The following is a 57,329-nucleotide window of genomic DNA, read 5'->3' as shown; positions in this document are numbered from 1 at the left end:
GTCGGCGTAGCCCTGCGTCGTGACCTCGCCGGCCACGTGCACCTGGCCGGTGGTGATCAGCGTCTCGACGGCGACCCGACTCTTGGGGTCTTCCTTGAGGAGCGCGTCCAGGATGGAATCGCTGATCTGGTCGGCGATCTTGTCCGGGTGACCTTCGGTCACGGACTCAGAGGTGAACAGACGGCGGGACACATCGCTCCCTGGGGTTGCAGCGGCTGCTGGCTGGCAGATGGACCCGGGCCGTCCGGACAGGTCGGGACGGGCGGGTCCACCGAATACTGGGCCCGAGTTTATCCCCCAGACCCCCGCCGAGGGACGGGGTGTCCCAGGACATGGACGGCGTGGCGTTGCTCACTTTGTGTGAACCTGGCGCGATCGCGCGTTCGAATCGAACGACGAACCCGTCGAAACGGGACACGAGAACTAGGCGAAACGGGGCACGACGAGGTCCCACACCACGTCCGCCAGGTCCTCTTTCGGACCGTGCGGAACCGGCGTTTCACTCCCGTCGGCGGCCAGCACGATCGCCTCGTTCACGTCGGTGCCGAAGGTCAGTTCCTCGCCCACCCGGTTGACCACGAGCAGATCGCAGCCCTTGCGGGCGAGTTTCGCGCGGCCGTTGGCGAGTACGTCGTCGGTCTCCGCGGCGAAGCCGACCACGACCTGGCCGGGCCGGAGCCGGTCGCGGGCGAGTTCGGCGAGGATGTCCGGGTTCTTGACCAGCGCGATCGGCTCCGGCTCCGCGTCCGTCTTCTTGATCTTGCCGTCGACCCGGGTCGCCGGGCGGAAGTCCGCGACGGCCGCGGCCATCACCACGCAGTCCGCGTCCTCCGCCGCCTTGAGCACCGCGTCGCGCAGATCGAGTGCGGTGCCCGCGTGCACCACATCGGCCCCGGCCGGGTCCGGCAGGCCGGTGTTGGCCTCGATCAGGGTCACTCGCGCACCGCGCGCGATCGCGGTGCGGGCGAGCGCGTAGCCCTGCTTGCCGGACGAGCGGTTGCCGAGGAAGCGGACCGGGTCCAGCGGCTCGCGGGTGCCGCCGGCGGTGACCACCACGTGCCGGCCGACCAGGTCGGGCACGGTCACTCCGCGCACGAGGGTACGCCGGACCACCTGGAAGATCTGTTCCGGATCGGGCAGCCGCCCCTTGCCGGTGTCCTTGCCGGTCAGCCGGCCCACCGCCGGCTCGATCACGATCGCGCCGCGTCGGCGCAGCGTCGCGACGTTCTCCACCGTGGCCGGGTGCTCCCACATCTCGGTGTGCATCGCCGGGGCGAAGATCACCGGACATCGCGCGGTGAGCAGCGTGTTGGTGAGCAGGTCGTCGGCGAGGCCGTGCGCGGCCTTGGCGAGCAGGTCGGCAGTCGCCGGAGCGACCACGACGATGTCCGCGTTCTGGCCGATCCGTACGTGCGGGACCTCGTGCACCGCATCCCACACCCCGGTGGCCACGGGCTGCCCGGACAGCGCCGACCACGTGGCCGCGCCGACGAAGTTGAGCGCGGAGGCGGTCGGCACGACCCGGACCTCGTGCCCGGACTCGGTCAACCTGCGCAGCAGTTCGCACGCCTTGTACGCGGCGATGCCGCCGGCGACGCCGAGGACGACACGGGGTCGGGATCCGGTACTCATCGCTGCTCCTGGTCCTCGTCGCGACCGGCCCGTGTTCCGACCGGCACGGCGAGCCTACGACACCACCTCTCGCGCCTCGATCTCGTGTCGACCGGGCGGCCGTTGCCGGGGCGGCGCCCGCCCTCGTCCCGGGCGGCCTGGCCGGGCGCCGTCGCCGCGGGCGGCGGACGTCGTGCTGCTGCGCCGGGTCTACGCCGAGGCCGCGCGCGGCCTGCGGATCGTCGCCGAGGTCGGCGTGCTCTGCCACTGCCTGACCGCCGTGACCCTGACCTTCGCCGAAGGCGCGAGCGACGCGTCGGCGGGCACCATGCTGGGACTCGCCGCGATCGCCGGCGGGATCGCGTTCGTCCTGCGTCGGGCTCCCGTGGTGCGGCACCTGGCGTCCGCAAGCGCGATGGCCGGCTCGCTCGCGGCCACGGCCGTGCTGCTCGCCACCCGGCCCGTAGGCGAGGAGTCGGATCTGCCGCTCGCGTGGACGGGCGTCGGTCTGCTGTTCGTGGTCCTGGTCGCGATGGCTCCGCTGTTCGCGGTGCCGCGCGACTTCCGGGCCGGGCCCCTCGCGGTGCTCGTACCTGCCGCCGGCCCTGGATCTGCCCTTGTGGGCGGCGCTCGGCCGGCATCCGGTGGTGGCCGCCGGCTGGGGCTGCGCCTGGCGGGTACGGCCGTTGCTGCCCCTCGTCGGTCTGGCGCACGGCGTATCGGCCCTGGTGTGGGCGACGGCGCACCCGCTGACCTCGATCGTGGTCTGGGCGATCGTCGCCGGCGGCCTCACGATCACCGCCGTCCTGTCGCCGGGACGCCCCGCGCCCGAGCCGAGCCCGGCGACCGCCCCGGAGCACACGGTGGCGGCCGACGATCACGTATCGGCACAAGACACCGCCAATCTCTCCGACCCGATCCAAGCGACCACCCCGCCGACACGGCAGGCCGGCACAGCTCCGAGCAGTCCCTCCGAAAGCACCCCGAGCCCCACGAGCACCCCGGATGTCCCGAACGCCTCGGCCCACCCACCGCACGACGCCGACGCCGACAACCCGTACGCCGCTCCGGCGGCCCGCGCCGTCGGCGACGGCCCGACCGACCAACCGGAGCAACACACTCCGCTCCCGGCCCGCCACCTGATCCGGCCGCTCGCAGCCGCCTTCGCCGACGCCCTCGGCGGCGTCGACGCGGCGATGACCGCAGCGCACGCGGGTGCCTCGACGGTGCCGGTCCCGGGCGCGGCTGTGCCGGCCACGGTCGGGCTGGTGCACCTGCTGCCGCACCTGGCGCCGGTGTACGACGCGGTGCCGCGCTGGGCCGTCCTCGGCACGGCGGGCCTGCTCCTGATCGTGATCGGCGCCGGCTACGAACGCCGCCTGCGCGACCTCAAGCGCCTGCGCCGCGCGGTGGGGCGACTCGGCTGGGACCGCACCGGCACACCACGTGCCGAAGCAGCCGCGACGACCCGATCAATCGGAACGACCCGAGCAGTTCGAGCAACCCGAGCAACAGCCGGACCCCGGCGCGGTCGGCCGAAAGCCCGCCGCGCCGACACCGACCCACCGCCCTACCAACTCACCGCCCACCTCAGGTGAGCGCCCGCAGCTCGTCCAGCACCTCGGACACGCACGCCGGGTCGGCCCGATAGGGCAGGTAGAACCCCAGGCGATCGGCGACCCCGTGTGCGCGCGAGGCCAGTTGGGCCGCGACGTCCTTGGGTTCGCCGATCGCCACCACCCGGCCGAGCAGCGTGTCGTCGATCGCGTGCGGGATGTCCGGCCAGCGGCCGGCCCGGATCAGCGCGTGCAACTCGGCCTGCAGCGGCCCGTAGCCCTCCACGTCGAGCACCGGCCGGTAGGCGGGCGTGGAGGCGTAGAACGCGACCATCGCCCTGGCCCCCTTCACCGCGGCGCGCATCTCCTCCTCGGTGCGCCCGGCGGCGACGATCACGTCGAGCATCACCGAGAACTGCTCCCGGCCGCGTTCGGAGAGCACCAGGCCGTCCTTCACCGCGTCGGTGACCGGACCGCGCACGAACAGGTCGGTGTTGAGCGGGTGCACCAGCAACCCGTCCGCGTGCTCGGCGACCATGGTGATCATCCGCCGGCCCACCCCGCCCGCGAGCAGCGGCGGCAGCCCGTACGGGTTCGGACCCGGTCGCAGCGTCGGCGGCATCAGCGTGAGGTCGAAGAACTCGCCGTGGAAGTCCAGCGGCGTCTCCCGCTGCCAGCACGTGAGCACCGCGCGGACCGCGCGCAGCGTCTCGGCCATCCGGGCCACCGGGCGCGACCACTTCGCGCCGTACCGGCGTTCGATGTGGGCCTGGATCTGGGTGCCCAGGCCGAGGCGGAACCGGCCGTGCGAGGCCAGGTGCAGGTCGTGCGCGGTGTGCGCGAGGTGGGTGGGGCTGCGGGGGAAGGCCACCGCGATGTTGGTCATGATGTCCACGCCCGCCGCGGCGGCCGGCACCAACGGCAGGAACACGTCGGTGGGGCCCTCGAAGGTGAACACCCCGTCGAAGCCCGCCTCGCCCAGTTCCCGGGCCCGGTCGCCGGCACGGCTCAGCGGCACGTCCAGCAACGTGTCCACCGGCAGCGCACGCCTGCCCGCCTTCGGCGCGTCCGCGCCGCTCTCGATCCGGTCCACCCTCGTCGCCCACCCTCCGGATCGCCTGCGCGTCGCGTGTCGCCGCCCACAGGTACGCCATCGGCGATGAAGGGTCAAGGCAACCGGTCGGGACGCGGCGTGTACGAGTCGAAACGCACGAAGGGCCCGACGGAACACCGTCGGGCCCAACGCGTCGAGCAGTTCAGCGATACAGCGCAGATACGGCGCCGTCGAGTCGCGTGACTCGCTCAGCCCTCGATGGGCTCGGCGGTCAGCATGCCCGAGTTGATCTCGCGCAGCGCGATCGACAGCGGCTTCTCGTGCACGTGCGTGTCCACGAGCGGACCCACGTATTCCAGCAGGCCCTCGCCGAGCTGCGAGTAGTAGGCGTTGATCTGCCGAGCACGCTTCGCCGCGTAGATGACGAGGCTGTACTTGGAGTCGGTCGCCTCCAAAAGCTCGTCGATGGGCGGGTTGATGATGCCCTCGGGTGCGGTGGAAGAAGCTGACAAGGCGGGGGCCCTTCGAAAAGCTGTGAGTGAAAGTCGGGCTGCCTTTCGTCTATCGGGCAGCCCGGACGATCAAGATACGTTCATCAAGGCTAGCAGTTCGCGTACGACGTCTTCGACGGACGTGTTGACCAGCGTCACGTCGAATTCGGATTCCGCGGCCAACTCGACCTTCGCGGCGGCCAGGCGCCGCTCGATGACTTCGGGGGATTCGGTCCCCCGGCCCACCAGACGGCGGACCAATTCGTCCCACGAGGGCGGGGCGAGGAACACCAGGCGTGCCTCGGGCATCGCCTGACGTACCTGCCGGGCGCCCTGCAGGTCGATTTCGAGCAGGGTCGGAACGTCGGCGTCAAGCCGTTCGAGCACGGGCAGTCGCGGGGTCCCATATCGGTTCCCGGCGAATTCGGCCCATTCGAGCAGTTCATCCGAGGCGATCAGCTTGTCGAACTGATCGCCGTCGGTGAAGTGGTACTCCACACCGTCGCTCTCCCCTGGACGGGGCTTGCGTGTGGTCGCGGACACAGACAGCCAAACCTCGGGGTGACGGCGGCGCAGGTCAGCGACCACCGTGCTCTTGCCGACCCCGGAGGGGCCGGAGAGCACGGTGAGTCGACGGGTGCCGTGCACGGTACGGGGATCGGAGCCGGCGCCCGCGTCAGGACGCGGAGCCACCGAATTCCCGTTCGAGTGCTGCGATCTGGTTCGTGCCGAGACCACGGACGCGCCGGGTCTCGGAGATGTTCAGCTTCTCCATGAGTTGCTTGGCGCGCACCTTGCCGACGCCGGGGAGGGACTCCAGGAGGGCCGATACCTTCATCTTGCCCACGACCGGATTGTCCTTGCCCTCCTTGATGACGTCGCTGAGCGAAGCACCGGAGTTCTTGAGCCGGTTCTTCACCTCGGCGCGCTCCCGCCGAGCCGCAGCGGCTTTAGCGAGCGCATCCGCGCGTTCTTCGGGGGTCAGGGGTGGGAGAGCCACGCCGTGTCACCTCGGACTTCGTTGCGATCCTCAAGGCCGCCCGGCTCGGACGGCCACCAACAAACAGTGGAACCTAGCTGGTCAGAGCGTTCGCGGCAACGCGCGACACTCCACCGGGCCGGCTCACGAGGGAGCCTAGTCGGCGAATCGGTCCGCGTCGCCCGAATCGATGGGAAAAGCCCGGCTACCTGCGGCAAAACCGGTACCTGACGGAGCGTCGGACTACTTCGGGGCGATCGGCGGGCCCGACCGCACCTCCGCGCCCCCTCCCGGCGCTCTTGCGCACGGCGTCCCGGCTCGGGTCCCGTACGCCGGGCGACCCGCACGGTCGGAGCCCGCGAGTCGACGCACGAGGGCCGCCACGGCGGCCCGGGACGGCCCTCGGAGCGCCCGTCGGCCGCACTCGGCCCCGTGACCCTCGGGAGCCCGGCCGCGCTCCACACGGACGCCACAGCGGCATCCACGAGCCGTCCGGCGTTCGCGCGGCGTCCACCCGGGCGGCCCCGAGCGGAGAGCGCCCCGGGTGGTACCGCGAGCCACTAACGCGCCGCCAGACCCGCCCCGATCGCGTGTGCCGCCGCACCGACATCCGGCGCACCCGTGATCGGCCGCCCGATCACCAGCAGGTCCGCGCCGTCGGCCAATGCCTGTTCCGGTGTGGCCACCCGGCTCTGGTCGCCGAGCGCCGCGCCCGCCGGCCGCACCCCCGGGGTGATCAGCACGATGCCCGGGCCCACCTCGGCCCGCACCGCCGCGACCTCGCGCGGCGAACACACGACCGCGCGCGCCCCGGCCGCGACCGCGAGCCCGGCCAGCCGTCGGGCCGCCTCGATCGAGGGGCCCGCCAGACCGATCGCGGCCAGGTCCTCCTCGGCCATCGAGGTCAGCACCGTCACCCCGACGATGTTCACTTCCGGCGCCGCGTCCGCCGCGGCGCGGATCATCGCGCTACCGCCGCTCGCGTGCACGGTCAGATACGTCGGCGCCAACCGCGCGACCGAACGCACCGCGCCCGCCACCGTGTTCGGGATGTCGTGCAGTTTGAGGTCCAGGAACACATCCCGTCCGCCGCTGGCCTCGCGCGCGCCCAGGACGGCGTCCGCGCCGTCCCGCAGGAACACCTCCAAGCCGACCTTGACCGTGCTCACATACGGGCCCACGGCCTTGGCCCACGCGAGCGCGCGGTCCGGGTCCGGGGCGTCCAGGGCCACCGCCACGGGTGCGAGGTTGCTCATCGAAATCCCACTCTCGTCGACATCGAAAATTCGTCCGTTCGCCGGCCCGGGCGCCGGCCCGATCGCCGTCCGGACACGGCGATGCCGGCACGAACCCCGTCCGTACCGGCATCCCCGTCACCTGCCACGAAGCACTCAGCGGTGCGCGTACCCGATCGCCGCCTCCAGCGATCCGAAACCGCGTGCGATCAGCGCCGCCCGCAACTCGTCCAGGATCCGCACCGGCGCCGACGGGTCGTTGAAGATCACCGTGCCCACCGACACCGCCGCCGCGCCCGCGAGGATGAACTCCAGCGCGTCCAGGCCGGTCCGGATGCCGCCCATGCCGACGATCGGCACCTGCGCCATCTGCCCGTCCCGCATCGCCGCGTGCACCTGGTGGACGCAGCGCACCGCGACCGGCCGCACCGCCGGGCCGGAGAGCCCACCGGTGACGCCCGCCAGCACCGGCTTCATCGTGTCGGTGTCGATCACCATGCCGAGCAGCGTGTTGATCATCGACAGGCCGTCCGCGCCCGCCTCCACGCAGGCCCGGGCGATGTCCACGATCGACGTCACGTCCGGCGACAGCTTGGCCAGCACCGGCACCAGCGGGTCGGCCGCGTCGCGAACCGCGCGGATCACGTCGTAGGACGTGGCCGGGTTGCAGGCGAACACCTGACCCCGATTGGCCACGTTCGGACACGAGATGTTGGCCTCGATGCCGACCACCCCGGGCGCGCCCTTGAGCCGCTCGGTCAGCGCCACGAAGTCGTCCACGTGGCCGCCCGCGATGGACACGATGGTGCGTCCGCCGCGCGCCGCCAGCCAGGGCAGGTCGCGCTCGACGAAGGCGTCGATGCCCGGGCCCTGGAGGCCGATCGAGTTGAGCATCCCGGACGGCGTCTCGGCCATCCGCGGGGTGGCCCGACCCGAGCGCGGGTACGGCATGATCGTCTTGGTGACCACCGCGCCGATCGCGGCCGGCTCGAAGAACTTGGCCAATTCCTTGCCGTAGCCGGCGCAGCCCGAGGCCGTGGTCACCGGATTCGGCAGCAGCGTCGAGCCGAGCCGGGTGGCCAGGTCGATCCCGCCGCCGGGCAGCATGATCGTGGACGGCGGCGGCTCGTCGAAGCCGCCGGCGTCGTCGTTGTCGGCGAAACCGCCGTACCCGTCGGTCATCAGTGGGCTCCCATCGCCGCTGCGCCCTCGATGTCCGCCGGAATCGTGCCGACGTCGTTCCAGCGCACCTTGGTGCCGTCGAAGCACGGCCCGTCCACGCACGAGCGGACGAACCGGCTGACCCCGTCGTCGCCGACCACCGGGAGCACGCATGTCATGCATACCCCGACGCCGCACGCCATCGATTCCTCGACCGCGGTGAACACCCGCGCGTCGTGCTTCGTGGCCACGTCGGTGACCGCGCGCAGCATGCCCATCGGCCCGCACGCGTAGACGACGCCCGCCTGCACGGCGGTGAGCACCTCGGGCAGCGGCCCGGTGACGAAGCCGCGTACCCCCTCCGAGCCGTCGTCGGTGGTGACCACGACGTCCTCGGTGATCGCGAGCGCCTGATCCACGCCATACAAGCGCTCGGCGGTCGCCGCGCCGAGCACGAAGGCGACCGAGCCGCCCTCGGCCACGATCTTCTCGGCGAGCGCGAACATCGGTGCGCTGCCGTAGCCGCCGGCCACCATCACCGCGCTGACCGGCTCGGCCGGCAGCGGGAACGGCGTGCCCAGCGGCGCGACCACGTTCACGCTGTCGCCGACTCGCAGTCGGGCCAGCTCGCGCGTGCCGCGGCCGGCTTCGGCGAAGACCACGTCGATCGTCTCCGCGGCCGGGTCGGCCCGGTGGATCGAGAACGCGCGGCGCAGCAGCATCGCCGAGTCCACACCGCCGATCGCCACCGCGACGAAGTGACCGGGTTCGACGCGGGCGGCGATCCCGGGGGCGCGCAGCACCATGCGGTGGTACGCGCCCGCGGGTTCGCGGGCGACGATCTCCGCCTGCACCTGCAGGGGAAGTGCCATCGGTGTCGTCAGCCCTTTCGGTGGGACGTGATGTGGTCGGCGTGCTCCTGGAGCGAGCGGACCCCGATGTCGCCGGCGATCAGCGACTGGATGCCCTGAACCGCCGCGGCGAAGCCCTGCACCGTGGTGATGCTGGGGATGCCCCGGGTGACCGCCGCAGTGCGGATCTCGTAGCCGTCCAGGCGGCCGCCGGTGCCGAACGGGGTGTTGACGATCAGTTCGACCCGGCCGCTGTGGATCAGCTGCACGATGGTCGGCTCGCCGTCGGGGCCCGCGCCCTCGCTGTGCTTGCGCACCACGGTGGCGGGCACGCCGTTGCGGCGCAGCACCTCGGCGGTGCCCTCGGTGGCCAGGATCTCGAAGCCCATGTCGTGCATGGCCTTGACCGGGAACACCATCGAACGCTTGTCCCGGTTGGCGAAGGAGACGAACGCACGGCCCTTGAGCGGCAGCGAGCCGTAGGCGCCGGCCTGGGACTTGGCGTACGCGGTGCCGAACACCGCGTCGATGCCCATCACTTCGCCGGTGGAGCGCATCTCCGGGCTGAGCACGGTGTCGACGCCCCGGCCCTTGGTGTCGCGGAAGCGGTTCCAGGGCAGGACCGCCTCCTTGACCGCGATCGGCGCGTCCATCGGCAGTGTGCCGCCGTCGCCCTCGGCGGGCAGCAGGCCCTCGGCCCGCAGTTCGGCGATCGTGGCGCCGAGCGAGACGCGCGCGGCGGCCTTGGCCAGCGGCACGGCGGTCGCCTTGGACACGAACGGCACGGTCCGCGAGGCGCGCGGGTTGGCCTCCAGGACGTAGAGGATGTCGCCGGAGAGCGCGAACTGGATGTTGATCAGGCCACGTACCCCGACACCGCGCGCGATGCCCAGGGTGGCCGCGCGCAGCCGCTTGATGTCGTGCGCGCCCAGGGTGATCGGCGGGAGCGCGCAGGCCGAGTCGCCGGAGTGGATGCCGGCCTCCTCGATGTGCTCCATCACGCCGCCGAGGTAGAGGTCCTCGCCGTCGTAGAGCGCGTCCACGTCGATCTCGATCGCGTCGTCGAGGAAGCGGTCGACGAGCACCGGGTGGTCGCTGACCAGACCGGCGTTCTGCTCCAGGTACGTGGCCAGGGAGGGCTCGTCGTAGACGATCTCCATGCCGCGCCCGCCGAGCACGTACGAGGGCCGCACCAGCACGGGGTAGCCGATCTCGGCGGCGATCGCGCTGGCCTCGCCGAAGGAGAAGGCGGTGCCGTGCTTGGGCGCGAGCAGGCCGGCCTCGGCCAGCACCCGGCCGAACGCGCCGCGCTCCTCGGCGAGGTGGATCGCCTCGGGCGAGGTGCCCGCGATCGGCACACCCGCGTCCTTGAGCTTTTGCGCGAGGCCCAGCGGGGTCTGCCCGCCGAGTTGCACCAGGACGCCGGCGACCGGTCCGGCCTGGGTCTCGGCGTACACGACCTCCAGCACGTCCTCCAGGGTGAGCGGCTCGAAGTAGAGCCGGTCGGAGGTGTCGTAGTCGGTGGAGACGGTCTCCGGGTTGCAGTTGACCATCACGGTCTCGTAGCCGGCGTCGTGCAGCGCGAACGCGGCGTGCACGCACGAGTAGTCGAACTCGATGCCCTGCCCGATCCGGTTCGGCCCGGAGCCCAGGATGATCACCGCCGGCTTGGTGCGCGGCGCGACCTCGGTCTCCTCGTCGTAGGACGAGTAGTGGTACGGGGTGCGCGCGGCGAACTCGGCGGCGCAGGTGTCCACGGTCTTGTACACCGGACGCACACCGAGGGCCTGGCGCACCTCGCGCACGACCTCCTCGCGCATGCCCCGGATGGCCGCGATCTGCATGTCCGAAAGGCCGTGCCGCTTGGCCAGCCGCAGCACCTCGGGGGTCAGCTCGGCCGCATCGCGGACCTCGCCGGCGATTTCGTGGATCAGGTACATCTGGTCCAGGAACCACGGGTCGATCCGGGTGGCCTCGAACAGCTCCTCGGGCGTGGCGCCCGCACGGATGGCGTCCATGACCACGTTGATCCGGCCGTCGGTGGGCTTCTCGGCGGCGACGAGCAATTCGTCCTTGGCGCCCGGCTCCGACACGAAGTCGAACTGCGAGCCCTTCTTCTCCAGCGAGCGCAGCGCCTTGTTCAGCGCCTCGGTGAAGTTGCGGCCGATCGCCATCGCCTCGCCGACCGACTTCATCGTGGTGGTGAGGCGGTCGTCGGCGGCCGGGAACTTCTCGAAGGCGAAGCGCGGGACCTTGACCACGACGTAGTCGAGCGAGGGCTCGAAGCTGGCCGGGGTCTCCTTCGTGATGTCGTTGGGGATCTCGTCCAGCGTGTAGCCGATCGCGAGCCGCGCGGCGATCTTGGCAATCGGGAAGCCGGTCGCCTTGGAGGCCAGCGCCGAGGAGCGGGATACGCGCGGGTTCATCTCGATCACGATCACCCGGCCGTCCTCGGGGTTGATCGCGAACTGGATGTTGCAGCCGCCGGTGTCAACGCCGACCTCGCGGATCACCGCGATGCCGACGTCGCGCAGGGTCTGGTACTCGCGGTCGGTCAGCGTCATCGCCGGCGCGACGGTGATCGAGTCGCCGGTGTGCACGCCCATCGGGTCGAAGTTCTCGATCGAGCACACGACCACGACGTTGTCGTGCTTGTCGCGCATCAGCTCCAGCTCGTACTCCTTCCAGCCGAGGATGGACTCCTCCAGGAGCACCTCGGTGGTCGGCGACAGGGTCAGGCCCTGGCCGGCGATCCGGCGCAGGTCCTCCTCGTCGTGCGCGAAACCGGAGCCGGCGCCGCCCATGGTGAAGGACGGACGGACCACGACCGGGTAGCCGCCGAGCGTCTCGACGCCGCCGAGCACGTCCTCCATCGAGTGGCAGATCACCGAGCGGGCCGACTCGCCGTGCCCGATCTTCTCCCGCACCCGCTCGACCACGCCCTTGAACAGGTCGCGATCCTCGCCCTTTTGGATCGAGTCGAGGTTGGCGCCGATCAGCTCGACGTTGTACTTCTCCAGCACGCCGTTCTCGCTGAGCGAGACCGCGATGTTGAGCGCGGTCTGCCCGCCCAGGGTGGGCAGCAGCGCGTCGGGGCGCTCCTTGGCGATGATCTTCTCGACGAACTCGGGGGTGATCGGCTCGACGTAGGTCGCGTCGGCGATCTCCGGGTCGGTCATGATCGTGGCCGGGTTGGAGTTGACCAGGATCACCCGCAGGCCCTCGGCCTTGAGGATCCGGCACGCCTGGGTGCCGGAGTAGTCGAACTCGGCGGCCTGGCCGATGACGATCGGGCCCGAGCCGACGACCAGGACGGACTTCAGGTCGTTGCGCTTAGGCACTCTTGGTCTCCATCAGCGTCGCAAAACGGTCGAACAGGTAGGCGGAGTCGTGCGGTCCGGCCGCCGCTTCCGGGTGGTACTGCACGCTGAACGCGGGTCGGTCCAGCAGCCGCAGGCCCTCGACGACGTCGTCGTTGAGGCACACGTGGCTGACCTCGGCGCGCCCGTACGGGGTGTCCGAGACGGTGTCCAGCGGCGCGTCCACGGCGAAGCCGTGGTTGTGCGCGGTCACCTCGACTTTGCCGGTCGTGCGGTCCTGCACGGGCTGGTTGATGCCGCGGTGGCCGTACTTGAGCTTGTAGGTGCCGAAGCCCAGCGCGCGCCCGAGCAACTGGTTGCCGAAGCAGATCCCGAAGAACGGGGTGCCCTGGGCCAGGACGGCGCGCAGCAGTTCGATCTGGTGGGTCGCGGTGGCCGGGTCGCCGGGGCCGTTGGAGAAGAACACGCCGTCGGGGGCGATGGCGTTGACCTCGTCCAGCGTGGCGGTCGCGGGCAGCACGTGCACCTCGATGCCGCGCTCGGCCATCCGGTGCGGCGTCATGCCCTTGATGCCCAGGTCCAGCGCCGCGACGGTGAAGCGCTTGGTGCCGATCGCGGGCACCACGTAGGCGGCGTCGGTGCTGACCTGCTCGGCGAGGTCGGCGCCGGCCATCTCGGGGCTGGTGCGCACCCGCTCCAGCAGTGCGGCCTCGTCCGCCCCCGCGGCGTCGCCGGAGAAGATACCGACCCGCATCGCGCCGCGCTCGCGCAGGTGGCGGGTCAACGCGCGGGTGTCGATGCCGCTGATGCCGACCACGCCGTAGCGCACCAGCTCGTCGTCGAGCGAGCGGCGCGAGCGGTGGTTGGAGGGCACTCGGGCGGGGTCGCGGACGACGTAGCCGGAGACCCAGATCCGGGACGACTCGGGGTCCTCGTCGTTGATGCCGGTGTTGCCGACGTGCGGGGCCGTCATCACGACGACCTGGCGGTGGTACGAGGGGTCGGTCAGGGTCTCCTGATAGCCCGACATCCCGGTGGAGAACACCGCCTCGCCGAACGTCTCCCCCACCGCGCCGTAGGCGCTGCCGCGGAACGTGCGCCCGTCCTCGAGGACGAGCACCGCAGGCGTCGTGGCCCGTCCGGTCATTGCGGTCACGTGACCGATCCTTCCTGGTGGTTCCGTGCTGCTGTGCCGGCGGTCGCCGGCAGTTCCCCGGCGATCAGCCGGGTGATGGTCTCGATCCACGCGTCGTGGTCGTCCGGGTGGTCGCTGCGGAAGCCCGAGTCGAGCGAGGTGTCGCCGTGCGTCCAGGTGATCACCAGCAGGCCGCCCTCGGGCAGTACCTTCCCGGCGAGGCCCTTCTCGTGTCGCACCCCGGTCAGCGCCGCGGCGGGTACGAAGAAGTCGGTCGCGGCGGGTCGCTCGACCACCAGGCCGTCAGGGCGCAGGGTCAGCTCGACCGGGCTGCGGGTGCCCAGGCCGTGCGCGACCACCCGGTCCAACCAGTTGCCGGCAGTAGTGCTGCCGAAGTACCGGCCGACCAGCGGCGGCAGCAGCGGCGCGCCGCCGGCCTCGGGCGCGGTGGGCAGCGCGGGCAGCGCCGCCTGGCGCTGCCCGCGCTTCTTCCACGCGCGCCACATCAGCAGGTAGACACCGAGCACGAAGACAAGGCAGATGCCGATCCAGAGGATGCGACCGCTCCAGTTCGTCACCGCCGCCGACTTGTGTTCGGTGGCGAGCAGCAGCAGGTCGTGGTGGGCGGTGCCTGAAGTCACGCGAGCTTCCCGTCGATCACCGTGGGTACGCCGCGCAGGAACGTGGCGACCACCTTGCCGGGCAGTTCCAGTCCGGCGTAGGGGGTGTTACGGCTGCGCGAGGCGAGTTCGGACGGTTCGACCGTACGCCGTGGAGTCGGGTCGACCAGCACCAGGTTGGCGGGCTCGCCGACCCGGACCGGGCGGCCATGCCCGTCCAGTCGGCCGATCGCGGCGGGGCGAACGGACATGCGGTCGGCGACGCCGGCCCAGTCGAGCAGGCCGGTGTCGACCATGGTCTCCTGCACGATGGACAGGGCCGTCTCCAGGCCGAGCATGCCCATCGCGGCGACCGCCCACTCGCAGTCCTTGTCCTCGCTGGGGTGCGGGGCATGGTCGGTGGCGACCGCGTCGATGGTGCCGTCCGCGAGCGCCTCGCGCAGCGCGGTGACATCGGCGGCGGTGCGCAGCGGCGGGTTGACCTTGTAGACCGGGTCGTAGCTGCGCACGAGTTCGTCGGTGAGCAGGAGGTGGTGCGGGGTCACCTCGGCGGTGACGTTCCAGCCCTTGGACTTGGCCCAGCGCAGGATCTCCACCGAGCCCGCCGTGGAGACGTGGCACACGTGCAGGCGCGAGCCGACGTGCGCGGTGAGCAGCACGTCGCGGGCGATGATCGATTCCTCGGCGACTGCGGGCCAGCCGCGCAGGCCCAGTTCGCCGGAGACGGTGCCCTCGTTCATCTGGGCGCCCTCGGTCAGTCGGGGCTCCTGCGCGTGCTGGGCGACGACGCCGTCGAACGCCTTCACGTACTCCAGCGCGCGCCGCATGATCACCGCGTCGTCGACACACTTGCCGTCGTCGGAGAACACCCGCACACGCGCGGCCGAGTCGGCCATCGCGCCCAATTCGGCGAGCCGCTTGCCCTCCAGGCCCACGGTGACCGCGCCGACCGGGTGCACGTCGCAGCGGCCGGTCTCCTGGCCGAGCCGCCAGACCTGCTCGACGGTGCCGGCGGTGTCCGCGACCGGGTCGGTGTTGGCCATCGCGTGCACGGCGGTGAAGCCGCCCAGCGCCGCCGCGTTCGCGCCGGTGGCGACCGTCTCGGCGTCCTCGCGGCCGGGCTCGCGCAGGTGGGTGTGCAGGTCGACCAGGCCCGGCAGCAGGATCTGCCCGGCGGCCTCGATCACGGTGGCGCCGTCGGCGGTCAGGCCGGTGCCGATCTCGGCGATCACGCCGTCGCGGATGAGCACGTCGGACGCGTCGCCCCCGAGGACCTTGGCGTCCTTGATCAGGTACGTGCTCACTTGGTGCTCTCCTCGGTGCCGGTGCTCGGGGTGCTGGAGGCGCTCAGGGCCGGTTCGTTGCCGCCCAGGAGCAGGTACAGGACCGCCATCCGCACGCTGACGCCGTTGGTGACCTGCTCGACGATGGTCGAGCGGGTCGAGTCGGCGACCTCGGCGGCGATCTCCATGCCTCGGTTCATCGGGCCGGGGTGCATCACGATGGCGTGCTCGGGGAGCATCGCCATCCGGCGCAGGTCCAGGCCGTAGCGGCGCGAGTACTCGCGCTCGGTGGGGAAGAACGCGGCGTTCATCCGCTCGCGCTGCACGCGCAGCATCATCACCGCGTCGCTCTTGGGCAGCGGCGCGTCCAGGTCGTAGGAGACCGTGCAGGGCCAGCTCTCCACGCCGATCGGGAGCAACGTGGGCGGCGCGACCAGGGTGACCTCGGCGCCCAGGGTGGCCAGCAGGAGCACGTTGGAGCGGGCCACCCGGCTGTGCAGGACGTCGCCCACCAGGGTGATTCGGCGGCCGTCGAGATCACCGCGCCCGCCGGCCAGCCTGCGCCGCATGGTGAACGCGTCGAGCAGCGCCTGGGTGGGGTGCTCGTGGGTGCCGTCGCCGGCGTTGACCACCGAGCCGCGCAGCCAGCCGGAGCCGGCCAGGCGGTGCGGCGCGCCGGAGGCGTGGTGGCGGATGACCACCGCGTCGGCGCCCATCGCCTGCAGGGTCAGCGCGGTGTCCTTGAGTGATTCGCCCTTGGAGACCGAGGAGCCCTTGGCGGAGAAGTTGATCACGTCCGCGGACAGCCGCTTGGCGGCGGCCTCGAACGAGATGCGGGTGCGGGTGGAGTCCTCGAAGAACAGGTTGACCACGGTGCGGCCGCGCAGCGTCGGCAGCTTCTTGATCGGCCGCTCGGCGATGTGCGCGAGTTCTTCGGCGGTGTCGAGGATCAGGATGGCGTCGTCGCGGGTGAGGTCCGCGGCCGAGATCAGGTGGCGCTTCACTGGCTACTTCTCCGCGTCGGTGGGGGCCGCGGCGGGGTCGGCCGCGCGGGTGCCGAGCAGGACCGCGTCGCGGCCGTCGTACTCGGCGAGGTGGACCTTGACGGTCTCGCGCAGCGACGTGGGCAGGTTCTTGCCCACGTAGTCGGCGCGGATCGGGAGTTCGCGATGGCCGCGGTCGACCAGGACGGCCAGTTGCACCGCGCGCGGGCGGCCGATGTCGTTCAGCGCGTCCAGTGCGGCGCGGATGGTGCGGCCGGAGAAGAGCACGTCGTCGACCAGGACGACAAGCTTGCCGTCGATGCCCTCGGCCGGGATCTCGGTGCGCTCAAGCGCGCGGGCGGGGCCGAGCCGCAGGTCGTCGCGGTACATGGTGATGTCCAGCGCGCCGACCGGGACCTTGGCGCCGTCCTCGATCGAGGCGAGCCGCTCGCCGAGCCGGCGGGCCAGTGCCACGCCTCGGGTCGGGATGCCCAAAAGCACGACGTCGCCGGCGCCCTTGGCGCGTTCGACGATCTCGTGCGCGATCCGGGTCAGAGCCCGGTTGATGTCCGAGGCGTCCAGGACCGGGCGGGCGGTGGCCGGGTCGAGGTCTTTCGGACGGGCGGCCGACGTGCCGCCGGTGTTGCCAGGTGCTGTCATGGAAAACAGACCTCCTTCCCCGTCTCACAGGACGGGCTTTAAAGGACGTCGGGGTACGTCCCTCACAGTATCAGCCAACATCATCGGCCTTTCGGCCGCCCGGACCGAGTGATCGAGCCGGGCGAAAGCGGAGCAAAGGTGCCTCTCACCTGCGCGAATCCGGCTTTGTAGGCCGTTCGGCTTGACGGACGCAAATTACTCTGCGTAACCTCACAATGAGTCACCGCCGGGCCAAACGCGACAGTCGCGACGTGCCGAACCTCGCAGCTTCGGGGAGAGTTCGAGGTACAGAAAGCCGGCCCGGAGGTAGCCACCCCATCGGTTCGGCCAACCACCGGTGGACCTTCACGGTCAGTCACCTGTTTTGGGAGCGAGATGTCCAGCGACTACGCCAAGCAGCTCGGGGCGAAGCTCCGCGCGATCCGGACCCAGCAGGGCCTGTCCCTGCACGGCGTCGAGGAGAAGTCCCAGGGCCGCTGGAAGGCCGTCGTCGTCGGTTCGTACGAACGCGGCGACCGTGCGGTCACCGTGCAGCGCCTGGCCGAGCTCGCCGACTTCTACGGCGTCCCCGTGCAGGAGCTGCTGCCCGGCGGCACCCCGAACGGCGCCGCCGAGCCGCCGCCGCGACTGGTCCTCGACCTGGAGCGGCTGCAGACCGTGCCGTCCGACCAGGCCGGCCCGCTGCAGCGCTACGCGGCGACCATCCAGAGCCAGCGCGGCGACTACAACGGCAAGGTGCTGTCGATCCGTCAGGACGACCTGCGCACGCTGGCCGTGATCTACGACCAGTCGCCGAGCGTGCTGACCGAGCAGCTCATCGGGTGGGGCGTGCTCAACCCGGAAGCCCGTCGGGCCGTGGAGAATCAGAACAACGCGTGATTAGTTGTTGAACAGAGCGTGACCGCGACTCGCGGAAACGTCGAAGGGTCCCGAGGCCGACCGGCTTCGGGACCCTTCACCTTTTGTACGATCGCCGGCCTCAGCCGGATTCGCGAACCATCACGCGCGGGTGCACGACCATTCGACCACCCGGTCGGTAGTCACGGCCGCGAATCAGCGTGGTGATCGCGTCCGAGGCACCCGAGCCCATCGTCCGGGTGTGCATCGAGACGCTGGTCAGCCTCGGCCAGACCAGATCACAGAACGGCAGATCGTCGGCACCGACCACGGCCATGTCCCCCGGCACCGACCAGCCGCATTCGCGCAGCGCCGAGATGATCATCAGGGCGAAGTCGTCGTTGCCGGCGAACACCGCGGTCGGCGGCTCGCTCTCGCACTGCCACTGACGCACGATGGCGAGCACGTCCTCACGGACGTAGCCCACGTCCACCCGACGCAGCGAGACCCCCGCCTCCTCGGCCGCGGCCTGTGCGCCCGCCCAGCGCTCCTCGCCGAGGAAGGCCAGCGGTCCGGACGGGACCAGGCAGGCCAACCGGCGGTGGCCGCGGTCGATCAGGTGGCGTACCGCGACCCGGCCGGTGTCCCTGTTGTCGAAGATCGCGGTGGGCACGTCCGGGTGCTCCTCGCGGCCCCACGCGAAGATCGCCCGGACCCCGGCCCGCTTGAGCACGTCGACCGCGCCGCCGGTGAGCCGGTTGGACTCGGCCATCACCGCGAGCGGTCGCAACGCGGCCCACTGCCGGGCCGCGTCGGCTCCGCGCGAGGTGCGGTCCGCATGGATGAGCAGGCTCAACTCGTGCCGATTGAGCGCCTCGGTCAGTTCGTCGATGAACGCCTCGAGGAGTTGGCCCATCGGCTGCAACGGCAGCGGGAACAACACCACGTCGCTGTTGCCCGAGCGCAGCGAACGGGCGGGAGCGCTGGGCGCGTAGCCCAGTTCGCGCACCGCGAGCATGACCCGCTCCCGGGTCTGCGCGCTGACCCGGACCCCGGGCGGCGAGTTGAGCACATAGCTCACGGTGGATCTGGATACGCCGGCGAGCCGGGCGACGTCGGAACTGGTGGGGGGTTTGGCCCCCGCCTCCGGCGCGCTCATCCGTGCCCCCCCGGGCGGCAAGTGACCGACTTCGTGCTCGTCATCTCGACGACACCCCCTACCGCACCCGCGCGCGGGGCCGGCCCGCGCGCAACCGATGTCCACCGAATCACAGGGACGTGCGATCCGATACCGCTTGGTTAGCGGGCACAACCTTGGCCGTAATCGCTCGAATGCGCTACCGACGCGTGTCGGTCGTTACAAGATCACTGACGGTGACGATTCGGTGCGGAATGCGCTTCCTTCAAGCTTTGAACGATCAAATCGTTATCTGGTCGGACTGATTTCACGTTGTGGATCCATTCCCCTGCTTATTCGTGTCACCTAGGCTCCGATCCCAACACCTCGTCAGCAGATTCGAGTCCTCCGTGCAGGGACGGAATCGGATCCTCTCCCTCGGATGGTCCACATGAGTTCGACCACGACAGAGGCACCCGGCCCCTCGTCATCGGCACCGGAACCCGCCACGGGCGCCGAGCCCACCGGATACCGGCTCGGTCCGCTCTACGCGACGCTGCCCATCGCCAACATCGCGCTGTACATGCTGTGGCTGGGCGTGGGCATCTACATGCTCCCGGTGCAGGTCATTCACATCACCGGCGCGCCCGATCCAAACGCGCTCAAGTGGCCCACCTTCTGGGGCGCGCTGCTCGCCACGGTGGGCAATCCGCTGTTCGGCAAGCTGTCGGACATGACGCGGTCCCGCTTCGGTCGCCGCTCGCCCTACATTCTGTTCTGCGCCGTCATCGGCGCGGTCGCGCTGATCATCCAGGCGCAGGCGAGTTCGATCGCCATGGTGGGTCTGACCTGGGGTGTCATTCAGTTCATCATGAACGGCTACCAGGCCGCACTGACCGCCGTCATGCCCGACCGGGTGCCGGCCAAGAAGTACGGCATCTTCTCCGCGATGATCGGCCTCGGTGTCCCTGCCGCGACGATCCTGGCCTCGCTGATCATCGCCGGCGTCGATCTGAACCTGATCGGCATCGATGCCCGGTTCGGCGGCTTCGACGGTCGTTTCATGGACCCGGCCAACGGAGGCGAGCAGGGCTTCTACCTGATCGCCGCGATCCTGGTCGCCGCCGCTCTGCTCTTCGTGGTCCTCAGCCCGGACAAGTCCACCAAGGACATGCCTCGCGAGAAGGCCGACATCATCGGTTTCGTCAAGGGCTTCTGGGTCGACCCGCGGCAGCACGCCGACTTCGTCATCGCGCTGTTCTCCCGGCTCGGCATGATGCTCGGCTACTTCCTGATCCTGACCTTCAATTACTTCATCCTGGTCTCGTACATCGAGATCCCGCCGAACGAGGTCGGCCCCAAGCTGGGCACGTTGACCGTCATCGGTGCGGTCGCGACCATCGTCGCGGCGCTGCTCATCGGTCCGATCGTGGACAAGGTGGGGCGGGTCAAGCCCTTCGTGGTCGCCTCCGGAATCGGCGCCGCCCTCTCGCTGATGGTCCCGATGATCTGGGCGACCGAGAACGGCATGGTCGCCTTCCAGGTCCTCAACGGCTTCTTCTTCGGCGTGTACCTGGCCGTCGACATGGCGCTGATCACCCAGGTGCTGCCCCGTCCCGAGGATGTCGGCAAGGACATGGGCCTGATCAACATCGCCAACGCCGGACCGCAGATCGCCGCGCCGTTCCTGGCTCCCTTCATCGTGAGCGACCTGGACCTCGGCTACGAGGCGCTGTTCCCGGTGGCGGGAGCGATCGCACTGGCCGGCGCGTTGCTCGCGCTGTTCGTCAAGCGCGTGAAGTAGCACCACGCTCGACATACGCCGCCATACGCCGACGGGGCGGACCGATCAGCGGTCCGCCCCGTCGGTATGTCCGCGCCCGTCCGCCGCGCAGCCGGGTCACCACCGACGTGCGCAGGGCCGCGGCGGCACCGATGTGCGCGGGGCCGGGTCGACGTTCACGTGCGCGGGATCTCGCCCTCCGTCCAGCGGCCGGTGAGCAGGATGCCCATGTCGTCCCAGGCGTCCTCGATGGTCCTGGCCAGGCCCGCGGCCTCCAGCACCTCGCCCTCGGTCCACTCGTCCATCGCCACCCGCATCACCGAGTGGTACAGGGTCACCAACAGCGCCGGACGGCGATCGGCTCCGGGCGTCAGACCCTCGCGCCGAGCAATCTCCGCGGCCATCCGTCGTTCCAACTCGATCATGTTGCGCAGCGACGCGGCCAGCAGGACCGGAGTGTCCTCGATCATCCGCCGCATCCGCAGGAACTCCTGGCCCGCGCCGTCGTGTTCCTCGTCGACGACCCGGGCGAACACCTCGGTGCCCGCCCGGCGCAGCGCGGTCAGCGGCGCCTCGTCCGCCGGGCGGGTCGTCAGCGCGTCCAGGAACAGCGCCTCGAACTCCATCGCCCGGGCCAGCGCCACCTCTTCCTTGCCCGCGAAGTAGCGGAAGAAGGTGCGCCTGGACACCTCCACGGCGGCCACGATCTCGTCGATCGTGGTGGCGTCGTAGCCCTTGCGCAGGAACAGCTCCTGCGCGGCGTCCACCAACGCCTCGCGCGTGCGTTCCTTCTTGCGCTCCCGCAAACCCGTCGCGGTGCCGGCCGTGTCCCGCACGTTGGGTAATCCTCTCGTTCGCCTTTGCACAGTATGGCACTTGTCACTGCGTGCAACTTGAGTGATTTGGCTATATGGCACTGTGTGCCATATCGTTCGATGGCTCGATACGACGCCGGACACGGATGGATGTAGGGAACGCATGAGTCAGACTTCGACGGCGGCGCCGGCGGACGCACTACCGCCGGACCCTTCGAAGACCCCCGTGCGCAAGGGCATGCAGGGGCATCCCTGGCTCACCCTGCTGGCGGTCGCCTTCGGCGTGATGATGGTGGCCCTGGACGGCACCGTGGTCGGCATCGCCAACCCGGCCATCTCCAAGGACCTGAACGCCTCACTCGCCGATCTGCAATGGGTCACCAACGGCTACCTGCTCGCGCTCGCGGTGTGTCTGATCCCGGCGGGCAAGCTCGGCGACCGCTACGGCCACAAGACGATCTTCCTGATCGGCGCGGCCGGCTTCGCGGCCACGTCGCTGATCATCGCGTTTTCCCAGTCGGTCACGATGCTGATCGCCTTCCGGGTGCTCCAGGGCGTGTTCGGTGCGCTGCTCCAGCCCACGGCGCTCGGCCTGCTGCGCAACAGCTTCCCGGGCAACAAGCTCAACATGGCGATCGGCATCTGGGGCGCGGCGATCTCCACCGCGACCGCCGCCGGACCGATCGTCGGCGGCCTGCTGGTCGAGCACGTCAGCTGGCAGTCGGTGTTCTACATCAACGTGCCGATCGGTGTGCTGACCCTGGTCGTCGGCATCTGGGCACTGGCCAACAGCCGGGTGGCCGGCGCGAGCAACCGGATCGACCACCTCGGCGTGGTCCTGCTCTCGGTGGCGATGTTCTGCCTGGTCTGGGGCGTGATCAAGAGCGGCGAGAAGGGTTGGGGCAGCGCGTACACGCTGGGCTTCATGGCCGCCGCGCTGATTCTGCTCGCACTGTTCGTGCTGTGGCAGACCAGGGCGCCCGAGCCGCTGATGCCGCTGGTGATGTTCCGCAACCGGTCGTTCTCGATCGGCATCGTGCTGATGATCTTCATGGCCTTCGCGATGTTCGGCGCGATGTTCTTCATCACCTTCTATCTCCAGGGCGTCAACGGGCTCAGCCCGACGGAGACCGGCGTGCGGATGTTGCCGATGTCCGTGGTGATGATGATCGGCTCGCCGATCGGCGGCTTCGCGATCACCAAGCTCGGCCCGCGCATCCCGATCATCGCCGGCCTGGCGCTGTCGGCGACCGCGATGGCGCTACTCGCCCGCTTGGGCGAGGACGCGAGCTTCGGCGCCACCATGCTGCCGTTCGTACTGCTCGGCTTCGGGCTCAGCCCGATCATGGTCGGCGCGACGGACATCATCGTCGGCAACGCCTCGTGGGAGTTGTCCGGCGTCGCGTCCGGCATCCAGCAGGCCGCGATGCAGGTCGGCGGCGCGCTGGGCACCGCGGTGCTCGGCGCGGTGGTGGCGGCCAAGGTCTCCTCGGTGCTCCCGGACCGGTGGCCGGTCGAGGCCGGCGCCTACGACAAGCTGCCGCACGGCAGCCGCGAGGCGATCGAGGGATCGGTCGCGCAGGGCTTCCCGCCGGTGGATGCGGCGACCATGAACGAGCGGACCCTGGACGCCGTCCGGCACGCGTCGGACACCACCTTCCTGGACGGCATGCAGATGGCCTTCACCATCGCCGCGATCACGATGGCGGTCGGAATCGTCCTCGCGCTGTTCGTCCGCCAGGGCGAGAAACGCGAAGGCGCGGTCGCCGTGCACGTGTAGGGCATGATCGACCCGGAGCACCATCCATGGGCAACGTCGTGGGCAAGACCGTCGCGCCGTTCCCGATCCACATCGGGGGCGGGGTTCCGGTTTGCCCGGCAAATTAGACAGGTATTCTTACCTCGTGCAGCAAGACACCTCCTCCGAGTCCGAACTGGTGACGTTGCTGGTCGGCGCCGTGCGCGGAATCAGCCAACTGTTCTCCGACCGCATGACGGCCGCGGGCTTCGACGAGATCCGGCCCACCCACGGCTTCGCACTGACCCTGGTCGGCGAGGGCGGTACCACCGCCACCGAGCTCGGGCGCCGACTCGGCATGACCAAACAGTCGGCCGGCGAGGTGGTCTCCCATCTGGCCCGCCACGGCTATGTCGAGCGCAAGCCCGACCCCGCCGACCGTCGTGCGCGCCGGATCACCCTCACCGAGCGCGGGCGCGAGTGCCTGCGGGTGATCTGGGCCGAACTGTCCGGAATCCAGGGCGCCTGGACGAAGGCGGTCGGCGACGACGGGGTCGAGGTGCTCAAGGAAGGTCTACGCGCGGGCATGCGCCAACTCGGCGCGTCCGGCGAACTGCCGGACAACCTGAGCCAGGCATGGTGGTGGCGGGAGAACTAGGGCCGTCTATCCCTCGCCGGACAATGCGTCGGTGATTCGAGCGTTCGCCGGCTACTGCGGCGGCTCGAAGTCCCTGCGGCGGGCGATGTAGGTGTCGGTGAGGTAGGCGAGCTCGATCGGCTCCGCGTGTGCCCCGACGAACTCGCGCACCCGGGACAGGAGTTCGGCCCTCGACTCGGCCGCCATCGCGGCAACCACGTAGCTGAACGTCGAGCATCGCTCCACCACCTGATCGCATGTCAGTGCGTCCCGCCATCGGAACTGTGTGCGCTCGGCCGGCTCGAACCGGTCGCTGCCGTCCAACTCGGCGCGATAGTCGTGAAGTTGGAGAATCGGCCACTCGGCCACCCGGTGCAGGCGGGCGATGAATTCCTCGCTCCCGTCCAACTCGTTCCACACCATCGCCAATGCGCCGCCGGGCCGCAGCACCCGGGCAATCTCGCCCAGCGCCGGCCCCGGCTCGAACCAGTGGAACGCCTGGGCGACGGTGACGACGTCGTACGCCCCGGCCGGGGCCGGGATGCGCTCCGCGGTCCCGGCGTACACCGGCACGCCCTCGACCACCCGGGCGAACGTCTCACGCATCGCCGCCGAGGGTTCGACCGCGCTCACGCTCGCCCCGCGCTCGACCAGCAGCCGGGTCAACTTGCCGGTGCCGGCGGCCAGGTCGAGCACCCGGGTGCCCGGCCCGATACCCGCGCCGGCACACAGATGCTCCACTACCTCGTGGGAATAGGACGGTCGCGCCCGCTCGTACCGATCGGTGCCTTGGGCGAATCCTCGGGTGCCGAGATCGTCGGTCGTCATGTCGCGCATTCTGGCGAACGGCCCCGAGGCCGAACAAGGTTTTGCTCAGGGCCGGCCCAGCAGAACCGCCGCCGCAAGCACGCACGCCGCGACCGCGGTGAGCAGCGTCGCCCGGATCGCCGAGTCGCCGGACACGGGAGTGCCCGCCCGGACCGCGCGGTAGACCTGCCGATGCCGCAACAGCCCCACCGCGTACACCACGCAGCCGGCCGCCATCACCGCGCACCCGGGCAGCATGTACCACCAGCCGTCCGGCACGTGCCCCGCGTGCACCAGCAGGGCGCCGTTGGCGACGAAGGCGAGCGAGGTACGCGACCACGCCATCCTGGTGCGCTCCGGCTGCAGCCCCGGATCCAGCGGTGCGCCCGGCAGCAGCGATCGCGACATCAGGACGCGAGCATGAGCACGACGCTCACCACGATCACGATCACCAGACCCACCGAGAGCACCAGCGGCAACGCGGAGAACGGCAGGGCCCGCCCGAGCCGCATCGCCCGTTCGACCTGATACCAGCGCCGGTACGCGGTGGCCGACAGGGTCAGTGCCAATGCGACCAGGGCCAGGCCGAGCACCAGCCGCTGCGCGTGCGGGGCCAGGTCCGGTACCAGCTGGACCACCGCGACTCCGCCCGCGAGCAACGACAGGGCGGTGCGTATCCAGGCCAGGAAGGTCCGCTCGTTGGCGAGCGTAAAGCGGTAGTCGGGCTCGTCCCCGATGTTCCGCAGCCGGGAGCCCTTGCGCTCGGATCTCATGATCTTCATTATCGGCATTCGATCACGACCCGATCGTTCGGCTGCGCCGGACCCCCGGGAAAGCCGTCGAGCCGCCTCCCCGTGCGGGGCAGACGGCTCGACGAGATCCCGGAAGCGGGCGCGGCTAACGCAGCAGCGTCGGCTTGAGCTCCTTTATCCGCGCGAGCAGGCCGTTCACGAAGGCCGGCGACTCGTCCGTGGAGTATTCCTTGGCGAGTTCGACGGCCTCGTCGATGGCCACGACGTCGGGGACGTCGCTCTCCCAGAGCAACTCGTAGATGCCCAGGCGCAGGACGTTGCGGTCCACGCCGGGCATGCGGTCGAGCGTCCACCCCACGGCGTAGGTGCCGATCAGGTCGTCGATCCGCTTGCGGTGCTCCTGGACGCCCTCGACCAGTTGCATCGTGTAGTCGGCGACCTGCGGCTCCGCCTTGTCGGCCTGGAAGCGGCCGACCCAGTCCGCGAGGATGGTCACCGGGTCGACACCACGCTGGTCGGCCTCGAACAGGATCTGCAGCGCGCGCTTCCGGGTCTTGCTGCGGGCACCGGCCACTAGCTGTTCACGCGGCCCAGGTAGTCACCGGAACGGGTGTCGACCTTGACCTTCTCGCCCGTCGTGATGAAGAGCGGAACCGCGATCTCGAAGCCGGTCTCCAGCTTCGCGGGCTTGGTGCCACCGGTGGAACGGTCGCCCTGGACACCCGGCTCGGTGTACTCGATGAGCAGTTCGACGGAGGCCGGCAGCTCGACGTAGAGCGCGGAACCCTCGTAGATCGCGACGGTCGCCTCGAAGCCTTCGAGAAGGTAGTTGGCGGCATCGCCGACGGTCTCGGGCGAGATCGGCAGCTGCTCGTACGTGTCCGTGTCCATGAACACGAAGTCGGTGCCGTCCTTGTACGAGAACTGCATGCCGCGCTTGTCCACGGTGGCCGTCTCGACCTTCGTGCCGGCGTTGAAGGTCTTGTCCACGACCTTGCCGGAGAGGACATGCTTGAGCTTCGTACGAACGAACGCGCCGCCCTTGCCGGGCTTGACGTGCTGGAACTCGACGACGGACCAGAGCTGGCCGTTGTCGAGCTTGAGCACCATGCCGTTCTTCAGGTCGTTGGTCGTGGCCACGAGTGTGGTGTCTCCTGCGTGCTTCCGGGACCGGATGATCGCGCGTCGGACGGGACTGGTATCGATACCGCCCGCTACAGGACGAGCAACTCCTTGGTCGTGATGGTGAGTAGCTCTGGCCCGCCGTCTTCGAGCGGACGAACCACAAGGGTGTCCTCGATGCGGACACCGCCTCGACCCGGGAGATAGATCCCCGGTTCGACGGTGACCGGCATGCAAGCGTCCAGCTTACCGGTCGCCGTCGGACCCAGATGCGGGTCCTCGTGGATCTCGAGCCCGACCCCGTGGCCGAGGCCGTGTTTGAAGAATTCCAGGTAGCCGGCCTGCTCGATCACCGCGCGCGCGGCCCGGTCGACGGCAACCACCTCGACGCCCGGCGCAAGCGCCTCGCGACCCGCCTTCTGGGCGGCGAACACCACGCCGTAGATCTCCTGCTGCCAGCCGGTCGGCTCGGTGCCGATCACGAAGGTACGGGTCATGTCGGCGTGATAGCCGTGGTAGCGGGCACCGAAGTCGATCTTGAGGAAATCACCGTCCTCCACCCGGCGGTCGCCCGGGTCGTGGTGCGGGATCGCCGAATTCGGCCCGGTGGCCACGATGGTCGGAAAGGCCACCGCGTCGGCACCGTGGTCGGCCATCCGGCGCTCCAGCTCCATCGCGATGTGCCGCTCGGTACGCCCGACCAGGATCGACTCGATCATCTCGCCGAGCGCCCGATCGCCGATCTCGCAGGCGATCCGCAGCGCGGCGATCTCCGCCGGGTCCTTGATCCGCCGCAGATCCTCGACCACCCGGCCGAGCCCGACCAGTGTGGCGGCGGCGCTCTCCTCGGCCAGCACGGAGCCCAGGGCGCGGTACAGCTCAACCGTGACGTGCTGCTCCTCGATCGCGAGCCGGACCGCGCCGGCAGCGGCGGCGCGCTTGGTCAGCGCCTGCGCACAGGCTCGTTCGACGAGCAGCTCGACGCCCGGCGACTCCTCGATCGCCTGGTTCGCGTACCGCCCGTCCGTGCAGAGCACCGCGCCCGAGTCGGCGGACCCCTCGCCGGCTGCTCCCGGGGTGTACACCAGCAGCGCCGCGTTCGAACCGGTGAAACCGGTCAGGTAGCGCACGTTGACGCGGTTGGTGATCAGGGCGACATCCGCACCGGCACCGGCCAGGCGGGAACGCAGCCGATCACGGCGTTGAGCATGGGCCTCGGGCATGCAACCAGCGTAGTCCCGCGAGGTGGGGCGAGCCCGGCATGACTCGGCGCACTGCATCCTTCGGGCTCCGTACTGCATCCTTCTGGCTCCGCACTGTTCCGGCTCCGAGCAGGGCAAATGGTTGATGTCCGGACAACTGGTGATCTCTGGCCCTACGCTGCCCGCGAGGGGGTGTACTTCAGTGGAAATCAGCGGAAATGACGAAGCTCGTGTAGCGCCGGTGAACGAGCTGCTGGTCCGCCAGATCCGGGCGGCGGCCGGGCGATACCTGGCGGCCGCGGCGGAGCGCGGCGAGATCGACCGGCGGCGTGCCGCCGGCAGGCGCTTCCCGGACGAAGACGATCGGCTGCAACTGCGCGCGGCCCGGTTGGTCGAGCAGCACGAGGTGCCAGGGCAGGTATTGCTGGCCACCTCGCCCGAGGAAAGCGGACCCCGGCTGGCCGAACGGATCATAGGGGCCACCAACGACCTCCAGAGTCTGAACTTCCTCGCGCGCGGGCTTCGGGCCGCCGCGTGCGTCGCCCGGATCTGGTACTCCACGGGCGGGCCCGTGCAACCGCAGGCGACCGGTTTCCTGGTCGGGCCGAGCCTGCTGCTGACCAACCATCACGTCTTCCCGGACCCGGCGACCGCGGGCGGCGCGTTCGCCGAATTCGGCGCGGAGATGGGCATCGACAACGATCTGCCGGTGCACACCACCCGCTTCACCCCGGATCCGGACACGCTGTTCCTGACCGACGAGGAGCTCGACTTCACCCTGGTCGCGCTGCGACCGGGCGGCGACGGTCGGCCGCCGGGGCAGATCTTCGGGCACCTGGGGCTGATCGCCGCCGAGGGCAAGCTGGTGGTGGGCGATCCGGTGAACGTGATCGGTCACCCGGACGGGCGCCTCAAGGAGATCGCCATCCGGGACAACCGGTTCACCCAGCGCTTCGACGACTTCCTCCAGTACGAGACCGACACCGAGCCGGGCAACTCCGGCTCGCCGGTGTTCAACGACCAGTGGGAGGCGGTCGGGCTGCATCACAGCGGTGTGCCCGCGCACGACGACAGCGGTGCGGTGCTGAACCTGCAGGGCCTGCCTTGGCAGCCCGAGCAGGGATTGGCGCAGATCCGGTGGATCGCCAACGAAGGGGTGCGGGTCAGCGTGATCCTGGCCCGACTGGGCGCACTGGCCGCGAACGGCGAGCAGCGGGCACTGCTCGCCCAATTGGGTGCCGGGTCGGGTCTGGGCTCGGCGCCGACGGTACGCACGGGCGTGCCCATGCCGCGCTCGCCGGTGGAGGCCGCGCCCGGTGCCGAGGCGATCGTGGTGACCGGGATGGCCGGGCGGCCGGACGCGTTCGGCGGCCGGGTGCGGCTGGTCTTCGTCCATGGGCGCAGCCAACAGGGGCACGATCCGGCGCAGTTGCGGCGCGGCTGGGCGGCCGGGTTGAACAGCGGGCTGACCATGGCGGGGCTGCCGACGGTGGATCCCGAGGACGTGTGGTTCCCGTTCTACGGCGACCGGCTCGTCTCGGTGATGGAGTCGGCGCTGCCGGTCGAGGCGCCGCTGTCCGCGTCGGCGCAGGGGCTGTACGAACAGCTGCTCGACGAGGCCGCGCGGCGGGCCGGGATGCCGGCGGCGGGGCAGGTCGCGGTGACCGAGAGCATCTGGGACCACGTGGTGGGCACGGTGCATGAACCGCTGGGCTGGATCGCCGCGCACACCGGGGTGGATCGGCTGGTGATCCGGGCCGCTTTCCGCGATGTCGCGGCCTATCTGGATCACGACGACACGCGCGCGGCGGTGCTCGATCAGGTGTTGGCGGGGCTGCCCGGGTCCGGTCCGGTGGTGCTGGTCGCACACAGTCTGGGCACGGTGGTCGCGATGGATCTGCTGACCCGACTGGGGCCGCGGTTGCCGGTGGCCGGGTTGATCACGGTGGGCAGTCCGCTGGGCATGGACACCGTGTACTCGCGGCTACGGGTGGGCGGGGCGCACCTGCCACCGATCGCGGGTCCGTGGTTCAACGCGTGGTGTCCGACCGATCCGGTCGCGATCGGGTGCCCGCTGGCCGACGACTGGAGCGGGCTGGGCGCGGAGTGCGCGGTGGCCAATCCGCATGATCGCGCGCACGACATCGGCGCGTATCTTGCGCATCCGGAGGTGGCCACGGCGATCGGGCGGTTGTTGCGGTGAGCGGGACGGATCGCTCGTGAGCCAGGCGGCTCGCGGGTCGCCCACGTGGGTGACCCGCGAGCCGCCCGGTCAGCCGTCGAGCTCCTCGGCCAGCGCGCGCAGCGCGAGCCGGTACGAACCGATGCCGAAGCCGGCGACGGTGCCGCTGGCGACCGCGGCCACGACGCTGGTGTGGCGGAAGCTCTCGCGCGCGTACGGGTTGGAGATGTGCACCTCGATGAACGGCGCGGTGCGCTGGGCGACCGCGTCGCGCAGGCCGTACGAGTAGTGCGTGAAGGCGCCCGGGTTCATCACCACCGGGATGCGGCCGTCGGCGGCCTCGTGCATCCAGCGGATGATCTCGCCCTCGTCGTTGGTCTCGCGGACCTCGACCTCGAAGCCGAGTTCGGCGCCGAGCCGCTCGCACTCGGCGACCAGGCCCTGGTAGGAGGTGGCACCGTAGACGTCGGGCTCGCGACTGCCCAGCCGGCCGAGGTTGGGGCCGTTGAGCACGAGCACCCTGCGTGCGCTCACGCGGACACCTCGGCGTAGGCGGCGACCAGGAAGGTCGGGTCGGGGGCCTCCAGAACGACCGGCTTGGCCAGGCCGTCCAGGACGATGAAGCGCAGCATGTCGCCGCGCGACTTCTTGTCCACGCGCATGGTCTCGAGCAGCTTGGGCCACGCGTCGCCGCGGTAGGTCAGCGGCAGCCCGACCGACGCGAGCACGGTGCGGTGCCGGTCGGCGGTCGCGTCGTCGAGTCGACCGGCGAGTCGGCCCAGCTCGGCCGCGTAGACCATGCCGACGCTGACCGCGGCGCCGTGCCGCCACTTGTAGCGCTCGGCCTTCTCGATCGCGTGCGCCAGGGTGTGGCCGTAGTTGAGGATCTCCCGCCGGCCGGCCTCCTTGAGGTCACCGGAGACCACGTCGGCCTTGACCTGGATGGCGCGGGTGATCAGCTCGGCGGTGTCCTTGCCCCGCGGATCGCGCGCCGCCTCGGGGTCGGCCTCGATCAGGTCCAGGATCACCGGGTCGGCGATGAAGCCGGCCTTGATCACCTCGGCGAGGCCGCTGACGTAGTCGTTGCGGGGCAGCGATTCCAGCGTGGCCAGGTCGGCGAGCACGCCGGCCGGCGGGTGGAACGCGCCGACCAGGTTCTTGCCCTCCGCGGTGTTGATTCCCGTCTTGCCCCCGACGGCCGCGTCGACCATGCCCAGCAGCGTGGTGGGCATCGCGATCCAGCGCACGCCGCGCAGCCACGTGGCCGCGACGAAGCCCGCGAGGTCGGTGGTGGCGCCGCCCCCGATGCCGACGATCACGTCGGAGCGGGTGAAGCCGGTCTGGCCCAGCACCGACCAGCAGTACGCCGCGACCGCGACGTCCTTGGCCTCCTCGGCGTTGGGCACCTGGATCGCGATCGCCTCGTAGCCCTGCGCGGCGAGGTCCTCGCGGACCGCCTCGCCGGTGGCGGCCAGCGCCTCGGGGTGCAGGATCGCCACCCGGCGCGCGGACGTGCCGATCAGGCCGGCGAGTTCGCCGAGTAGGCCGGCGCCCACGAGCACGTCGTACGGCTCCGCGCTGCCGCCGACGCGGATCCGGACGGGCTCGGAAGGATTGCCGCTCATCGATTCACGTCTTTCTCGGGCATCGTCTGCCCGGATCGGTCCGAGTCGGGGGCGGTCCGCTCGGTGAGGCCGAGGGCGACCCGGATCTCGGCGGCCACGTCCTCGGGGGTGCGTCCGGCGGTGTTCACCGTGACGGCGGCGACCTCGGTGTACAGCGGTCGGCGCTGCTCCATCAGCTCGCGCCAGCGAGCCCTGGGATTGCCCATCAGGAGCGGGCGCGGCGCGTCCAGACCCACCCGCTTGACCGCGTCCGCGAGGTCGACCTCCAGGAAGACCACCCGATGCCCCTTCAGTAGCACGCGGGTGGCGTCGTCCAGGATCGCGCCGCCGCCGAGCGCGAGCACTCCGGCGTGGCCGGCGAGCGCCTCGGCGACCGCCTGGTGTTCGAGCTCGCGAAAGCGCGCCTCGCCCTCGTCGACGAAGATGTCCGGAATCGACTTGCCGGCGCGCTCCTGGACGTCGGTGTCGGTGTCGCGGAAGCCGACCCCGTGCGTCCGGGCGAGCACCAGGCCCACCGTCGTCTTGCCCGCGCCGGGCGGCCCGACCAGGACCACGAGCGGGCGGCCGCCCCCGTCCTCGATGTGCGCCGTCTCGATGTCTGCTGCGTCCCCGATGTCCGCCATGGCGCTACCGAATCTCCAGCGCGTCCAGGTAGCCGCGCACGTTGCGGGCCGTTTCGGCGACCGAGTCGCCGCCGAACTTCTCGGTGACCAGGTCGGCCAGTACGAGCGCGACCATCGCCTCGGCCACGATGCCGGAGGCCGGCACGGCCGCGACGTCGGAGCGCTGGTGGTGCGCCTGCGCGGGCTCGCCGGTGCGCACGTCGAACGTGGCCAGCGCGCGGGGCACTGTGGCGATCGGCTTCATCGCCGCACGCACGCGCAGCACCTCGCCGGTGGACATGCCGCCCTCGACGCCGCCGGAGCGGTGCGAGGTGCGCTTGGCACCGTCGGGGGTGTTGACGATCTCGTCGTGCGCCTTCGAGCCGCGCACCCGGGCCAGCTCGAAGCCGTCACCGAGCTCGACGCCCTTGATCGCCTGGATGCCCATCAGCGCACCCGCGAGCCGCGAGTCGAGCCGGCGGTCCCAGTGCACGTGACTGCCCAGGCCCGGCGGCAGCCCGTAGGCGAGCACCTCGACCACGCCGCCGAGGGTGTCGCCGGCTTTCTGGGCGTCGTCCACTTCGGCGACCATCGCGGCCGAGGCGTCCGGGTCGAAGCAGCGGACCGGGTCGGCGTCCAGGCGCTCGGTGTCGTCGGGGCCGGGCAGCACGCCGGCGGGCGCCTTGGCCGCACCGAACTCGACCACGTGGCTGACGATCCGGACACCGGCCACCTGCTCCAGGAACGACTTGGCGACCGCGCCGAGCGCGACCCGGGCGGCGGTCTCCCGGGCGCTGGCCCGCTCCAGGATCGGCCGCGCCTCGTCGAAGCCGTACTTCTGCATGCCGGCCAGGTCGGCGTGGCCGGGGCGGGGCCGGGTCAGCGCGGCGTTGCGGGCCTGCGCGGCGAGCACGTCGGGGTCGACCGGGTCGGCCGACATGACCGTCTCCCACTTGGGCCACTCGGTGTTGCCGACCATGATCGCCACCGGGCCGCCCTGGGTACGACCGTGCCGGACGCCGCCGAGGAAGGTGACCTCGTCGCGCTCGAACTTCATCCGCGCGCCGCGCCCGTAGCCCAGCCGGCGGCGTGCGAGCGCGTCCGCGACCAGGTCGGTCGTGATGGGCACGCCGGCGGGCAGCCCTTCGAGGGTGGCCACGAGTGCGGGGCCGTGCGACTCCCCGGCGGTCAGCCAGCGTAGGTTGCCCACGAGTGCTCCTTCTTGCGCTTGCCACAGAGCACGTCCGGGGAACGGCGCGGGGCCCTCCCGGATGCGCCCGGCGGATGTCCGCCCGAATCCTTTCATGCCGGGGCGGCCCCTCATCGCCGCGTCCAGGTGTCGGACAGTCGTCGCGCGAGCAGACGTCGTCTCACCAAGCGAGATGCAATCGGGACAACTCGGCGCCGCACAACACCCCGCCGAGCGCACCGAGCAGCAGCCACGGCCCGAAAGGCAGCCGGCTGTCCCGGCGCACGCGGCCCACCGAGATCAATACCCCGGCGGTGAGCCCCGCCAGCAGGAACGCCAGGAACACACCGGTGACGAGCACACCCCAGCCGAGCCAGGTCAGATGCATGCCGAGCACGCCGGCGAGCTTGACGTCGCCCATGCCCAGGCAGCCGCGGGAAAGCGCGGCCAGGCACAGGTGATAGCCGGCCAGGGTGACACCGCCGAGCAGGGCTCGTCGGTAGGCGGTGAAGTCGCCCAGCGCGAGCGACTCCATGCCCAGCAGAGTCAGCCCGGTGGCCAGCGTCACCAGCAGCACCGGGTCGGGCAGCCGCAGCGTGCGCACATCCACGATGGCCAAGGTGACGCCGGCGACCGCGAGCACCAGGAACGCGAGCAGGTCCAGGCCCGGACCGAGCCGCCAGGCCAGCAGCGCGCACACCAGGCCGGTCAGCGCGGCGAGCGGCAGTGGGGCGAACCGCCCGGTGGCGGCCGCCACCGGTTCGACGACCGGGGAGCGCGGCCCCGGGCCGGCGCCCTGGGCGAGCAGGAGATGGATGGGACGGGGCAAACCGAGCCCGGCGACGAAGCCGAGCAGCGCACAGGCGAGAGTGAGTCCGAGGAACACGCCCGTGACGATACGCAGAATCGACTCCCGGTCACGTTCCGTCGTCCCCAGCGGCGAGCCGATGATCGGAATGGTCCGGCAGCCTGGGGACGACGCATTCGACCGGGGACACGCCGGTATGCCGGCCTCGCTGCGCCGATCGGGCGGAGCACGGGCCGGACCGCCGGGGCACCCGAACAGCCCGCCCGGCCCCACCCCGCCCGATCACCGGCGTCTGATCACCGGCACCCGGTTACTGCCGCCCGACCTCTGGCACCCGACCGAGGCCGCCCAAACACTGCCGCTCGACCGCTGCCGCCCAGCCGCTGGCACCCGACCAGCGCCGCGCGCTCAACCGCGCCCCGCCAGCGCCGCCTCGCCCGCCGCGCGCATCGCGGCCAACGGACCCGGCCGGCCGGTCATCAACTCGACCTGGAGCACGGCCTGGTGCACGAGCAGATCCAGCCCGCCCACCACCGTGCCGCCCGCGTGGCCCCACGCACCCGCGAGCGCGGTGGGCCACGGGTCGTACACGACGTCGAAGAGCACGCCTGCCCCGGCGGGCACCTCGATCGCGAGGTGGTCGACGGCGCCCTTGGGCGTGGTCGCCACCACCAGCGGCGCCCGCAGCGCCTCGGCCGTCTCGGTCCACGGCCGCACCCGCACCGCGACGCCGAGCCGCTCACCCGCGGCCCGCATCTCGCGGGCCCGCTCCTCGCCGCGCACGTACACCCGTACCGGCCCGTCGGTGATCTCGCGCAGCGCCGCCAGGGCCGAGGTCGCGGTGGCGCCCGCGCCGAGCACGGCCGCCGACTCGACTCGGTCCACACCGCGTTCGCGCAGTGCCGCGACCAGGCCCGGCACGTCGGTGTTCTCACCGAGGCGCCGGCCGTCGGCGGTGCACACCACGGTGTTCACCGCGTCCACGTCGCGCGCGACCTGCCCGATCTCGTCGAGCAGCGGCCGGATCGCCCGCTTGAGCGGCATGGTCAGCGACAGCCCGGCCCAGGTCGCGTCGAGTTCGGCGACGAAGCCCGGCAGGGCCGCCTCGTCGATCTCGAACGCGTCGTAGGACCAGTGGGTCAGGCCCAGTTCGGCGTACGCGGCCCGGTGCAGGACCGGCGACAACGAGTGCCGGATCGGCGAGCCGAGCACGGCGGCCCGGCGGGGGGTCGGGATCGGGGTCGTCACGGGTTGGGGTGATCCTTGATCCACTTGGACAGTTCGCTCTTGAACTCCTGGAACTCGGAGTCGTTGTCGGTGAACTTGGTGGTGCCCACCAGCGGGTCGACGGTCACGAAGTACAGGTACTTGCCCGCGGGCGGCGAGACCGCCGCCTCGATCGCGGCCTTGCTCGGGTTGCCGATCGGCCCGGGCGGCAGGCCCTTCTTGACGCGCGTGTTGTACGGGTTGCTCGCGTCGGTGAGTTCCTTGTTGGTGAGCTGGATGTTGCTCTTGCCGAGGTAGTAGTTGACCGTCGAGTCCAGACCCAGCGACATGTTCTTGCCGAGCCGGTTGTAGATGACCTGGGCGACCTTGCCCTTGTCGTCGGTGGTCTTGCCCTCGGCCTCGACCAGGCTCGCGATGATGATCAGGTCGTAGGGCGACTTGCCCAGTTGCTGGGCCTTCGCCGGCAGGCCGTCCTTGTCGTACTCCTTGACCGCCTTGGCGACCATGTCCTTGAGCACCACGAGCGGGTCCATGCCGGGGGCCGCGACGTAGGACGCCGGGAACAGGAAGCCCTCGATGTTGCCCTTGGCGTAGTCGGGCAGCCCGAGCGAGGGGTCCTTGGCCGCGGCCTCGACCTTCTCCTTCGGCACCTTGAGCGTCTTGGCCAGCCCCTCGAAGACCTGCGCGGCTCGGAGGCCGGGCCTGAGGATGAAGTCCTGCTTGTTCTTCGGGTTGACCAGGATCTCGAAGGCGGCCTTGGCGGACATGTGCTTGGCCATCGTGTACGCGCCGGGCTGGATCTTGGACGCGCGCTGGTCCTTGTCCTCGCGGGCGACCTTGGTGAACGCCTCCACGCTCTTGGTGACCCCGGCCCGCTTGAGCTCGTTGGCCATCTGTGGGGTGGCCCAACCCTGCTTGATCTCGACCACGAGCGAACCCGAGCCGTTGCCGCTGTAGTCCGGCGGCGGGCCGAAACGGTCCTTCAGGAAGCCGTAGGCCCAATAGCCACCGCCGCCGACGATGGCGAGGACGATCACGAGCGCGAGCGAGACCGCACAACCACTGCGGTTCTTCTTCTTGCGGCCCCGGCCGCGCCGGCCGCCCCGCGAGTTGTCGTCCTTGCCCCGTCGCCGGCTGCGCGGCTCCGACTCCATGCGCAGTCCGAGATCGCTCATGCCGTGGGCCTTTCAGAGTCGGAGACGGACCCGGCCGGGGCGGGAGAGGCCGCCAGGCCCGGCGGACGTCCGGAACCGCGCTCGGTGTCGAGCGCGTTTTGCAGGATCACGATCGCGGCCGCCTGATCGACGACACCGCGGGCCTTCTTCGCCTTGACACCGGACGCCTGCAGCCCGCGGGTCGCGGTGACGGTGGTCAACCGCTCGTCGACCAGGCGCACCCCGATCTCCGGGTCGAGCGCGGCGACCAGTCGGCCGGCGAACAGCCGGGCCTTCGCCGCCGCGGCGCCCTCCTTGCCGGAGAGCGAGCGCGGCAGCCCGACCACGACCTCGATCGCCTCGTACTCGGCGACGATCTCCAGGACTCGGGTCACGTCACGCTTGCCCGCGGGCACGGTCTCCACCGGGGTGGCGATCAGGCCGTGCGGGTCGCTGGCCGCGACGCCGATCCGAACGTCTCCCACGTCGACCGCAATTCGTACTCCGCGTCTCAAGGTCGGCTCTCCGTCACAGGCTCTGCGTCACTGAACTATTCGGGCACGACGCCCCGTCATACAAGTCCCCCGGTGGTACGGGAGTCCGCTTCCAGACTTCCACACACACCGGGGGAACGAGGGTAGGGGACGACTCAGGAGGCGCGTTCGGCGACTGTCCGGGTGACCGCGGCCAGCGCGTCGGCCACCTTGGCCGGGTTCGAGCCGCCGCCCTGGGCCACGTCGTCCTTGCCGCCACCGCCGCCGCCGAGGGTCTGCGCGGCCACGCGGACCAGCTCGCCGGCCTTGACGCCGCGCTCACGCGCGGCCTCGTTGGCGGCCACCACGACCATCGGCTTGCCGTTCACGATCGACACGACCGCGACGGCGGCCGGGCGCGCGGCGAGCCGGCCGCGCACGTCCAGCGCGAGCTTGCGCAGGTCGTCCGGCGTGGTGCCGTCCGGGAGTTGCGCGGTCGCCAGCGCGACGCCGTGCACGTCCTGCGCGCCCTCGACCAGACCCGCGGCGGCCTGGAGCACCTGGGCGCCGCGCAGCGCCGCGATCTCCTTCTCCGCGTCGCGCAGCTTGGCCATGATCGAGGCGACCCGCTCGGGCAGGTCCTCCGGACGGCCCTTCACCACGTCGGTGAGCTGGTTGACGATGGTGTGCTCGCGCGCCAGGAAGTTGTACGCGTCGGTGCCCACCAGCGCCTCGACCCGGCGCACGCCGGCGCCGATGGAGGACTCGCCGAGCAGCTTCACCAGGCCCAGTTGGGCGGTGTTGTGCACGTGCGTGCCGCCGCACAGTTCCTTGGAGTAGTCCCCCATGGTGACCACGCGGACCTGGTCGCCGTACTTCTCGCCGAACATCATCACGGCGCCCTGCTTCTTCGCCTCGTCCATCGACATCACCTCGGCGGTGACGTCCAAGTCGCGCGCGAGCACCTCGTTGATCTTCTGCTCGACGTCGGTGAGCACGCTGCCCGGCACCGCGCCGGGTGCGCCGAAGTCGAACCGGAAGCGGCCGGGCGCGTTCTCCGAGCCGGCCTGCGCCGCGGTCGGGCCGAGCGCGTCGCGCAGCGCCTGGTGGGTCAGGTGCGTCGCGCTGTGCGCGCGGGCGATGGCGTTCCGCCGGTTGGTGTCGATCTGGGCCGACGCCTGGGCGCCGACCAGTACTTCGCCGACCTGGACCCGGCCCCGGTGCACGGTGACGCCGGCCACCGGGGTCTGCACGTCGCGGACCTCGACCACGGCGCCGGTGTCCAGCCGGATCCGGCCGGTGTCGGCGAGCTGGCCGCCGCCCTCGGCATAGAAGGGGGTGTGGTCGAGCACGACCTCGACCTCGTCGCCCTCGTGCGCGGCGGGCGCGGGCACACCGTCCACGAGCAGGCCGACCACGGTCACCTCGTTGGAGGTGTTCAGGTAGCCGGTGAATACCGTGCCGCCGGCCGCGTCCGCGACCTCGCGGTAGACGGAGAGGTCGGCGAGCCCCTGCTTGCGGGCCTGGGCGTCCTTCTTGGCCCGCTGCCGCTGCTCGTTCATCAGCCGGCGGAAGCCGTCCTCGTCGACCGCCAGGCCCTGTTCGGCGGCGATCTCCAGGGTCAGGTCGATCGGGAAGCCCTCGGTGTCGTGCAGCAGGAACGCGACCTCGCCCGGGAGTACCGCGGTGCCGGAGCTCTTCGCCTTGACGATCGACTCGTCCAGCAGCGCGGTGCCCTCCTGGAGTCGGGCCAGGAAGCGCTTCTCCTCGGCCACCGAGACCGCGTCGATCCGCTCGGCCTCCTCGATCAGGTTCGGGTACTGCGGACCCATCGCCTTGATCGTGGTCTCGACCAGGTCGTGCAGCGTCGAGCCCTCGGCTCCGAGCAGGCGCATGTTGCGGATCGCCCGGCGCATCATCCGACGCAGCACGTAGCCGCGGCCCTCGTTGCCCGGCACCACGCCGTCGCCGATGAGCATCACGGCGGTGCGCACGTGGTCGGCCACCACGCGCAAGGACACGTCGTTCTTGTGGTCCTGACCGTAGATCTTGCCCGCGAGGTCGGCGGCGCGGTCCAGGATCATCCGCGACGTGTCGATCTCGTACAGGTTGTCGACACCCTGCAGGATGCAAGCGAGGCGCTCCAGGCCCAGCCCGGTGTCGATGTTCTTCGCGGGCAACTCGCCCAGGATCGGGTAGTCGTCCTTGCCGGTCCCGGCGCCGCGCTCGTACTGCATGAAGACCAGGTTCCAGATCTCCAGGTAGCGCTCGCCGTTGACCGCCGGGCCGCCCTCCTCGCCGTAGGCGGGGCCGCGGTCGTAGTTGATCTCCGAGCACGGGCCGCAGGGACCCGGTACGCCCATCGACCAGAAGTTCTCCGACTTGCCCAGGCGCTGGATGCGCTCGGAGGGCACGCCGATCACGTCCCGCCAGATGCGCTCGGCCTCGTCGTCGTCGAGGTAGACGGTGATCCACAACTTCTCCGGGTCCAGCCCGTAGCCGCCGTCCTCGATCGAGTTGGTGAGCAACTCCCAGGCGAGGGCGATCGCGCCTTCCTTGAAGTAGTCGCCGAAGGAGAAGTTGCCGCACATCTGGAAGAACGACCCGTGCCGGGTGGTCTTGCCGACCTCTTCGATGTCCAAGGTGCGCACGCACTTCTGCACGCTGGTGGCGCGCTTGAAGCTCGGCTTGACCTCACCGAGGAAGTACGGCTTGAACGGCACCATGCCGGCGTTCACCAGGAGCAGCGTGGGGTCGTCCGCGACCAGCGAAGCCGAGGGGACGACGGTGTGTCCGCGCTCTTCGAAAAAGCGCAGCCAGCGCTTCCGGATCTCTGCCGATTCCATCAGCTGCCGTCCCTTCGGTCGTACCTTGCTTTGCCTTCGTACAGCTCACGCGGGTCGTAGAGATCACGCCCGTCGTGCCAGTCGTCGTGCGGTTCGCGGGTGCCGGGCAGCACGCGCCGCACCGGGGCGGGCGGCAGCGACGCGGCGGCCACGTCCGCGCCGATGGCGCGGTACAGCTCCTGCTCGCGTTCGGCCATGCCCGCGCGGATCTCGTCCGCGAAGTACTTGATCGCCTCGCCGATGCCGGTGACATTGTCGGCGACGCCCTCGGGCGTGTACTTGTACGCCTTGTCCTTGACCTTGCGCGCGGCCCAGACGCCGGCGCCGGCGCCGACCGCGATCCAGAACAGCCTCGCCATTCGACTCAGCCTCTCCCGCGCATGCTGCGCTGCCGTGCGACTTTCTGCGCCTTGGCCGCGACCCGCACCCGGCGGCTCAGCTCGGCACGCTGCTGCGCGGACAGCGCGCGGCGGACACCGTAGCTGAAGGCGGCGGTCTTCACGAGCGGGCCGCCCAGGGTCGCGGCGACCGTGGAGGAAAGCGCGGTGGCGTTCGTGGTCATGGTCTGCACGTTGCCCGCGATCTGGTCGACCCGGCCCATCTGGGCGTTGGTCGCCCGGACCGTCTCGGTCACCTCGTCCAGCAGCGGGACGGCTCGGTCCGCCACTCCCGCGACCAGGGTCGTGGCCTCCTTGAGCACCTTCGCCAGCTTGACCAGCGCCACTGCGAGAAAGGCGACCAGGATCGCCCAGAACACCGCGATGATCATCAGCGCGACTTCGCCACCCGACACCGTCATGCGCTCCTTGATGAGTGGGATCAGTCGAGGCGGCAGACATGCGTGGCCCGCCTCGGAAAACCCGACCCTACCGCGACCGCGCGGGTCTCCTCGTCCGAGGAAACCCGCGCGGTGGGTGTGGCGCGTGTCTTGACTTGGTATCGCTTCGCGATCGCCGGCGCGTCGGTACCGGATCGGCGGTGTGCGGCGACTCGACGAACGGCGGCGGTCGGCGCGGTGCGGCGCCGGGCGCGCTCGCGGATCAGCGCGAGTAGTACTCGACGACCAACTGCTCGTCGCAGATCACCGGAACCTCGCGGCGCTGCGGGAGCCGGTCCAGGCGAGCCATCAGCTTGTCCAGACGGGCCTCGATGTAGCGCGGGGTCTCGGCGGCGGCGAACCCGCCGGCCTGGACCACCTGGAACAGCGGCTTGGTTCGGCTGCGCTCGCGCACTCCGACGATGTCCTCGGGCCTGAGCCGGTAGGACGGCTTGTCCACCTTCCCGCCGTTGACCTCGATGTGGCCGTGGGTGACCATCTGGCGCGCCTGGTAGACGGTACGCGCGAAGCCCGCGCGAAGCACGAACGCGTCGAGCCGGCGCTCCAGGTCGACCACCAGCTCGTCACCGGTCTTGCCGGCGTGCTTGTTGGCACGGTCGAACGCGGCCCGCATCTGGACCTCGGAGATGTCGTACTGGAAGCGCAGGCGCTGCTTCTCCATCAGCCGGGTCTTGTAGTCCGAGGACTGCTTGCGACCACGACCGTGCTCGCCCGGCGGGTAGGGCCGGTTCTCCAGGTACTTGGCGGCCTTGGGCGTGAGCGCCACACCGAGCGCACGGCTGCGGCGGATTTTGGGGCGCGTCTGGTTCGTCAAGGTCGGGTCCTCCGTGCGGGGATGTTTCGGTGTGGGTCGTCCTGGTGGGCCGCCTGTGCGCGGGTCGCCGTCGCACGGGTCGCCCCGGTCGCGCAGGCGGCCCTTCGAGGGTCGCCTGCGCCGGGGCCGCCGTGACGCGGGTCGCCTTGCCAAGATCGGTGCACTTAGGTAAGCCTAACCTTAACGACGAAGCGTTCGGTAGCCCACACAGGGGTCGCCAACGAGCGCCGCACCTGGAGGACGCCATGTCTGTTCCCACCGAGGCCAACGCCGGGCGTACCGATATCTCTTCCCGACGACCGCAGACCGCCGAGCGCGCCCGGACCCTGGCCGCCTTCGCCGGCTCGGCCACCCTGGAGATGCCCGGCGACCGGGAGGAGCAGGTGGTCCCGGCCGCCCGGGCGGTCGAGCCGGACGGCTCGCTGCTGCTGCTGGTCCCGGGTGAGACGGCCGCGGTCGTGGTGACCTCGCGCGAGGACGTGGCCGCCGTGCTGCACCTGGTGGACGTCGCACCGGTTGCCGTACCGCACCGGGTCCGGGCGCACTGCTGGATCGCGGGCTGGCTGACCATCCCCACCGGCACCGACGCCGACAAAGCCGCCGCCCGGTTGGCCGAGCTGATGCCCGACCCCACCGCATCGCCGCGGGCGGGCACCATCGTGCGCCTGGAGGTCGGCGAAGTGCTGGTCGACGACCTGTGGGGCACCGGGCACGTCGAGCCGGAGGAGTACGCCGACGCCGAGCCCGACCCGCTGGCCGAGCACGAGGCCGAACTGCTCCAGCACCTCGCCGCCGCGCACGGCAACGACCTGTGCCGACTGGCGAGTTCGGCGGGCGCGCCGGCCTGCGACGAGCGGGTCGCACCGGTGTCGCTGGACCGACACGGCATCCGGCTGCGCACCGGTGGGCGCGAGCGTACGTGTGACGTCCGGTTCGAGTTCGAGACGCCGGTCTCGGGTCCGATGCAACTGGGCGAGGCGCTGCGCCGGCTGCTGCACGGGGTGCACGGACAGGCGTGATGTCGGGCCGGTCCCGTCCGGACGACTCCCGGGTGGCCCCCTGTGCCGCATGATGCGGGTCGCATGATGAACCCTGGCACGGGCAGTCTCCCCCCGGTCCGGGATCGGGCGGGCGCGGTCGTGGTGGCCGCGTGCCCGGCCGCGTCGTGGTGCAGCATGTCGGGTGCCCGGGACCGGCTAACGTTTCCGGTCGCGGCACCGGGTGGCGATCCACCCGGGCGGATCGCCACGGCGGACCGGGCACGAGACCGTCGGCGCGGGACGACTACATCGCGGACGGCGGAAGGGACCACACGGGGTGTCGGAGCAACATTCGCGGCACAGGCCGGAGGAGCCGGCGGAAGACGGCCGCGACCATCCGAGTCCCCGCGCACCCTGGGAGCCGGAACCGCGGCCGGCGCCCCGATCCGGGGCCAGCCCGTGGCAGGACCGGCTGCGCACCCAGCTGCGATTCAGCGGACACACCGCGAGCATCCCGATCGCGCCCGCCCCGGAGAAGCCGGAGGCCGGCCCCTCCGTCCCGCGCGTGCTCGACCTGGCGCTGCGTACCGGCGAATTGCTGCTCGCCAGCGGCGAGGGCGGCGAGGACGTCGAGGCGGCGATGCTCGGCATCACCGACGCGTACGGCCTGGAACGCTGCCAGCCCAACGTGACCTTCGTCGCGATCACGCTGTCCTACCAGCCGTCTCTGGTCGAACCGCCGGTCACCGGCGAACGGGTGGTCCGCCGCCGCGCGGTGGACTACACCCGGCTCGACGAGGCGCACCAGTTGGTCTCGGACATCACCGGCGCCGATCTGACCCTGGAGGAGGCGTACCACCGGCTCGCCGACATCCGCCGCAACCGACACCCTTACCCGCGCAACCTGTTGCTGCTGTCGGCCGGCCTGATCGCGGCCTTCGCCAGCGTCATGGTCGGCGGCGGGGTGATCGTGGCCATCGCGGCCTGCGTGGCGGCGCTGATCGGCGAGCGGCTGGCGCAGTTGCTCTCCGACCGAGGCGTCCCGGAGTTCTACCAGTTCGTGCTCGCCTCGATGCCGGCAGCCGCGATCACGGTAACGATGATCAAGGTCGGCGTCGGGATCAATCCGTACGCCGTGGTCACCGGCGGGCTGTTCGCGCTGCTGCCCGGGCGGGCCCTGGTCGCCGCCGTCCAGGACGGGCTGACCGGCTTCTACATCACCGCCGCGGCCCGGTTGCTGGAAGTCTTCTACCTGATCGTCGGCATCATCGTCGGCATCTCGATCGTGATCTACATCGGCGATCAGGTGGGCGTGAAGTTCAACGTCGAGGGCACGTTCAACCTCAACGCCAACCCCCGCGTGGTGCAACTCCTCGCGGCGGGCGCGGTATCGATGACGTTCGCGGTCCTGGTCCAGGTGCGACGGGTGCTGCTGCCGGTCGCGGCGGCGGGCGGCGCGGTCGGCTGGGCGGTGTTCCAGGTACTGCGCGAGGCGGGCGCCGCACCGGTGCTCGCGACCGCCGTCGCCACGGGACTGCTCGGGCTGCTCGGACAGTTGCTCGCCCGGTGGCACGGGACGTCGGCGCTGCCGTACGTGATCCCGGCGATCGGCCCGATGCTCCCGGGCAGCGCGATGTATCAGGGCATGCTGGGGCTGGCCCTCGGCCACACCGACACCGGCTGGCGCAGCCTCGTCAACGCGGCGTCCCTGGCCCTGGCCCTCGCGGCGGGCGTCAACGTCGGCTCCGAGGCGGCCCGCTTCGTGCTCCCGTCCCCGCCGCCCCGCACCGGCCGTGAAATGCGCCCGGCCTCCAAACGCACCCGAGGCTTCTGACCGACACCCGGAACCGGAGGCGGTGGGACTGCGTTCGCCAACGTGCCACCCACACCCCGCGCCGGGCTTCGCCCGATGCCGGAGGCAGTCGACCCACGTCGCGAACAACAACAACCCGACCCTTTCCACCGGCCGAAGCGCCCTCGGCCGCACCCCCACCCGAGCGTGAGCCGACCCGCCCGGTCCGGTCGCGTAGCGGACGAGCAACGGCGCGCGGGCAACATGCCACGGCCCCAGCCATGCGCCCGCCACCGCGACGGACGGCCGCGCTCGCGCCGTCAGGGGCGGAGGCGGCGCAGGGTGCATTCGCGATCGGCGAAGGGGCCCGCCTGCGGGGCGGTCGGGTCGGCGGGGGTGGCCGCGCCGGGGATGGCGACGCGATCTCCGCCTCGACCCCGCCGCCGGCCCGTACCGCGGGCCGCACCACGCACCGGGTCCGCGCTCCGCCCATCGACCACCCGGCGGGCCGTGCCACCTCGGCGCCGGGCTCGGCCTCGGGGCCGGGGTGGACCGGGGTTTGCGTGGGGCGGTGGGAACGACGTGGGAGGCGGGGGCGTTCGGGGTTTGGGGTCGGTGGTCGGATTCGCCGCCTCGGGTCGATGACGGGGTCCGGGTCGCCGGACGGGCAATGAAGCATGGAGGCTCCGCATGCCGGACGCGCACGCATCCACCGGGCCGCTCGCCGCGCTGCGTACGTGGTCGCCGGCGAACGGGACGGACGTTCGCGCGGTCGTCTTGGTCCTGCCCGGCGGTCGCGCGCGCAGTCGGCAAGCCGCGTCGACCCGCAATCTGGCCTACCGCCGGATGGTGCCGATCGCCCGGGGCATCCATCGGGCGACCCGCGCGGAGGGCGCCGCAACCTGGCTGCTGCGCTACCGGGTGCGCGGTTGGAACGAGCCCGATCGCGATCCGGTCCAGGACGCGTGGTGGGCGCTCGACGGCATTCGCACCCGCTACCCGCACGCCGAGGTCACCCTGGTCGGCCACTCGATGGGCGGCCGTACCGCGTTGCGCGTGGCCGAGCACGAGAGTGTGCGCACGGTCTGCGCCCTCGCGCCGTGGATCGAGGACGACGAGCCGTACGCACACCTCGCCGGCCGGGATGTGGTGATCGTGCACGGCACGGCCGACCACACCACCAGCCCGAAGTCCTCGCACCGCTACGCGCTGGCCGCCCGGGAGGTCTCCGAACGGGTCTGCCGCTTCGAACTCCCGGACGGCCACGCGATGGTGCGTCGGGCCCCGGCCTGGACCGAATTGATCCGCCGCACCGTGGTGGGCTCCGTCACCGGAACGCCGGACCCCGGGATCGCCCAGGCGATGACGGCGCCGGACCCGGACGGGCTTCGCGCGATGGTGAACTGACCCCGGGCGGTGTACACCGCGCGCGGCCGGACGCGCCGACCCCGCTCACTCGGTGCCGATCGCGGTGAGCACGTCGGCGCGGGCCGCGGCGCCCACCCCGAGGGCGAGGAATCAGCCGACCCAGGGCGCGGACGGGGCAACGCAGGGGTGACGGGCAGGGCGCCCGGCACGGCGCGGAGTGGGTGTAGGTGCGGGAGCGTGCGGGCAACGGGTTCGGCCGGCCGGTTGAGGATGGCGGCTGCGGTGGCTCACACGGTGACGGTTACGTCCGGGCGTCCCCGGGGCCCACACGCCGGCGGCCACGCCCGGCCGTACTCGGTGGCCCGCACGATGGTGGCCGACTCGGTGGGGCTCTGGTGCGATGGGCAGGATGGGGGTTATTCGTCCGTGGCGGTGGGGTTGGTGAGGCGGGATCTGGTCCAGGTGGCGATGTCGGCGTAGCGGGCTTCGGCGCCGTGGCGAGTGGGTTCGTAGTAGGTGCGACCGTGGATGGCGTCGGGGGCGTATTGCTGGGCCGCCACGCCGCCGGGGACGTCGTGGGGGTAGATGTAGCCCTGCGCGTGGCCGAGTTTGGCGGCACCCTTGTAATGGCCGTCGCGCAGATGCGGCGGCACCGGACCGGCCAGGCCCTTGCGGACGTCGCCGAGTGCGGCGTCGATCGCCAGATAGGCCGCGTTCGACTTCGGTGCCAGGGCCAGGTGGATGGTCGCCTGGGACAGCGTGATCCGCGCCTCGGGGAAGCCGATCAGCGCGACCGCCTGCGCGGCGGCGACCGCGATCTGCAGCGCGGTGGGATCGGCCATCCCGATGTCCTCGCTCGCCGAGATCATCAGCCGCCGCGCGATGAAGCGCGGGTCCTCCCCCGCATCGATCATCCGCGCCAGGTAGTGCAGCGCCGCGTCCACATCGGAGCCCCGAATCGACTTGATCAACGCGCTCGCCACGTCGTAGTGCTGGTCCCCGTCCCGGTCGTACCGCACCGCCGCCCGGTCCACCGCGCTCTCCAGCGTGGTCAGCGTGATCGTGGCCTCGCCCTTGTCGGCCGCCGATCCCGCACCCGCCTCCAACGCGGTCAGGATCCGTCGTGCGTCACCGCCCGCGATGCGCAGCAGGTGCTCCTCGGCGTCCGGGTCGAGGGTGAGCGTGTCGTTGAGTCCGCGCTCGTCGGCGAGCGCCCTGTGCACCACCTCGCGCAGGTCGTCGTCGGTCAGCGACTCCAGGGTCAGCAACAACGAGCGGGAGAGCAGGGGGCTGATGATCGAGAAGTATGGATTCTCCGTGGTCGCCGCGATCAGCGTCACCCATCGGTTCTCCACCGCGGGCAGCAGCGAGTCCTGTTGGGCCTTGGAGAAGCGGTGGATCTCGTCCAGGAACAACACCGTGTCGCGGCCCTGTGCACCGGCCTGCCGACGCGCGTCCTCGATCACCGCGCGCACTTCCTTGACGCCCGCCGTGATCGCGGACAACTCGACGAAACGCTGCTTGGTGACGTGGCTGACCACGTAGGCGAGCGTGGTCTTGCCGGTTCCGGGCGGCCCCCACAGAATCACCGAGGACGGCGCAGTGACCCGACTGTCCGACGACACCAACCGCCGCAGCGGCGACCCCTCACCCAACAGGTGTCGCTGGCCGACCACCTCGTCCAGGTCGCGCGGCCGCATCCGCACGGCGAGCGGCGCGAGTGAGGGGTCTTTGGCCTGCCGGGCCTCGGCGGCAGCGGTGAAGAGATCGGAATCCACCCTCCGACCCTAACCCTCGCTGTCGACTCCCGACCGGCCCGGGACGCGCCCCCGGAGCGCCACAGGCCGACTCCCGTCGTCGACACGACCGGTCGCCGCCATGCGGAGCTCGGCGCACCGAGCGTGAGCGCGTCGCCCGGACGGCGATGCGTCCCACCTCCGACGCCGGCACCCCACGACCAGCAACGTCCCACGAGAGCGGATGCCTCCGCCCCACGACCGCCGACGCCCCACGAGAGCGGATGCCGGCCGCCCCACGACCACCGAACTGCGACAGCCGGCCTCCGCCCCGCAACCACCAACGCCCCACGAAAATCGACGCCTACGCCCCACGACCACCGGCGCCGCCACCCCACGACGGCCGCCCCGTCACCCTCGGCCACCCGTGCCAGGCCGGCCGCCGACACCACAAACCGGGGTGGCGCCGACACCACGGGCCGACGCGCGGGCGTCAACCAGAGGTCGTCGACAGGACCGTGTATCACCGTGAAGTGCTCGGCGTCGACCGGCAGGTCGGCCGGCGACGACGGCCCACGAGCGCCGTCACCCCGCCGGGGTCACCGGTGAAGACACCGGGTCAGCGAAGCACCCCCGCGGCCTTCGCGGTCTGGAGCCATTCGGGGAATTCGTTCATCAGGTTGTCGAACAGCTCGCCGTCGGGCATGCGCCTCGGGTCCGCGCCGGCCTCGAAGAAGCCCGCGTTGTCGACCACTCGGTACTTGGGGGCGGGCAGGTCGTCCAGTCGGTGCAGGAAGCGGAACTCGTCCCGGCCGAAGCCGATGAACTGCCAGAAGATCGGCAGCCCGGCCGCCTTGCAGATGGCCTTCTCCGCGGCCTTGGCGTTGTTCGGCGCCCCATCCGTCTGGAAGATCACGAAGGCCGGGTCGGTCGCGCCACACGACCGATAGTGCGCGATCACCGCTTCCATCGCGGACACGTAGTCCGTGGTGCCCATGTGGCCGAGCTTCTTGTGCAACGCGGCGATCCGGCCACCGTAGTTGTCCAGCGAGATCTCCTCGGCCTGGTACGCCTTCGTGTCGAAGAAGATCACCGGCACCGTGCCGTCGTCGTCGAAGTGCGCGGCTGCGGCCAACACCCGGTCGGCAAGCGCCTGCACGCTGCCGTTCTTGTAGAACGGCGCCATGCTGCCGGAGCGGTCGAGCACCAGGTAGACCGCGGCACGCACACCCGCCAGCCGGTTCTTCTCCAAGCTGACTCCGGCCGCCTTGTAGAGGCTGACCAACCCGGGTGCGGAGCGTTCGATCTTGTCGAGGGAGACCGCCGAACCGCTGCCGCTGCGCACAGTGGCCGAGGGTGCGGTGGCGGGCGGCGCGGCAGCCGCCGACGAGTCCGGCTTCGACTTCTTGCGACCGAACAGCGAGAAGGGCATGGCGAGGGCTCCCAGCGGTCGAGCGGGTCGGGTGGCCGCCCCCTCACGGGGGCTTCTCCGGCCTACGCTCCCAGATCGGGCACCCCCACGAACAGGGGCAGATCCCTCATGAATCGGCCATGTCGCACCCCATCCGCCGCTCCCGTACCTGGGCCGCGGTCAGCCCGGGCGGCACCACCACGACATCGCCGACATCCCCGGCCCACATCACCTGCGGACCGAACGCCTCGGCCAGCGCCGCCACCGCCCGCTCCGCCGCGCCCGCCCCCGGAGCCCGGAAGGTCAGCCCGGACGTCGGCTCGTCGGCCCCGATCCGCTTGCGCTCCCCCGCGACCGCGACCGCGAACCCGCCCAGGTGGTCGCCGTCGGCCGCGCCCGGCCGCGCCGGCAACGGATCCGGCACCTCCGCGCCGTCGACCCACAGGGTGAACCAGCAACGCGCGGACAGCCCTTCGCCACGCAACACCGCCAGCACGTCGCCGACTCCCGGATAGGACGCGGCACGCGCCTCCTCCAGCAGGTCGGCCGGCACCGGCGTGCCGAACGACTCGACGAACTCCAGGCCTCCCTCGCCATCGGTGAACCAGCGCAGCGGATTGATGTGCACGGTGTGGCTCATTAGACGACCTCTCCTTTCGAGCCTTTCGAGTCCCGACCTCGACCCACCCCAGCATCTCGCTCGGCTCCGACATGCGCACCGATCGCAACGGCCGCACGGCCCTTACCCGTTCCGCCACCGCGCAGATCGTCGACACCCGACCCGTCGACATACGACCCATCGACACCCGACCCGTCGGCGCGGGTTCCACCGGAACCCGTCCCACCGTCGCCGAGCGGTCCACCCGGCACCCCTCCCGGCGGTGCGCTCCCCTGCTCCACCACCACCGCCGTCCGCCGTCGCCGCGACCCGAAGAACCACTCCTGCCACTCGCGCGTGCTCTCGATCGCCTGCACCCGCGTCATCGCGTACAACCGGGTCGGCGGTGATCCGCGGTAGCGCAGGTTGGCGAGCGTCCCGTCCGGCTCGGCCAGAAAGCGCACGATGGCGCCCTGCGTCCAGCCGCGCCCCAGCACGATGGACCGCGTCACGTACTCCGCCGGCACCCGTCGCTTCGTCAGCTCCACCGCCATGTCGGCCTCCCCGAGGTCGTGCGAACCGGCCCCGCGCCGGCTCGACTTCCAAGGTAGGCAGGCTTCGGCGCCGCTGCTCCGAGCCTGTGCAGAAGCGTTTCGGCTACTCCGCCGAGTCGACAATCCGGCAACGCCGAAGGGCGGCCGAGCCGATGGCTCGACCGCCCTTGATCCCGCTCGATCGAGCGGGGCCGCCGGCGAAGCGGAGTGCGTCCGAGACGTCATCGCCGAACCGTCCCCATACCTGCGGGGCCCGTCCTGCTTCGACGACTTCGACAACTCACGCTCGAATGCGGTTACGCCTTCTCCGCACCCTCGCCCTTGTCCGCCTTCCCGCCCTCACCCGAACCCGAACCCGACTTCGGCTTCGCGTCGATCCCGGCCTCCCGCCGCTGCTGCACCGTGATCGGCGACGGCGCCCCGGTCAACGGGTCGCCACCGGAAGCGGTCTTCGGGAAAGCGATCACATCGCGAATGCTCTCGGCCCCGCCCAGCAACGCGACCAACCGGTCCAACCCCAACGCGATCCCGCCATGCGGCGGCGGCCCATACGCGAACGCGTCCAGCAGGAAGCCGAACTGCGACTGCGCCTCCTCCTCCGACATCCCGATCGCCGCGAACGCCCGCTCCTGCACGTCCCGACGGTGGATACGGATCGAACCGCCACCGATCTCGGTCCCGTTGAGCACGATGTCGTACGCGTTCGACAGCGCCTCGCCCGGGTTCTTGTCGAACCCGTCGAGCCACTCCGCGGTCGGCGCCGTGAAGGGGTGGTGAATCGCGTGCCAGCCCTGGTGGTTGCCGGCCGCGTCCTCGATCGGCTCGAACATCGGGAAGTCGACGACCCAGAGGAAGTTCCACTTCGACTCGTCGATCAGCGATCCCCTGCGGGCGATCTCCAGGCGGGCCGCGCCCAGCAGTTCGAGCGAGGCCGTGCGCCGACCCGCCGCGAAGAAGATGCAGTCGCCGTTGGCCGCGCCGGTCGCCTCGACCAGTCCGGCCAGGTGCTCCTCGGACAGGTTCTTGGCCACCGGGCCGCGCAGTTCGCCGGTTTCCGCGTCGACCAGCACGTACGCCAGGCCACGCGCGCCGCGCGCCTTGGCCCAGTCCTGCCAGCCGTCCAGTTCCTTGCGGGTCTGCGCGGCGCCGCCGGGCATCACCACCGCGCCGGTGAACTCGGCCTGGAACACCCGGAAGGAGGTGCCCTCGAAGTAGGCCGTCAGGTCGACCAGTTCGCAGCCGAAGCGGGTGTCCGGCTTGTCCGAGCCGTAGCGCGCCATCGCCTCGGCGTAGGGCAGTCGGGGCAGCGGCAGCGGGATCTCCACGCCGTGCACCTCGCGCCACACCCGCGCGATCAGTTTCTCGGTCAGCGCCAGGACGTCCTCGGCGTCGCAGAAGGACATCTCGACGTCCAACTGGGTGAACTCGGGCTGCCGGTCGGCCCGGAAGTCCTCGTCCCGGAAGCAGCGCGCGATCTGGTAGTAGCGCTCCATGCCGGCCACCATGAGCAGCTGTTTGAACAGCTGCGGCGACTGCGGCAGCGCGTACCACGAGCCCGGCTGGAGCCGCACCGGCACCAGGAAGTCGCGAGCGCCCTCCGGCGTGGACCGGGTCAGGTACGGCGTCTCGATGTCGAGGAAGTCGTGGTCCTCCATCACCTCGCGGATCACCCGGGTCACCTTGGAGCGCAGCCGCAGGTTGCGTGCCATCGGCGCGCGGCGCAGGTCGAGGTAGCGGTGCTTGAGCCGCACCTCCTCGTTGACCGTGCCCGGCGTGTACTCCTCGATCGGGAAGGGCAGCGGCGCCGCCTCCGAGAGGATCTCGAAGTCGTCCACGACGACCTCGATCGCACCGGTGGGGATCTCGGTGTTCTCGTTGCCGTCGGGGCGTACCCGCACGTCGCCGGTGATCTTGACGCAGAACTCGGAGCGCAGGTTGTGCACGGTCTCCAGGTCGCGGAAGACCACCTGTACGGTGCCCGACGCGTCCCGCAGGTCCACGAACGCCACGCCGCCGTGGTCGCGCCGCCGGGCCACCCAGCCGGCGAGCGTCACGGTGTGGCCGGCGTGCTCGGCGCGGAGCGTACCGGCGTCATGGGTGCGGATCACTGAAGCTTCTCCTTCAAGACGGTGACGACCTGGTCGAGCGGCACCGGGGTCTGGTCCCCGTTCGACAGGTCCTTGATCTGGGCGACGCCCTCGGTGAGGTCACGGTCGCCGACGACGATGGCGTAGCGGGCGCCGGATTGCGACGCGGCCTTCATGGCGCCCTTGAGCTTCTTCCCGCCGAAGGCCATGTCGGCGGGGATGTCCTCGATCCGCAGCTGGGTGATCATGCCGAAGACCGCGCGCCGGGCCGCGTCGCCGATCGCGACGCCGTAGACGTCGCAGTCCGCCGGGGTCTCCACGGCCTGGCCCTCGGCCTCCATCGCGAGCATCGTGCGGCCGATGCCCAGGGCCCAGCCCACCGAGGGCAGGTCGGGGCCGCCGAGGTCCTCGGACAGGCCGTCGTAGCGCCCGCCGCCGCCGATCGCCGACTGCGCGCCGAGCCCGTCGTGCACGAATTCGAACGTGGTGCGGTTGTAGTAGTCGAGACCCCGGACCAGCCTGGGGGTGTCCTCGTAGGCGATCTCCAGCTCGTCGAGCATGCCGCGCACGAACGTGTGGTGTTCGGCGCACGCCTCGCACAGGTGGTCGGTGATCAGCGGGGCGTCCGCGATCAGCGCCTGCACCTCGGGCCGCTTGTCGTCGAGCACGCGCAGCGGGTTGATCTCGATCCGCGCGTGCGTCTCCGCGTCCAAGTCGAGCGCCCGCAGGAACTCCTGGAGCTTGGCCCGGTAGACCGGCCGGCACTCGCGGCAGCCGAGCGAGTTGAGCAGCAGCCGGAAGTCGCGCAGGCCCAGCTTCATGAAGCCCTCGGCGGCCAGCGCGATCATCTCGACGTCGACCAGCGGATCGTCGCTGCCGATCGCCTCGGCACCGACCTGGGTGAACTGGCGGGTACGGCCGGCCTGCGGGCGCTCGTAGCGGTAATACGAGCCGAAATACCACAGCTTGACCGGCAGGCGGCCGGCGTACAGGTTGTGCTGAAGCACCGAGCGCATCACGGCTGCGGTGCCCTCGGGGCGCAGCGTGAGCGAGCGGCCGCCGCGGTCCTCGAAGGTGTACATCTCCTTGGTCACGATGTCGGTGGACTCGCCGACGCCGCGCAGGAAGAGGCCGGTCTCCTCGAAGGTGGGGGTCTCGATGTACTGGAAACCCGCGTCGCGCAGCTCCAGGCCGAACTGGATCCGGATCCGGTTGAACGTCTCCGAGAACGGCGGAAGCATGTCGAAGGTGCCCTTGGGGGCGTTGAAGGTACTCACGGTATGAAAATCCGTCACATTCCTCGGTGCGGTCCCGCGGGCGGCGTCAGCTCTTGCAGATAAGGGTTGCTCGCGCGCTCGCGGCCGATCGTCGTCTGGGGGCCGTGGCCGGACAGGACGACGGTCTCGTCCGGCAGGGGCAGACACACCCGGGACAACGAGCGCAACATCTGCGCGTGATCGCCGCCGGGCAGGTCGGTGCGTCCGATGGAGCCGGCGAACAGCAGGTCACCCGAGTACAGGACGGGCGGGATGTCCGCGCTTCCCTGGGTGCCGAAGGCCACCGACCCCTGTGTATGGCCGGGCGCATGATGGACCGTCAGCTCAAGGCCGGCGAGGTCGAGCACGGCGCCGTCGGTGAGCAGGCGCACGTCCTCGGGTTCGGTGAAGGTCATCCCGCCGAACAGCTGTTGCCCCACACCGAGCGAGAGGCCCTTGGCCGGATCGGAGAGCAGATCGCGGTCGTCGGGGTGGATCCACGCGGGCACCTTGTGCTCGGCGCAGACCGGCACCACGGAGAACATGTGATCGATGTGTCCGTGGGTCAGCACGACGGCCACCGGGCGCAGCCGGTGCTCGCGGATGATGTCCTGTACGCCGTCGAACGCGTCCTGCCCGGGGTCGACGATGACGCATTCCTCACCGGCGGCAGGGGCGACCACGTAACAGTTGGTCTGGAAGGACCCTGCGGGGAACCCGGCGACGATCACGTTCGTCCTCTCGGTCTCGGGGTCTTCCGGCGGCGGGGCAAGCACGGAAGTATGCGGCGGACGTGGGAATCAGGTACGAGACTACCGGCGCGCGGGGGCGGATCGCGAACCGGTTCAGGGGGTGCGTGCCTAGACTGTGCGCGAGCTGCGGTCGGTTCCGAGCCTGTGGGATCACCGCAGGTCGGGACCGGTGCACGGATCCCGTCACGGCACCGGGAGCCCTCCCCCGGCCCTCGTCCGGCCGTCGGGCGTCCGGGTCGAGTCCATCCACATCGAATCCGTCATCGAGTCCGTTCGAATCCAGGAGAGCACGCGGTGGTCACCAAACAGCAGCGCCAGCGGCAGCTCGCGCGCGAGAAGTTCGAGCGCCAGCAGCAACGACGCGGGACCGCACAGGCACGTCGGCGCCGGCGCAACCAGGTCATCGCAGCGGTCGCGGCGGTGGTCGTGGTGGCCGGTGGTGGGGCGTGGCTCGCGGTGGCGGCGAGCGATGACGACGACAAGAAGACGAACGCGAGTGCGTCGAACCAGCCGACCACGCAGCCCTCGACACCGCAGTCGCCGGCCGCCGGCGCCGCGCCGAAGACGTGTGCGGCGCCGGCTCCGGGTGAGCCGACGAAGGAGCAGTTCCCCACCGAGCCCGCGATGTCGATCGACACCAAAGCGGCGTACACGATGACCCTCAAGACCACGTGTGGTGAGGTGAAGGTGGCGCTGGAGGCGGCGAAGGCGCCGCACACGGTGAACTCGTTCGCGTTCCTGGCGGGCAAGAAGTTCTTCGACCACACCAAGTGCCACCGGTTGACCACGGGCGGTCTGGCCGTGCTCCAGTGCGGTGACCCGACCGGAACGGGCACCGGCGGTCCCGGCTACAAGTTCGTCGACGAGAATTTGGGTACGGCGGGCCCGGACGGTTCGGCGTCCTACCCGGCCGGCACCGTCGCGATGGCGAACTCGGGGCCGGGCACCAACGGCAGCCAGTTCTTCCTGGTGACCGGGGACAGCAAGCTTCCGCCGAACTACACCCCGTTCGGCAAGGTCACCGGTGGGATGGACGTGCTGGCGAAGATCGCCGCCGCGGGCACCGAGGACGGCGGCAGCGACGGTGCGCCGCACGAGAACGTGGTCCTCGACAGCGTGACCGTGGCCAAGTAGCAACCGACCGGACGCATGTTCCACGGCGACTCCCGGGGCACGGCCCGGCCCGGGCCCCGGGGTCCTGTGTAGAGTGCGCCGCATTCAGCATCGAAGGAGGCCGCTGTGAGCAGCGACCCGTGGGGCCGCGTGGACGAGCAGGGAAACGTCTTTGTCAAGACGGCGGACGGTGAGCGCTCCGTCGGTTCGTGGCAGGCGGGTTCCCCGGACGAGGCCCTGGCCTACTTCCGGCGCAAGTACGAGGGGCTCGCCGTCGAGGTGGAGTTGCTCGCGCGGCGGGTACGGACCACCGACCTCGCTCCCAAGGACGCCCACCACGCGATCGAGCGCCTGCGCGCGAGCATCGTCGACGCGAACGCGGTCGGCGATCTGGAATCGCTCGTCAAGCGTTTGGACGCGCTGGTGACCGTGGTGGATTCCAAGCGCGAGGAGCGCAAGGCCACCCGCGCCAAGGCGCAGGAGGAGGCGCAGGGCGCCAAGGAGCGCATCGTCGCCGAGGCCGAGCAACTGGGCCAGAGCACGGACTGGCGCCCGGCCGGCGAACGGCTGCGCGCGCTGGTGGACGCGTGGAAGGCCGTGCCGCGGCTGGACCGCAAGGCCGACGACGAGCTGTGGCACCGGTTCTCGCAGGCCCGGTCCAACTTCGCCAAGCGCCGCAAGGCGCACTTCGCGGAGCTGGATGGGCAGCGCGACAGCGCCAAGCGCGTCAAGGAGAAGCTGGTCGAGGCGGCCGAGGCGCTGTCGACGTCCACCGAGTGGACCGACACCGCGGCGCGCTACCGCGACCTGATGAACGACTGGAAGGCCGCCGGCCGAGCCCAGCGCGACGTCGAGGAAGAGCTGTGGCAGCGCTTCCGGGCCGCGCAGGACGTGTTCTTCGCGGCGCGCAGCGAGGTGTTCGCCGAGCGCGACTCCGAGCAGCGGGAGAACCAGGCCGCGAAGGAGCTGCTGCTCGTCGAGGCCGAGACGATCGTCCCGGTGACGGACGTCAAGGCGGCGCGGGCGGCACTGCGCTCGATCAACGACCGCTGGGAGGCCATCGGCCACGTCCCGCGCGATGCCCGGCCGAAGATGGAGGCCCGCCTCCAGAGCGTCGAGCGGGCGATCCGCGAGGCCGAGGAAGAGTTGTGGAAGCGGACGAACCCGGAGGCTCGGGCGCGGGCGCAGGCCGCGGTGGACCAGATCCAGGCGTCGATCGACAAGCTGAGCCAGCAGGCGGAGAAGGCCCGGGCGGCCGGAAACGAGCGCAAGCTGCGGGAGGCCGAGGAGTCGATCGCGGCCCGCGCGGAGTGGCTGGCCGAGGCGAACAAGGCGCTGGAGGAGTTCTCCGGCTGAGCGGCTCGGCCGCGCCCGCGCGGCGGTGAACACGAGGTACGGGCGGACCCGGGCCGGCGACATGCCGGCCCGGGTCCGCCCGTTTTCGTGTTCACCCGTCGGGCGCTCATGGCCGCCGCGTGCGGGCGTTGGGGCGTACAGTTCCCGGCACCTGTCGGGGTCGGGGCGGGCGTGAGTCGTGGCGTGGGCCCTCGCGCATGTGTTCGGGGCAACCGAACCGGGCTTCGTGGCACGGTGGTTCGGCCTGGCAGGTGATGGCTACGGGTTGCTTGCGGTTTCGATGTCGAGGTGCTTTCGAGCCGTGCGATCCATCATCATGTGACCCGCAATCACCACGGGTTCAGGAAACAGGTACGGGGGAGCACCCATGTCTCAGCCAGATCCGCTGATCGAATTCGCCGCCGCAATGAGAGCGATCCGGGACGCGGCGGGTGAGGTCCCGGCGGCCGAACTGGCCCGGCGCGCGGGCGTCGACGAAACGGTGCTGGCGGCGGCGCTGTCCGGCGCGATGTTGCCCTCGCTCGGCGTCACGATGGCGATCGTCGCGGCCTGCGGCGCGACCCCCGCCGGGTGGGAGGCCAAGTGGCGCGAGGTGGCCGCGGCGCATCTGGCCGGGCCGACTCCCGAGGCCGCGCCCATCGCGCCGTCCTCGCCCCCGCCCCCGCCTCGGCCGAGCGCCGCCCCGTCGATCGGGCCCCCCCCCCCCCCCCAAACCGCCCCCCCTGGTGGCCAGGAAGATACGCCCCAACACCCACGTACCCGCCCCCCCCCCGACCGCACCCAACCTTGGACCCCCCCAGAACAACCAAACCCGCACCC

General features: G+C 70.9%; 55 protein-coding genes (1 of these 55 running past the window's edge). 11 read left to right on the top strand and 44 right to left on the bottom strand.

Features of this window, described 5'->3' with window-relative positions; genetic code table 11:
* From metK to ABZS54_RS17415, 3 genes are all read right to left on the bottom strand, one after another.
* A protein-coding gene (gene metK / locus ABZS54_RS17425; RefSeq protein WP_355536003.1) for a methionine adenosyltransferase crosses the window boundary here: on the bottom strand, positions 1-192 show its 5' end (the start). It extends 1,002 nt beyond the left edge of the window; only the first 192 of its 1,194 coding nucleotides appear in the window; it begins with the start codon at positions 190-192; its stop codon lies beyond the left edge, outside the window.
* 231 nt (positions 193-423) lie between these two features.
* Positions 424-1,632, bottom strand: a complete 1,209-nt coding sequence (gene coaBC / locus ABZS54_RS17420; RefSeq protein ID WP_355536000.1) for a bifunctional phosphopantothenoylcysteine decarboxylase/phosphopantothenate--cysteine ligase CoaBC — start codon at positions 1,630-1,632, stop codon at positions 424-426.
* A 189-nt stretch (positions 1,633-1,821) separates the two neighbouring features.
* Positions 1,822-2,067, bottom strand: a complete 246-nt coding sequence (locus ABZS54_RS17415) for a hypothetical protein (RefSeq protein WP_355535997.1) — start codon at positions 2,065-2,067, stop codon at positions 1,822-1,824.
* A 161-nt stretch (positions 2,068-2,228) separates the two neighbouring features.
* Here ABZS54_RS17415 and ABZS54_RS17410 point away from each other — a divergent pair, with 161 nt between their 5' ends.
* Positions 2,229-3,209: a hypothetical protein gene (locus ABZS54_RS17410; protein WP_355535994.1), complete on the top strand. Its 981-nt coding sequence runs from the start codon at positions 2,229-2,231 to the stop codon at positions 3,207-3,209.
* Here the strand turns inward: ABZS54_RS17410 and ABZS54_RS17405 are convergent.
* From ABZS54_RS17405 to pyrR, 13 genes are all read right to left on the bottom strand, one after another.
* Positions 3,202-4,260: a TIGR03617 family F420-dependent LLM class oxidoreductase gene (locus tag ABZS54_RS17405; protein WP_355535992.1), complete on the bottom strand. Its 1,059-nt coding sequence runs from the start codon at positions 4,258-4,260 to the stop codon at positions 3,202-3,204. The genes ABZS54_RS17410 and ABZS54_RS17405 overlap by 8 nt on opposite strands.
* 209 nt (positions 4,261-4,469) lie before the next feature.
* The gene (rpoZ, locus tag ABZS54_RS17400) at positions 4,470-4,733 is read right to left on the bottom strand and encodes a DNA-directed RNA polymerase subunit omega (protein WP_020551792.1); all 264 of its coding nucleotides are present in this window, start codon (positions 4,731-4,733) and stop codon (positions 4,470-4,472) included.
* A gap of 69 nt (positions 4,734-4,802) precedes the next feature.
* Positions 4,803-5,405 carry a guanylate kinase gene (gene gmk / locus ABZS54_RS17395; protein ID WP_020551791.1) on the bottom strand — a complete coding sequence of 201 codons (603 nt, stop codon included), beginning with the start codon at positions 5,403-5,405 and terminating at the stop codon, positions 4,803-4,805.
* Positions 5,389-5,712: an integration host factor, actinobacterial type gene (gene mihF, locus ABZS54_RS17390; protein WP_026218483.1), complete on the bottom strand. Its 324-nt coding sequence runs from the start codon at positions 5,710-5,712 to the stop codon at positions 5,389-5,391. Before mihF ends, gmk begins: the two co-directional genes overlap by 17 nt.
* A 539-nt stretch (positions 5,713-6,251) precedes the next feature.
* A complete protein-coding gene (pyrF, locus tag ABZS54_RS17385; RefSeq protein WP_355535987.1) occupies positions 6,252-6,947 on the bottom strand; it encodes an orotidine-5'-phosphate decarboxylase in 696 nt (231 codons plus the stop codon).
* A 135-nt stretch (positions 6,948-7,082) separates the two neighbouring features.
* Positions 7,083-8,108, bottom strand: a complete 1,026-nt coding sequence (locus ABZS54_RS17380; protein WP_355535984.1) for a dihydroorotate dehydrogenase — start codon at positions 8,106-8,108, stop codon at positions 7,083-7,085.
* A complete protein-coding gene (locus ABZS54_RS17375) occupies positions 8,108-8,959 on the bottom strand; it encodes a dihydroorotate dehydrogenase electron transfer subunit (protein WP_355535981.1) in 852 nt (283 codons plus the stop codon). The genes ABZS54_RS17380 and ABZS54_RS17375 overlap by 1 nt, the downstream gene beginning before the upstream one ends.
* Before the next feature lie 8 nt (positions 8,960-8,967).
* The gene (gene carB, locus ABZS54_RS17370) at positions 8,968-12,279 is read right to left on the bottom strand and encodes a carbamoyl-phosphate synthase large subunit (RefSeq protein WP_355535978.1); all 3,312 of its coding nucleotides are present in this window, start codon (positions 12,277-12,279) and stop codon (positions 8,968-8,970) included.
* Positions 12,272-13,405, bottom strand: coding sequence for a glutamine-hydrolyzing carbamoyl-phosphate synthase small subunit (carA, locus tag ABZS54_RS17365; RefSeq protein ID WP_355536009.1), 1,134 nt, complete (start codon positions 13,403-13,405; stop codon positions 12,272-12,274). The genes carB and carA overlap by 8 nt, the downstream gene beginning before the upstream one ends.
* A 5-nt stretch (positions 13,406-13,410) precedes the next feature.
* The gene (locus tag ABZS54_RS17360) at positions 13,411-14,034 is read right to left on the bottom strand and encodes a hypothetical protein (protein ID WP_355535975.1); all 624 of its coding nucleotides are present in this window, start codon (positions 14,032-14,034) and stop codon (positions 13,411-13,413) included.
* On the bottom strand, positions 14,031-15,317 hold the full coding sequence (locus ABZS54_RS17355) for a dihydroorotase (RefSeq protein ID WP_355535972.1): 1,287 nt from the start codon (positions 15,315-15,317) through the stop codon (positions 14,031-14,033). Before ABZS54_RS17355 ends, ABZS54_RS17360 begins: the two co-directional genes overlap by 4 nt.
* Positions 15,314-16,300 (bottom strand): aspartate carbamoyltransferase catalytic subunit, encoded by a 987-nt coding sequence (locus ABZS54_RS17350; protein ID WP_355535969.1) that lies wholly within the window; start codon positions 16,298-16,300, stop codon positions 15,314-15,316. Before ABZS54_RS17350 ends, ABZS54_RS17355 begins: the two co-directional genes overlap by 4 nt.
* A gap of 3 nt (positions 16,301-16,303) precedes the next feature.
* Positions 16,304-16,939, bottom strand: a complete 636-nt coding sequence (pyrR, locus tag ABZS54_RS17345) for a bifunctional pyr operon transcriptional regulator/uracil phosphoribosyltransferase PyrR (protein WP_355535966.1) — start codon at positions 16,937-16,939, stop codon at positions 16,304-16,306.
* 375 nt (positions 16,940-17,314) lie between these two features.
* On the opposite strand from pyrR, the gene ABZS54_RS17340 reads away from it, so the two are divergent.
* Complete coding sequence (locus tag ABZS54_RS17340) at positions 17,315-17,818, top strand: transcriptional regulator (RefSeq protein ID WP_355535963.1); 504 nt, start codon at positions 17,315-17,317, stop codon at positions 17,816-17,818.
* A gap of 100 nt (positions 17,819-17,918) precedes the next feature.
* Here the strand turns inward: ABZS54_RS17340 and ABZS54_RS17335 are convergent, their stop codons facing one another.
* Positions 17,919-18,935, bottom strand: a complete 1,017-nt coding sequence (locus ABZS54_RS17335) for a LacI family DNA-binding transcriptional regulator (protein ID WP_355535960.1) — start codon at positions 18,933-18,935, stop codon at positions 17,919-17,921.
* Between the two features lie 409 nt (positions 18,936-19,344).
* On the opposite strand from ABZS54_RS17335, the gene ABZS54_RS17330 reads away from it, so the two are divergent.
* Positions 19,345-20,697, top strand: coding sequence for an MFS transporter (locus ABZS54_RS17330; RefSeq protein ID WP_355535957.1), 1,353 nt, complete (start codon positions 19,345-19,347; stop codon positions 20,695-20,697).
* Positions 20,698-20,852: 155 nt separating this feature from the next.
* On the opposite strand, the gene ABZS54_RS17325 is transcribed toward ABZS54_RS17330, so the two are convergent.
* Positions 20,853-21,512, bottom strand: coding sequence for a TetR family transcriptional regulator (locus tag ABZS54_RS17325; RefSeq protein WP_355535954.1), 660 nt, complete (start codon positions 21,510-21,512; stop codon positions 20,853-20,855).
* A gap of 142 nt (positions 21,513-21,654) precedes the next feature.
* Between ABZS54_RS17325 and ABZS54_RS17320 the strand changes: the two genes are divergently transcribed.
* Both ABZS54_RS17320 and ABZS54_RS17315 read left to right on the top strand, forming a co-directional pair.
* Positions 21,655-23,271: an MFS transporter gene (locus ABZS54_RS17320; protein WP_355535951.1), complete on the top strand. Its 1,617-nt coding sequence runs from the start codon at positions 21,655-21,657 to the stop codon at positions 23,269-23,271.
* Positions 23,272-23,395: 124 nt separating this feature from the next.
* Positions 23,396-23,887, top strand: coding sequence for a MarR family transcriptional regulator (locus tag ABZS54_RS17315; protein ID WP_355535948.1), 492 nt, complete (start codon positions 23,396-23,398; stop codon positions 23,885-23,887).
* 51 nt (positions 23,888-23,938) lie between these two features.
* Here the strand turns inward: ABZS54_RS17315 and ABZS54_RS17310 are convergent, their stop codons facing one another.
* The 6 genes from ABZS54_RS17310 to ABZS54_RS17285 all read right to left on the bottom strand — a co-directional run bounded on the left by ABZS54_RS17310 (position 23,939) and on the right by ABZS54_RS17285 (position 27,770).
* Positions 23,939-24,694 carry a class I SAM-dependent methyltransferase gene (locus ABZS54_RS17310; RefSeq protein ID WP_355535945.1) on the bottom strand — a complete coding sequence of 252 codons (756 nt, stop codon included), beginning with the start codon at positions 24,692-24,694 and terminating at the stop codon, positions 23,939-23,941.
* 45 nt (positions 24,695-24,739) lie between these two features.
* Complete coding sequence (locus tag ABZS54_RS17305) at positions 24,740-25,081, bottom strand: DUF202 domain-containing protein (protein ID WP_355535942.1); 342 nt, start codon at positions 25,079-25,081, stop codon at positions 24,740-24,742.
* Positions 25,081-25,446, bottom strand: a complete 366-nt coding sequence (locus tag ABZS54_RS17300) for a DUF202 domain-containing protein (RefSeq protein WP_355535939.1) — start codon at positions 25,444-25,446, stop codon at positions 25,081-25,083. Before ABZS54_RS17300 ends, ABZS54_RS17305 begins: the two co-directional genes overlap by 1 nt.
* A gap of 124 nt (positions 25,447-25,570) precedes the next feature.
* Complete coding sequence (gene nusB / locus ABZS54_RS17295) at positions 25,571-25,999, bottom strand: transcription antitermination factor NusB (protein WP_355535936.1); 429 nt, start codon at positions 25,997-25,999, stop codon at positions 25,571-25,573.
* The gene (gene efp, locus ABZS54_RS17290) at positions 25,999-26,565 is read right to left on the bottom strand and encodes an elongation factor P (protein ID WP_020551770.1); all 567 of its coding nucleotides are present in this window, start codon (positions 26,563-26,565) and stop codon (positions 25,999-26,001) included. The genes nusB and efp overlap by 1 nt, the downstream gene beginning before the upstream one ends.
* 74 nt (positions 26,566-26,639) lie before the next feature.
* Positions 26,640-27,770 carry an aminopeptidase P family protein gene (locus ABZS54_RS17285; protein ID WP_355535933.1) on the bottom strand — a complete coding sequence of 377 codons (1,131 nt, stop codon included), beginning with the start codon at positions 27,768-27,770 and terminating at the stop codon, positions 26,640-26,642.
* Between the two features lie 220 nt (positions 27,771-27,990).
* Between ABZS54_RS17285 and ABZS54_RS17280 the strand changes: the two genes are divergently transcribed.
* On the top strand, positions 27,991-29,952 hold the full coding sequence (locus ABZS54_RS17280; protein ID WP_355535931.1) for a trypsin-like peptidase domain-containing protein: 1,962 nt from the start codon (positions 27,991-27,993) through the stop codon (positions 29,950-29,952).
* Positions 29,953-30,021: 69 nt separating this feature from the next.
* On the opposite strand, the gene aroQ is transcribed toward ABZS54_RS17280, so the two are convergent.
* From aroQ to rpsD, 12 genes are all read right to left on the bottom strand, one after another.
* The gene (gene aroQ, locus ABZS54_RS17275; RefSeq protein ID WP_355535928.1) at positions 30,022-30,465 is read right to left on the bottom strand and encodes a type II 3-dehydroquinate dehydratase; all 444 of its coding nucleotides are present in this window, start codon (positions 30,463-30,465) and stop codon (positions 30,022-30,024) included.
* The gene (gene aroB, locus ABZS54_RS17270; protein ID WP_355535926.1) at positions 30,462-31,556 is read right to left on the bottom strand and encodes a 3-dehydroquinate synthase; all 1,095 of its coding nucleotides are present in this window, start codon (positions 31,554-31,556) and stop codon (positions 30,462-30,464) included. The genes aroQ and aroB overlap by 4 nt, the downstream gene beginning before the upstream one ends.
* The gene (locus ABZS54_RS17265) at positions 31,553-32,179 is read right to left on the bottom strand and encodes a shikimate kinase (RefSeq protein WP_355535923.1); all 627 of its coding nucleotides are present in this window, start codon (positions 32,177-32,179) and stop codon (positions 31,553-31,555) included. The genes aroB and ABZS54_RS17265 overlap by 4 nt, the downstream gene beginning before the upstream one ends.
* Positions 32,180-32,183: 4 nt before the next feature.
* Positions 32,184-33,368 (bottom strand): chorismate synthase, encoded by a 1,185-nt coding sequence (gene aroC / locus ABZS54_RS17260; protein WP_355535920.1) that lies wholly within the window; start codon positions 33,366-33,368, stop codon positions 32,184-32,186.
* 160 nt (positions 33,369-33,528) lie between these two features.
* Positions 33,529-34,233 carry an A24 family peptidase gene (locus ABZS54_RS17255; protein ID WP_355535917.1) on the bottom strand — a complete coding sequence of 235 codons (705 nt, stop codon included), beginning with the start codon at positions 34,231-34,233 and terminating at the stop codon, positions 33,529-33,531.
* 330 nt (positions 34,234-34,563) lie between these two features.
* Positions 34,564-35,391: a shikimate dehydrogenase gene (locus ABZS54_RS17250; RefSeq protein WP_355536006.1), complete on the bottom strand. Its 828-nt coding sequence runs from the start codon at positions 35,389-35,391 to the stop codon at positions 34,564-34,566.
* A gap of 8 nt (positions 35,392-35,399) precedes the next feature.
* On the bottom strand, positions 35,400-36,557 hold the full coding sequence (gene mltG / locus ABZS54_RS17245) for an endolytic transglycosylase MltG (RefSeq protein ID WP_355535914.1): 1,158 nt from the start codon (positions 36,555-36,557) through the stop codon (positions 35,400-35,402).
* Positions 36,554-37,051 (bottom strand): Holliday junction resolvase RuvX, encoded by a 498-nt coding sequence (gene ruvX / locus ABZS54_RS17240; RefSeq protein WP_355535912.1) that lies wholly within the window; start codon positions 37,049-37,051, stop codon positions 36,554-36,556. The genes mltG and ruvX overlap by 4 nt, the downstream gene beginning before the upstream one ends.
* Positions 37,052-37,185: 134 nt before the next feature.
* Positions 37,186-39,855 carry an alanine--tRNA ligase gene (gene alaS / locus ABZS54_RS17235; RefSeq protein ID WP_355535910.1) on the bottom strand — a complete coding sequence of 890 codons (2,670 nt, stop codon included), beginning with the start codon at positions 39,853-39,855 and terminating at the stop codon, positions 37,186-37,188.
* Positions 39,855-40,214: a DUF6167 family protein gene (locus ABZS54_RS17230; protein ID WP_355535908.1), complete on the bottom strand. Its 360-nt coding sequence runs from the start codon at positions 40,212-40,214 to the stop codon at positions 39,855-39,857. Before ABZS54_RS17230 ends, alaS begins: the two co-directional genes overlap by 1 nt.
* Before the next feature lie 5 nt (positions 40,215-40,219).
* A complete protein-coding gene (locus ABZS54_RS17225) occupies positions 40,220-40,648 on the bottom strand; it encodes a DUF948 domain-containing protein (protein ID WP_026218476.1) in 429 nt (142 codons plus the stop codon).
* Between the two features lie 247 nt (positions 40,649-40,895).
* On the bottom strand, positions 40,896-41,507 hold the full coding sequence (rpsD, locus tag ABZS54_RS17220; RefSeq protein ID WP_355535905.1) for a 30S ribosomal protein S4: 612 nt from the start codon (positions 41,505-41,507) through the stop codon (positions 40,896-40,898).
* Positions 41,508-41,752: 245 nt separating this feature from the next.
* Between rpsD and ABZS54_RS17215 the strand changes: the two genes are divergently transcribed.
* The 3 genes from ABZS54_RS17215 (at position 41,753) to ABZS54_RS17205 (ending at position 45,686) form a co-directional block, all read left to right on the top strand.
* Positions 41,753-42,526, top strand: a complete 774-nt coding sequence (locus tag ABZS54_RS17215) for a DUF2470 domain-containing protein (protein WP_355535903.1) — start codon at positions 41,753-41,755, stop codon at positions 42,524-42,526.
* Positions 42,527-42,824: 298 nt separating this feature from the next.
* Positions 42,825-44,321 carry a threonine/serine exporter family protein gene (locus ABZS54_RS17210; RefSeq protein ID WP_355535900.1) on the top strand — a complete coding sequence of 499 codons (1,497 nt, stop codon included), beginning with the start codon at positions 42,825-42,827 and terminating at the stop codon, positions 44,319-44,321.
* A gap of 648 nt (positions 44,322-44,969) precedes the next feature.
* Positions 44,970-45,686: an alpha/beta hydrolase gene (locus ABZS54_RS17205; RefSeq protein ID WP_355535897.1), complete on the top strand. Its 717-nt coding sequence runs from the start codon at positions 44,970-44,972 to the stop codon at positions 45,684-45,686.
* Between the two features lie 377 nt (positions 45,687-46,063).
* Here the strand turns inward: ABZS54_RS17205 and ABZS54_RS17200 are convergent, their stop codons facing one another.
* The 7 genes from ABZS54_RS17200 to ABZS54_RS17170 all read right to left on the bottom strand — a co-directional run bounded on the left by ABZS54_RS17200 (position 46,064) and on the right by ABZS54_RS17170 (position 54,020).
* Positions 46,064-47,425, bottom strand: a complete 1,362-nt coding sequence (locus ABZS54_RS17200) for a replication-associated recombination protein A (protein ID WP_355535894.1) — start codon at positions 47,423-47,425, stop codon at positions 46,064-46,066.
* 577 nt (positions 47,426-48,002) lie between these two features.
* Entirely contained in the window at positions 48,003-48,815 is an 813-nt protein-coding gene (locus ABZS54_RS17195; protein WP_355535891.1) for a VWA domain-containing protein, read from the bottom strand.
* Positions 48,816-48,921: 106 nt separating this feature from the next.
* Positions 48,922-49,434: a hypothetical protein gene (locus ABZS54_RS17190; protein ID WP_355535889.1), complete on the bottom strand. Its 513-nt coding sequence runs from the start codon at positions 49,432-49,434 to the stop codon at positions 48,922-48,924.
* The gene (locus tag ABZS54_RS17185; RefSeq protein WP_355535886.1) at positions 49,434-49,946 is read right to left on the bottom strand and encodes a hypothetical protein; all 513 of its coding nucleotides are present in this window, start codon (positions 49,944-49,946) and stop codon (positions 49,434-49,436) included. Before ABZS54_RS17185 ends, ABZS54_RS17190 begins: the two co-directional genes overlap by 1 nt.
* 296 nt (positions 49,947-50,242) lie before the next feature.
* Positions 50,243-52,054, bottom strand: coding sequence for an aspartate--tRNA ligase (gene aspS, locus ABZS54_RS17180; protein WP_355535883.1), 1,812 nt, complete (start codon positions 52,052-52,054; stop codon positions 50,243-50,245).
* On the bottom strand, positions 52,051-53,310 hold the full coding sequence (gene hisS / locus ABZS54_RS17175; RefSeq protein ID WP_355535880.1) for a histidine--tRNA ligase: 1,260 nt from the start codon (positions 53,308-53,310) through the stop codon (positions 52,051-52,053). The genes aspS and hisS overlap by 4 nt, the downstream gene beginning before the upstream one ends.
* Before the next feature lie 14 nt (positions 53,311-53,324).
* Positions 53,325-54,020, bottom strand: coding sequence for an MBL fold metallo-hydrolase (locus tag ABZS54_RS17170; protein ID WP_355535877.1), 696 nt, complete (start codon positions 54,018-54,020; stop codon positions 53,325-53,327).
* Positions 54,021-54,335: 315 nt separating this feature from the next.
* On the opposite strand from ABZS54_RS17170, the gene ABZS54_RS17165 reads away from it, so the two are divergent.
* Positions 54,336-55,175, top strand: a complete 840-nt coding sequence (locus tag ABZS54_RS17165) for a peptidylprolyl isomerase (RefSeq protein ID WP_355535874.1) — start codon at positions 54,336-54,338, stop codon at positions 55,173-55,175.
* Positions 55,176-55,280: 105 nt separating this feature from the next.
* Positions 55,281-56,510, top strand: a complete 1,230-nt coding sequence (locus ABZS54_RS17160; RefSeq protein ID WP_355535871.1) for a DUF349 domain-containing protein — start codon at positions 55,281-55,283, stop codon at positions 56,508-56,510.
* A 372-nt stretch (positions 56,511-56,882) separates the two neighbouring features.
* Here the strand turns inward: ABZS54_RS17160 and ABZS54_RS17155 are convergent, their stop codons facing one another.
* Positions 56,883-57,149 carry a hypothetical protein gene (locus tag ABZS54_RS17155; RefSeq protein ID WP_355535868.1) on the bottom strand — a complete coding sequence of 89 codons (267 nt, stop codon included), beginning with the start codon at positions 57,147-57,149 and terminating at the stop codon, positions 56,883-56,885.
* Between the last annotated feature and the right edge of the window lie 180 nt (positions 57,150-57,329).

The sequence above is a fragment of the Embleya sp. NPDC005575 genome, assembly GCF_040605455.1.
GTDB lineage: Bacteria > Actinomycetota > Actinomycetes > Streptomycetales > Streptomycetaceae > Embleya.
This window is presented reverse-complemented; position numbering and strand designations above follow the sequence as displayed.

What these genes read in the sequence shown, in the direction of transcription:
- ABZS54_RS17285 (WP_355535933.1), bottom strand. Translation starts at nt 27,770, where the DNA reads ATGCCCGAGGCCCATGCTCAACGCCGTGATCGGCTGCGTTCCCGCCTG.
- alaS (WP_355535910.1), bottom strand. Translation starts at nt 39,855, where the DNA reads ATGGAATCGGCAGAGATCCGGAAGCGCTGGCTGCGCTTTTTCGAAGAG.
- ABZS54_RS17230 (WP_355535908.1), bottom strand. Translation starts at nt 40,214, where the DNA reads ATGGCGAGGCTGTTCTGGATCGCGGTCGGCGCCGGCGCCGGCGTCTGG.
- ABZS54_RS17265 (WP_355535923.1), bottom strand. Translation starts at nt 32,179, where the DNA reads ATGGCGGACATCGGGGACGCAGCAGACATCGAGACGGCGCACATCGAG.
- ABZS54_RS17340 (WP_355535963.1), top strand. Translation starts at nt 17,315, where the DNA reads ATGTCCAGCGACTACGCCAAGCAGCTCGGGGCGAAGCTCCGCGCGATC.
- ABZS54_RS17205 (WP_355535897.1), top strand. Translation starts at nt 44,970, where the DNA reads ATGCCGGACGCGCACGCATCCACCGGGCCGCTCGCCGCGCTGCGTACG.
- coaBC (WP_355536000.1), bottom strand. Translation starts at nt 1,632, where the DNA reads ATGAGTACCGGATCCCGACCCCGTGTCGTCCTCGGCGTCGCCGGCGGC.
- ABZS54_RS17185 (WP_355535886.1), bottom strand. Translation starts at nt 49,946, where the DNA reads ATGGCGGTGGAGCTGACGAAGCGACGGGTGCCGGCGGAGTACGTGACG.
- aroB (WP_355535926.1), bottom strand. Translation starts at nt 31,556, where the DNA reads ATGAGCGGCAATCCTTCCGAGCCCGTCCGGATCCGCGTCGGCGGCAGC.
- mltG (WP_355535914.1), bottom strand. Translation starts at nt 36,557, where the DNA reads ATGAGCGATCTCGGACTGCGCATGGAGTCGGAGCCGCGCAGCCGGCGA.
- ABZS54_RS17300 (WP_355535939.1), bottom strand. Translation starts at nt 25,446, where the DNA reads ATGAGATCCGAGCGCAAGGGCTCCCGGCTGCGGAACATCGGGGACGAG.
- ABZS54_RS17155 (WP_355535868.1), bottom strand. Translation starts at nt 57,149, where the DNA reads ATGGGCGCGGCCTCGGGAGTCGGCCCGGCCAGATGCGCCGCGGCCACC.
- ABZS54_RS17310 (WP_355535945.1), bottom strand. Translation starts at nt 24,694, where the DNA reads ATGACGACCGACGATCTCGGCACCCGAGGATTCGCCCAAGGCACCGAT.
- ABZS54_RS17190 (WP_355535889.1), bottom strand. Translation starts at nt 49,434, where the DNA reads ATGAGCCACACCGTGCACATCAATCCGCTGCGCTGGTTCACCGATGGC.
- pyrR (WP_355535966.1), bottom strand. Translation starts at nt 16,939, where the DNA reads ATGACAGCACCTGGCAACACCGGCGGCACGTCGGCCGCCCGTCCGAAA.
- ABZS54_RS17330 (WP_355535957.1), top strand. Translation starts at nt 19,345, where the DNA reads ATGAGTTCGACCACGACAGAGGCACCCGGCCCCTCGTCATCGGCACCG.
- ABZS54_RS17195 (WP_355535891.1), bottom strand. Translation starts at nt 48,815, where the DNA reads ATGCCCTTCTCGCTGTTCGGTCGCAAGAAGTCGAAGCCGGACTCGTCG.
- pyrF (WP_355535987.1), bottom strand. Translation starts at nt 6,947, where the DNA reads ATGAGCAACCTCGCACCCGTGGCGGTGGCCCTGGACGCCCCGGACCCG.
- ABZS54_RS17215 (WP_355535903.1), top strand. Translation starts at nt 41,753, where the DNA reads ATGTCTGTTCCCACCGAGGCCAACGCCGGGCGTACCGATATCTCTTCC.
- ABZS54_RS17305 (WP_355535942.1), bottom strand. Translation starts at nt 25,081, where the DNA reads ATGTCGCGATCGCTGCTGCCGGGCGCACCGCTGGATCCGGGGCTGCAG.
- ABZS54_RS17335 (WP_355535960.1), bottom strand. Translation starts at nt 18,935, where the DNA reads ATGAGCGCGCCGGAGGCGGGGGCCAAACCCCCCACCAGTTCCGACGTC.
- ABZS54_RS17320 (WP_355535951.1), top strand. Translation starts at nt 21,655, where the DNA reads ATGAGTCAGACTTCGACGGCGGCGCCGGCGGACGCACTACCGCCGGAC.
- ABZS54_RS17380 (WP_355535984.1), bottom strand. Translation starts at nt 8,108, where the DNA reads ATGACCGACGGGTACGGCGGTTTCGCCGACAACGACGACGCCGGCGGC.
- ABZS54_RS17375 (WP_355535981.1), bottom strand. Translation starts at nt 8,959, where the DNA reads ATGGCACTTCCCCTGCAGGTGCAGGCGGAGATCGTCGCCCGCGAACCC.
- carA (WP_355536009.1), bottom strand. Translation starts at nt 13,405, where the DNA reads ATGACCGGACGGGCCACGACGCCTGCGGTGCTCGTCCTCGAGGACGGG.